General features: G+C 41.3%; 49 protein-coding genes and 1 tRNA gene (2 of these 50 running past the window's edge). 26 read left to right on the forward strand and 24 right to left on the reverse strand.

Going from position 1 to position 57671, the window contains the following annotated elements:
- Positions 1-421, forward strand: partial view of a response regulator transcription factor gene (locus tag H8B21_RS00775; protein WP_190311894.1) — the 3' portion only. The gene continues 221 nt to the left of window position 1, outside the view; 421 of the gene's 642 nt are visible here — the last part of the coding sequence; the start codon falls outside the window, past its left edge; its stop codon occupies positions 419-421.
- Between the two features lie 36 nt (positions 422-457).
- Here H8B21_RS00775 and H8B21_RS00780 read toward each other — a convergent pair whose 3' ends face one another.
- From H8B21_RS00780 to mraZ, 14 genes are all read right to left on the reverse strand, one after another.
- Positions 458-1600, reverse strand: coding sequence for a sugar phosphate isomerase/epimerase family protein (locus tag H8B21_RS00780; protein WP_190311895.1), 1143 nt, complete (start codon positions 1598-1600; stop codon positions 458-460).
- A 91-nt stretch (positions 1601-1691) separates the two neighbouring features.
- Positions 1692-3395, reverse strand: a complete 1704-nt coding sequence (gene ftsZ / locus H8B21_RS00785) for a cell division protein FtsZ (RefSeq protein ID WP_190311896.1) — start codon at positions 3393-3395, stop codon at positions 1692-1694.
- Positions 3396-3534: 139 nt separating this feature from the next.
- Positions 3535-4896 (reverse strand): cell division protein FtsA, encoded by a 1362-nt coding sequence (gene ftsA / locus H8B21_RS00790; RefSeq protein ID WP_190311897.1) that lies wholly within the window; start codon positions 4894-4896, stop codon positions 3535-3537.
- Between the two features lie 39 nt (positions 4897-4935).
- Positions 4936-5763: a cell division protein FtsQ/DivIB gene (locus H8B21_RS00795; RefSeq protein WP_190311898.1), complete on the reverse strand. Its 828-nt coding sequence runs from the start codon at positions 5761-5763 to the stop codon at positions 4936-4938.
- A complete protein-coding gene (gene murC / locus H8B21_RS00800; RefSeq protein ID WP_190312901.1) occupies positions 5756-7111 on the reverse strand; it encodes a UDP-N-acetylmuramate--L-alanine ligase in 1356 nt (451 codons plus the stop codon). The genes H8B21_RS00795 and murC overlap by 8 nt, the downstream gene beginning before the upstream one ends.
- A 3-nt stretch (positions 7112-7114) precedes the next feature.
- Positions 7115-8221, reverse strand: a complete 1107-nt coding sequence (gene murG, locus H8B21_RS00805) for an undecaprenyldiphospho-muramoylpentapeptide beta-N-acetylglucosaminyltransferase (protein ID WP_190311899.1) — start codon at positions 8219-8221, stop codon at positions 7115-7117.
- Positions 8222-8292: 71 nt separating this feature from the next.
- Complete coding sequence (locus H8B21_RS00810) at positions 8293-9486, reverse strand: FtsW/RodA/SpoVE family cell cycle protein (protein ID WP_190311900.1); 1194 nt, start codon at positions 9484-9486, stop codon at positions 8293-8295.
- Between the two features lie 68 nt (positions 9487-9554).
- Positions 9555-10928: a UDP-N-acetylmuramoyl-L-alanine--D-glutamate ligase gene (gene murD / locus H8B21_RS00815; RefSeq protein WP_190311901.1), complete on the reverse strand. Its 1374-nt coding sequence runs from the start codon at positions 10926-10928 to the stop codon at positions 9555-9557.
- A gap of 1 nt (position 10929) precedes the next feature.
- Entirely contained in the window at positions 10930-12174 is a 1245-nt protein-coding gene (gene mraY / locus H8B21_RS00820) for a phospho-N-acetylmuramoyl-pentapeptide-transferase (RefSeq protein ID WP_190311902.1), read from the reverse strand.
- 9 nt (positions 12175-12183) lie between these two features.
- Positions 12184-13638, reverse strand: coding sequence for a UDP-N-acetylmuramoyl-L-alanyl-D-glutamate--2,6-diaminopimelate ligase (locus tag H8B21_RS00825; protein ID WP_190311903.1), 1455 nt, complete (start codon positions 13636-13638; stop codon positions 12184-12186).
- A 5-nt stretch (positions 13639-13643) separates the two neighbouring features.
- Complete coding sequence (locus H8B21_RS00830; protein WP_190311904.1) at positions 13644-15764, reverse strand: penicillin-binding protein; 2121 nt, start codon at positions 15762-15764, stop codon at positions 13644-13646.
- Positions 15765-15784: 20 nt separating this feature from the next.
- On the reverse strand, positions 15785-16198 hold the full coding sequence (locus H8B21_RS00835) for an FtsL-like putative cell division protein (RefSeq protein ID WP_190311905.1): 414 nt from the start codon (positions 16196-16198) through the stop codon (positions 15785-15787).
- Positions 16199-16211: 13 nt separating this feature from the next.
- Positions 16212-17129, reverse strand: a complete 918-nt coding sequence (rsmH, locus tag H8B21_RS00840; RefSeq protein ID WP_190312902.1) for a 16S rRNA (cytosine(1402)-N(4))-methyltransferase RsmH — start codon at positions 17127-17129, stop codon at positions 16212-16214.
- The gene (gene mraZ / locus H8B21_RS00845) at positions 17119-17595 is read right to left on the reverse strand and encodes a division/cell wall cluster transcriptional repressor MraZ (protein WP_190311906.1); all 477 of its coding nucleotides are present in this window, start codon (positions 17593-17595) and stop codon (positions 17119-17121) included. The genes rsmH and mraZ overlap by 11 nt, the downstream gene beginning before the upstream one ends.
- A gap of 401 nt (positions 17596-17996) precedes the next feature.
- Here mraZ and aspS point away from each other — a divergent pair, with 401 nt between their 5' ends.
- On the forward strand, positions 17997-19751 hold the full coding sequence (aspS, locus tag H8B21_RS00850; protein WP_190311907.1) for an aspartate--tRNA ligase: 1755 nt from the start codon (positions 17997-17999) through the stop codon (positions 19749-19751).
- 264 nt (positions 19752-20015) lie between these two features.
- Positions 20016-21293 carry an LUD domain-containing protein gene (locus tag H8B21_RS00855; RefSeq protein ID WP_190311908.1) on the forward strand — a complete coding sequence of 426 codons (1278 nt, stop codon included), beginning with the start codon at positions 20016-20018 and terminating at the stop codon, positions 21291-21293.
- A 23-nt stretch (positions 21294-21316) separates the two neighbouring features.
- Here H8B21_RS00855 and priA read toward each other — a convergent pair whose 3' ends face one another.
- Together priA and H8B21_RS00865 are read right to left on the reverse strand one after the other, a co-directional pair.
- A complete protein-coding gene (gene priA, locus H8B21_RS00860; protein ID WP_190311909.1) occupies positions 21317-23794 on the reverse strand; it encodes a replication restart helicase PriA in 2478 nt (825 codons plus the stop codon).
- 1 nt (position 23795) lies between these two features.
- Positions 23796-24185: a DUF423 domain-containing protein gene (locus H8B21_RS00865; RefSeq protein WP_190311910.1), complete on the reverse strand. Its 390-nt coding sequence runs from the start codon at positions 24183-24185 to the stop codon at positions 23796-23798.
- Between the two features lie 262 nt (positions 24186-24447).
- Here H8B21_RS00865 and H8B21_RS00870 point away from each other — a divergent pair, with 262 nt between their 5' ends.
- The 3 genes from H8B21_RS00870 (at position 24448) to H8B21_RS00880 (ending at position 29158) form a co-directional block, all read left to right on the forward strand.
- Entirely contained in the window at positions 24448-27069 is a 2622-nt protein-coding gene (locus H8B21_RS00870) for a PQQ-like beta-propeller repeat protein (protein ID WP_190311911.1), read from the forward strand.
- A gap of 96 nt (positions 27070-27165) precedes the next feature.
- Entirely contained in the window at positions 27166-28176 is a 1011-nt protein-coding gene (locus tag H8B21_RS00875) for a DHH family phosphoesterase (protein ID WP_190311912.1), read from the forward strand.
- A 19-nt stretch (positions 28177-28195) separates the two neighbouring features.
- Entirely contained in the window at positions 28196-29158 is a 963-nt protein-coding gene (locus tag H8B21_RS00880) for an FKBP-type peptidyl-prolyl cis-trans isomerase (protein ID WP_190311913.1), read from the forward strand.
- A 251-nt stretch (positions 29159-29409) separates the two neighbouring features.
- On the opposite strand, the gene H8B21_RS00885 is transcribed toward H8B21_RS00880, so the two are convergent.
- Positions 29410-29853: a septal ring lytic transglycosylase RlpA family protein gene (locus H8B21_RS00885; protein ID WP_190311914.1), complete on the reverse strand. Its 444-nt coding sequence runs from the start codon at positions 29851-29853 to the stop codon at positions 29410-29412.
- 262 nt (positions 29854-30115) lie between these two features.
- On the opposite strand from H8B21_RS00885, the gene H8B21_RS00890 reads away from it, so the two are divergent.
- The 17 genes from H8B21_RS00890 (at position 30116) to H8B21_RS00970 (ending at position 49309) form a co-directional block, all read left to right on the forward strand.
- The gene (locus H8B21_RS00890) at positions 30116-30904 is read left to right on the forward strand and encodes a TatD family hydrolase (protein ID WP_190311915.1); all 789 of its coding nucleotides are present in this window, start codon (positions 30116-30118) and stop codon (positions 30902-30904) included.
- Positions 30905-30913: 9 nt separating this feature from the next.
- Entirely contained in the window at positions 30914-31936 is a 1023-nt protein-coding gene (locus tag H8B21_RS00895; RefSeq protein WP_190311916.1) for an asparaginase, read from the forward strand.
- Between the two features lie 165 nt (positions 31937-32101).
- Positions 32102-32899: a helix-turn-helix domain-containing protein gene (locus tag H8B21_RS00900; RefSeq protein ID WP_190311917.1), complete on the forward strand. Its 798-nt coding sequence runs from the start codon at positions 32102-32104 to the stop codon at positions 32897-32899.
- A gap of 122 nt (positions 32900-33021) precedes the next feature.
- Positions 33022-33339, forward strand: a complete 318-nt coding sequence (locus tag H8B21_RS00905) for a hypothetical protein (RefSeq protein WP_190311918.1) — start codon at positions 33022-33024, stop codon at positions 33337-33339.
- A gap of 193 nt (positions 33340-33532) precedes the next feature.
- Complete coding sequence (locus H8B21_RS00910; protein ID WP_190311919.1) at positions 33533-34096, forward strand: hypothetical protein; 564 nt, start codon at positions 33533-33535, stop codon at positions 34094-34096.
- 83 nt (positions 34097-34179) lie between these two features.
- Positions 34180-34977: a fimbrial biogenesis chaperone gene (locus H8B21_RS00915; RefSeq protein ID WP_190311920.1), complete on the forward strand. Its 798-nt coding sequence runs from the start codon at positions 34180-34182 to the stop codon at positions 34975-34977.
- On the forward strand, positions 34970-36019 hold the full coding sequence (locus H8B21_RS00920; RefSeq protein WP_190311921.1) for a hypothetical protein: 1050 nt from the start codon (positions 34970-34972) through the stop codon (positions 36017-36019). Before H8B21_RS00915 ends, H8B21_RS00920 begins: the two co-directional genes overlap by 8 nt.
- Positions 36020-38815 carry a hypothetical protein gene (locus tag H8B21_RS00925; protein ID WP_190311922.1) on the forward strand — a complete coding sequence of 932 codons (2796 nt, stop codon included), beginning with the start codon at positions 36020-36022 and terminating at the stop codon, positions 38813-38815.
- 149 nt (positions 38816-38964) lie between these two features.
- Positions 38965-39543 (forward strand): RNA polymerase sigma-70 factor, encoded by a 579-nt coding sequence (locus tag H8B21_RS00930; protein ID WP_190311923.1) that lies wholly within the window; start codon positions 38965-38967, stop codon positions 39541-39543.
- A gap of 34 nt (positions 39544-39577) precedes the next feature.
- Complete coding sequence (locus H8B21_RS00935; RefSeq protein WP_190311924.1) at positions 39578-40672, forward strand: FecR family protein; 1095 nt, start codon at positions 39578-39580, stop codon at positions 40670-40672.
- Between the two features lie 249 nt (positions 40673-40921).
- Entirely contained in the window at positions 40922-44275 is a 3354-nt protein-coding gene (locus H8B21_RS00940; protein WP_190311925.1) for a SusC/RagA family TonB-linked outer membrane protein, read from the forward strand.
- Positions 44276-44287: 12 nt separating this feature from the next.
- Positions 44288-45823, forward strand: a complete 1536-nt coding sequence (locus H8B21_RS00945) for a SusD/RagB family nutrient-binding outer membrane lipoprotein (protein WP_190311926.1) — start codon at positions 44288-44290, stop codon at positions 45821-45823.
- A gap of 8 nt (positions 45824-45831) precedes the next feature.
- Entirely contained in the window at positions 45832-46887 is a 1056-nt protein-coding gene (locus H8B21_RS00950) for a metallophosphoesterase family protein (RefSeq protein ID WP_190311927.1), read from the forward strand.
- 5 nt (positions 46888-46892) lie between these two features.
- Entirely contained in the window at positions 46893-47351 is a 459-nt protein-coding gene (locus tag H8B21_RS00955; protein ID WP_190311928.1) for a collagen-like triple helix repeat-containing protein, read from the forward strand.
- Positions 47352-47359: 8 nt separating this feature from the next.
- Positions 47360-47872 (forward strand): collagen-like triple helix repeat-containing protein, encoded by a 513-nt coding sequence (locus tag H8B21_RS00960; protein WP_190311929.1) that lies wholly within the window; start codon positions 47360-47362, stop codon positions 47870-47872.
- A 10-nt stretch (positions 47873-47882) separates the two neighbouring features.
- Entirely contained in the window at positions 47883-48473 is a 591-nt protein-coding gene (locus tag H8B21_RS00965) for a collagen-like triple helix repeat-containing protein (RefSeq protein WP_190311930.1), read from the forward strand.
- A 59-nt stretch (positions 48474-48532) separates the two neighbouring features.
- Positions 48533-49309, forward strand: coding sequence for a glycerophosphodiester phosphodiesterase (locus tag H8B21_RS00970; RefSeq protein WP_190311931.1), 777 nt, complete (start codon positions 48533-48535; stop codon positions 49307-49309).
- Between the two features lie 46 nt (positions 49310-49355).
- Here H8B21_RS00970 and H8B21_RS00975 read toward each other — a convergent pair whose 3' ends face one another.
- From H8B21_RS00975 to H8B21_RS00990, 4 genes are all read right to left on the reverse strand, one after another.
- The gene (locus H8B21_RS00975) at positions 49356-50075 is read right to left on the reverse strand and encodes a thioredoxin domain-containing protein (protein WP_190311932.1); all 720 of its coding nucleotides are present in this window, start codon (positions 50073-50075) and stop codon (positions 49356-49358) included.
- A gap of 34 nt (positions 50076-50109) precedes the next feature.
- Positions 50110-51324 (reverse strand): bifunctional 3,4-dihydroxy-2-butanone-4-phosphate synthase/GTP cyclohydrolase II, encoded by a 1215-nt coding sequence (locus tag H8B21_RS00980; protein WP_190311933.1) that lies wholly within the window; start codon positions 51322-51324, stop codon positions 50110-50112.
- A 76-nt stretch (positions 51325-51400) separates the two neighbouring features.
- Positions 51401-52855, reverse strand: coding sequence for an LptF/LptG family permease (locus H8B21_RS00985; protein ID WP_190311934.1), 1455 nt, complete (start codon positions 52853-52855; stop codon positions 51401-51403).
- Positions 52856-52921: 66 nt separating this feature from the next.
- Complete coding sequence (locus H8B21_RS00990; RefSeq protein WP_165293861.1) at positions 52922-53299, reverse strand: START-like domain-containing protein; 378 nt, start codon at positions 53297-53299, stop codon at positions 52922-52924.
- Between the two features lie 267 nt (positions 53300-53566).
- Between H8B21_RS00990 and H8B21_RS00995 the strand changes: the two genes are divergently transcribed.
- Positions 53567-53640: transfer RNA gene (locus H8B21_RS00995), tRNA-Met, on the forward strand.
- A 227-nt stretch (positions 53641-53867) separates the two neighbouring features.
- On the opposite strand, the gene H8B21_RS01000 is transcribed toward H8B21_RS00995, so the two are convergent.
- Both H8B21_RS01000 and H8B21_RS01005 read right to left on the reverse strand, forming a co-directional pair.
- A complete protein-coding gene (locus tag H8B21_RS01000) occupies positions 53868-54641 on the reverse strand; it encodes a hypothetical protein (RefSeq protein ID WP_190311935.1) in 774 nt (257 codons plus the stop codon).
- Between the two features lie 11 nt (positions 54642-54652).
- Positions 54653-54994: a four-helix bundle copper-binding protein gene (locus H8B21_RS01005; protein ID WP_190311936.1), complete on the reverse strand. Its 342-nt coding sequence runs from the start codon at positions 54992-54994 to the stop codon at positions 54653-54655.
- A gap of 152 nt (positions 54995-55146) precedes the next feature.
- On the opposite strand from H8B21_RS01005, the gene H8B21_RS01010 reads away from it, so the two are divergent.
- Together H8B21_RS01010 and H8B21_RS01015 are read left to right on the forward strand one after the other, a co-directional pair.
- A complete protein-coding gene (locus H8B21_RS01010; RefSeq protein WP_190311937.1) occupies positions 55147-55641 on the forward strand; it encodes a C40 family peptidase in 495 nt (164 codons plus the stop codon).
- A gap of 73 nt (positions 55642-55714) precedes the next feature.
- Complete coding sequence (locus H8B21_RS01015) at positions 55715-56449, forward strand: DUF72 domain-containing protein (RefSeq protein ID WP_190311938.1); 735 nt, start codon at positions 55715-55717, stop codon at positions 56447-56449.
- 37 nt (positions 56450-56486) lie between these two features.
- On the opposite strand, the gene H8B21_RS01020 is transcribed toward H8B21_RS01015, so the two are convergent.
- On the reverse strand, positions 56487-57671 hold the 3' portion of the coding sequence (locus H8B21_RS01020) for a calcineurin-like phosphoesterase C-terminal domain-containing protein (RefSeq protein ID WP_190311939.1). It continues 312 nt past the right edge of the window; only the last 1185 of its 1497 coding nucleotides appear in the window; its start codon lies beyond the right edge, outside the window; the stop codon is at positions 56487-56489.

Consider the following 57671-nt stretch of genomic DNA (forward strand, 5'->3'; position numbering starts at 1 on the left):
TCAGGTTAAGATATTAGTTTTCTCTTCATACGAAGAGAGTATATATGCTTTGCGATACATCAATGCGGGCGCTTGTGGCTACCTTAATAAGACAACAGCTATGTCTGAGCTTAAAAATGCCATAGAAAGTATCATGACACGCGGCAAATACATGTCGGATGCCGTTAAGGAACTTTATATACAAAAGCTTACAACGAGTAAATCCTCTTTCGACAAGAGCAATCCTTTACATAAATTATCCAATCGCGAGATGGATGTAGCTAAACATCTTACTAAGGGACTTGGAATTTTAGAAGTTGCCAAATTGATGGAATTAAGTTCTTCCACCGTGAGCACATATAAAAGCCGTGTTTTCGAGAAACTAAATGTAGGCAATATACCCGAGCTCATTGAATTATTCAAATTACATAGCGAAGCATAAAAAATGAGAGGTTGTATTTTAACAACCTCTCATTTTTTAACTTAATTCTGCTATTGTTACTTCCGGAATATCCTTCACGGATGGCTCTTCCAAAAAGCTACTACGTTGATAGATATATCCCTTTTCATCATCCAAATCCCACAATAAAGGCGATAAGAAACGGATACAATTTGCAAAGCCTTGATTGGTCGCAGCAATATTACCCGTGTCCTTTGAGTTCTTCGCTTCATTTTCAATTTCGAAAGGCCCATCAAAGCCTCTCCGATGTAATACGGCAACGAAATCATTCCAATCCATGTGGTCTGTTCCACCGAATCCCGGTAGCATTGCTTCGTAGTGATGACGATCCCAATCATGCTGCGGAATGGTAATCCCTGCTTGCTCGGCCAGCGAAACATCCACGTGTTGCATAGGATACATCCCTCCCCACTCTACGCGGGCTTTTGTTTTCAAATTACGCGTGGTCTTTACGTGAATGCGTTTCAACCGCTCAATATCCATTTGTTCCATCACATCGACTGGATTTACATTTTGCCATATATCATGTGATGGGTCATATATCTCTCCGTGTGCTTTGCTTGGGATTAAGGTATACATTAACTTCCGTGCTGCCAGTACCGCAGGCAAGTTGTTATAAGTAGAGGTATAGCGAGCAGAACGCCAGCCTTCCATTGGACAATTTTCGTATACAATCGTAACACCTAGACCTTCCGCATATTTTACAATCGGTTCAAACACGCGCTTATACTCTTCTAAATTTTTCTGAAAACCATCGATTTCATTTCCGAGGTCATGGTTATATCCCACAAATGTCCCTACTTTCACATCATTTCTATCTCCTCCTAACAGATGTGCTATCCGAATAAGGCGTAACAGATGGTTTTGGTTCTTCACGCGCTGTTCAGGGTCACCACCAATCATATTTTCAAAAGCTCCTAAGGACAAGCTCAATTCCGCGGCATTGAATTTCTCAATAAGGCGCTTTCCGTCTTCCGCAGAAAAGCCTTCGTAATCCAAATGCGTAGCAGTATGATCCTCACGTGTTCCGTCTTTTCTAAATACACATAAATCGATTCCCTGTGCCCCTACTTCTTTGGATGTAGCGATTAGTTCGTCCAAAGACAATTTATCATACGCAGAACTCATGACCCATATCGGGTTATTTAGTTTAGCCAACATATACGTTTAGATTTTAATTTTTACTTGGGTAAATATAAATAAAAAAGACAGCATTTCTGCTGTCCCTTCAAGTGTATTTTGATCTCGACGATTAATCAACATTGTCGTGCAGGAACGAATTGTTCGGCCGAATCTCGGTTTCTCCGTCATCGAACGACAAGGTAAACCGTGACACTTGCGATTGTGAAGAATGTGGCACATCTTCCAACGATTTTTGTCTACGTTTATAAGCCGGTTCGTTTTCCAATTCTTGTAAGCCGTTGCTAGACTTCAGTTTCATACTCAACTCTTTTAAACGCAATATACGCTCTTTCGTTTTCATAAGCTGATCTTCAAAATCTATTTCCTTTTCAGGTGTAGATTCTACTTGTGCTACGGGCTCTTCTTTCGCTATATTTTCCACTTTCTCGGTTTCTTCTACACCCGGCGTTTCCTTATTATATGCATCGAATACGGAAGGCAACTTAAATTCAAATATAGAAGGTGATGTTTTCAACTCAAAGCCCGACTCTTCTTGGGTCTCCTCTTGCTCCGGCTCTTCCAAACTCAGTGTATGGCGAATAACCTCCGGTTCCTCTTTTTTCGCTACCGCCGCATGAATTGGTTTCGGCGAGGTGAACAGATCCCCTTGAGGCGGTGCCGGAGTTCCCAAAAAGGATGTTTTCTCCGTTGTATCTTGTGGAGGTTTAATGTAGGGCTGTTGTGTATCAGCAGGCTCTTCTTTCTTTATAAACTGATTTTGAGCCACTGGTCTCACAAATTGTTTTGTTGTGGGTTCTGGAGTTAAGGGTAAGGCAACTTTTTCCTTCTCTTTTTCTTTGACGCGCTCTTCCGCCGTTTGAAAACCTGTCGCAATGATGGTTACCGACAACTCGTCGTCTAAATTCTCATCGATACAATTACCCCAAATAAGATCAGCAGATAAGCCTGCTTTTTCCTGGATATAATCGGTAACAATAGCAACTTCATCCATCGTCACTTCATTTTTACCAGAGGTAATATTCAGTAGAATATAGCGTGCACCTTCAATTTCGTTATCTTTCAATAACGGTGATGCCAATGCGCCTGTTACAGCTTCAATAGCACGATTTTCGCCGGTTGATATTCCATTTCCCATGATGGCAACACCACTATCATTCATAACGGTACGCACATCTTTAAAATCCACGTTCACGTAGCCCGGGATGGTAATAATTTCGGCTATACCTTTCGCTGCTGTTGTCAAAATATCATCCGCCTTCGCGAAAGCCGCCTGCATGGTAAGGTTACCAAATATCTCCCGCAAACGATCATTCGAGATAACCAAGTAAGAGTCTACATATTTACGTAGCTCTTCCATACCCTCTTCCGCTTGCGCGCGACGTCGTTTACCTTCAAATGTAAAAGGAGTGGTTACAATAGCTACCGTTAGGATACCCAACTCTTTTGCAGCTTTCGCCAACACCGGACTTGCTCCGGTACCGGTACCACCGCCCATACCTGCCGTGATAAAAAGCATCTTCGTATTGGTACCCAACATACGTTTGATATCCTCAATACTTTCAATAGCTGAATTTTCACCTACATCAGGATCTGCACCTGCACCCATCCCCTCCGTTAAACTTGCTCCCAATTGTACTTTATTCGGAATAGGACTCAACTCCAACGCCTGCGCATCCGTATTGCAAACGATAAAATCTACGCCACTAATCCCTTGCTTGTACATGTGGTTTACGGCATTGCCTCCGCCACCGCCAACACCAATAACCTTGATTATTGATGATTGTTCCTTTAACATTTCAAATTGTATCGACATAAAAATACCCTATTTAACTCTTGCTAAACCACTTATAAAATCCCGATAGGTTCAACAATTCAAATGTAATAATACCAAAATCCTCACAACAGTTTTCCACATTTGTGAATTTGTGGAAAAAAGACCCGTTGTGGAAAACTTATTTCCTCCCTATAAATGTGTCGTCGTCAATTCCCGCATCATCCTTGATAAAATCGGACAAGAGCTTAGAGAACCAACTTTCCTTTTTATTCTTCTCTTCCGCAATTTCCTTCACCTTTCCGCTTTTTCTTGATACTTCCACCGCTTGCTCGGTTGCTTCCGCTTCTTCTACAGCTTGCACACCTTTAATCAGCAGTCCAATGGAAGTCGCATACATCGGACTTTTCAATTCTTCCAAAGCCTGTCTGTTCAACATTTCTGTTTTTGCTAGATATTCATTTGGATAACCGATTCTACAACCAATGCCGGTAATATATTCTACCAATTGAACTAGATGCTTCAATTGGGCGCCGCCACCTGTAATCACGATTCCTGCAATCAGTTTATCCTCATATCCGGAAGATTTAATCTCATAGTAAACGTGTTCGATGATTTCCTCCATCCGCGCCTGAATAATGTAGGCTAAATTCTTCACCGATATCTCTTTAGCCTCGCGTCCCCGAATACCCGGCACGCAAATCACCTCATTATCTTTGTTTTCATCCGCCAAAGCAGAACCGTAGCGAACTTTCAACTGTTCCGCTTGATTGCGTAATACGGAGCAACCTTGTTTGATATCCTCTGTTACGATATTCCCGCCCAACGGGATAACAGCCGTATGACGGATAATACCTTCATGAAAGATAGCCACATCCGTGGTGCCGCCACCAATATCAACCAACACCACACCAGCAGTCTTCTCCTCGTCATCCAACACAGCTTCAGATGATGCCAGAGGCTCCAAGACTAGGGAAGAGATTTCCAAGTCCGAATTATCTACACAACGTTTGATATTGTTGATATCGGTCACCCGTCCTGAAATAATATGAAAATTAGCTTCTACCCGACGTCCTGCCATACCAATAGGCTCTTTAATACCCGGTTCGTTATCGATGGTAAATTCCTGTGGCAAGACATGAATAATTTCCTCGCCCGGAGGGAGCACCAGCTTATACATATCGGAGATTAATTGCTCCACGTCAATACGGGTCACTTCATCGTAGTCGCGCTTGGTCAAGATCCCGCGGTGTTGAATACTTTTGATATGCTGACCTGCGATCCCAACGTTGACCACCTTGATATCCACATTCGATTGGGATTCCGCTATCGAGACCGCATCCCGGATACTGCTTACCGTCCTTTGGATGTTAGCGACTACGCCGCGATTCACACCGGAAGATTCAGCTTTCCCGACACCCAAGAGTTCAATTTTGTTGGCTCCGCTACGACGACCTACTGTAACACAAATCTTCGTTGTTCCGATATCCAATCCCACGATGATTGGACTATCTTTTTCGTTTTCTGCTAATCTTGGTTTCATAATATGCTGTGTATTTGTTGCTGTATATTTCAATATTATTTATTTCATTTTTAGTTTCATCTGTAAACTGTCTAGCATCCATCCATCCCGTCGCTCACAGATAATCTGTCCATCATATTTCACATTTACTTTTTCATATGCATCTGTACCAACTTTTGGTAGAATGTTTTTATAGAAAATCTCCAACCTACCTAACTTTTCACCTAATTTATCTGCATTACCGATAATCAGCGGTTGCGTTCCTACACGCGGAATAATCTCAATATCTTGTTGGTTATCCACATAAAGCTGAACGATCTGGTTGCTCCACAATGGATCATCTTTTACATACTCCACGATCGCAACTAAGTCCTTTACCAATCGGGTTTGAATAGTATCCAACGGCTTTTCATATCCTTCCTGTATATTTCCGTTCGCTACTAAAACATGCGGAACATATTTTAACGTTACAGGCACTTTTGCTCCTTTTGTGTCGATATAGTATTCTTTACCCGCTTTGTTCACAATACGCAAAATAACTTCCCGTTGTTGTACGACGATCTGCAATATCCCGTCCATATCAGTATAAATCTCCGCACTGGATACGTAGGGAAGCTCCATCAATGCATTTTCAATATTATCGATTGGAATTGTGTTCAAAGGTTTTCCGACTACCGCTCCAAATTTCGTCTTCACTAAATCGGAAATATCATGCTGGTCGATAAAGGTTTCTTTTCCTTCCACCACCACTTTCATGGAAGCACAAACTTGTGCCGTATCCTTCTTCTTGACCAAGCCCATCAACATACCTATCCCTGCTAAGGCGATAAGCCCCAGACAAGCATAACCAAGTTGCCTCCACGGTATGTTACGAACTGCCTTAAGCATTTTCCAATATCTCTTTTAAAGGTTTCACCAATCTATCAATATCACCCGCTCCCACAGTTACGATCAACTCCGGCCGATTCTGTTTTACTATTTCCAAAACACGCTCCGGCGATACGAGCTGTTTACATTCCATATCTATCTTATCCAACAACCATGTGGAGCTTATCCCTTCAATGGGCAATTCTCTTGCCGGATAAATATCCATCAATAGTAATTCATCTGCCAATCCCAACACCTCTGCAAAACCATCCGCAAAGTCGCGCGTGCGGCTATATAAATGGGGTTGAAAAACGACGGTCAATTTCTTTGCTGGATAAAGTTTCTTCATCGATGTCAGAAACGCACGCAGCTCTTCCGGATGATGGGCGTAATCGTCGATATAGACATGTGTAGGTGTTTTAACGATATACTCAAACCGTCTCTTTGCCCCGCCGAAAGAAGCTAATGCGGCTTTAATTTTATCTGCGTTTATCCCAAGTTGTAATGCTACAGTGGTAGCAGCTACAGCGTTTTCTACATTGTGTAAACCTGGAATCCCTAACGGTATGTTTGGAATTTCCGTTTGTTTGGAAACATAGTCAAAATAAAACACATCGTTTTCCACGTGGATATGTTGTGCATACGCATCGCATACCTCCTCTTTCGCATAGGCTATATCGCCACTAAAAGGCAATCCCTTCTTGACTATGGACACACCATTTTGAACCACGCGTTGCAAAAACAGCTCAAAAGATTCAATAAGATGCTGTTCATCACCATAGATATCCAAATGATCGGGATCGGCTGAAGTCACGACTGCGATATTGGGGTGTAACGTGAGAAACGAACGATCATATTCGTCGGCTTCGACCACGACTACATTATTTTCACCATACAACACATTGCTGTTGTAATTCGAGCTTATTCCTCCTAAAAAAGCGGAGCAATCATATCCCGAATCTTTCAAGATATGTGCGATCATCGTTGATGTCGTTGTCTTACCATGTGTCCCACCCACCGCAATCGTAAATCGGCTCGCGCTGATCATGCCCAATACCTCGGAACGTTTGTAAGGTGTAAAACCTTGCTCTAAAAAGTAGGCTTTCAATTTAAGATCTTTTGAGACGGCGGGTGTAAAAATCAATAATGTTTGCGCAGACGGTCGCTTGTAGGTTTCCGGCAATAATGAAACATCATCTTGATAGATTACTGGAATACCTTCTTGTACCAAAGCCCGTGTCAACTCTGTTTCCGTTTTATCATATCCTTGCACGTCGCATCCGAGGTGCATGAAGTAGCGAGCCAATCCGCTCATACCAATTCCCCCGATTCCGAGTAGATAAACACGTTTTATATGGTCAAGGTTCATCATCTATTTAATAAGTTTCAATACTTCTCTTGCTATCGCTTCATCCGCGTCCGGCATGGCCATCTTTTTTATCTCCGTACTCAACGACGCACATTTAGCTTCATCAGCAAGTAACTCCAACGCTACATACATCATCGTGCCACGGGCATCTGCTTCCGAAATCATCACGGCTGCATTTTTTGCTACCAAAGCCTGCGCATTTTTTGTTTGATGATCTTCTGCGACATTGGGCGAGGGGATCAATATCACCGGCTTGCCCACGACACAAAGTTCTGATATCGTTCCAGCGCCCGCTCTCGAAATAATCAAATCTGCCGCCGCATAGGCTAAATCCATGCGTTCTAGAAACGGAAAAACCTTTACATTACCGGGAATCAACTGATCAAGCTTTAACATACGTTCCATATCCTCGTAATAGGTCTTTCCCGTTTGCCAGATAAATTGCACGTCATCCCTTTCACCCAGTTCATGTATCACATCCAACACATAGCCATTCATCTGCTTTGCTCCCAAACTACCGCCTACAATTAATATGGTCTTTTTATGTGGTTGCAGACCAAAAATTTGCAGGGCAAATTCACGCTTTCCTTCAATAGCTACCGAATCACGACGTATCGGATTGCCGGTCAAAATTATTTTCTCCGCCGGAAAGAATTTATCCATACCTTCGTATGCAACACATATCTTTTTCGCTTTCTTTCCTAAACTTTTATTGGTTACACCCGCATACGAATTTTGTTCTTGGATCAAGGTTGGTAAACCCCTATCATTGGCCGCCATTAACAACGGCCCGGAAGCAAACCCACCAACACCAACAGCCACATCAGCCCCAAATTCCCTTATAATTTTCCGAGCTTTGATCAAACTGCCTATTAGCTTGAACGGTAATGCTAAATTTTTCCATAAGGAATTTCTATCAATACCTTGTATATCCAGCCCGATAATCTCGTAACCGGCTTCGGGTACACGTTCCATCTCCATTCGTCCGTTTGCGCCGACAAATAAGATTTCGATTTCCGGTTCTATACGACGTAATGCATTCGCTATCGCAATAGCCGGAAAAACATGTCCTCCCGTCCCTCCTCCGCTTATGATTACTTTATGTCTCATATTTTACTTTTTCGTAATTCGTGTTCCGTGATTCGTAACTAGTTACAAATTACGAGAAACGAGTAACTATTTTATATCGTTCCGACAACCACCTTTTGCGGTTTTGGAATCTCATTCAATTCTTCTTTTCCTTTCAGCTCTTCTACACTCCGGCTAACACTTAAAATAATACCCAATGCCACACTGGTGAACAAAATGGATGTCCCTCCCATACTGACTAAAGGTAATGGCACACCGGTGACTGGCCCCAATCCAACGGCGACCGCCATATTCGCCAATGCCTGTATGGTCAAGCTAAACCCTAAACCTGCTGCTAGAAAAGCACCGAATGCCCGCGGACTTAAGGTCACAATACGTATACATCGATACATCAATGCGACATACAGGAAGAGTAGAATAGCTCCACCAATAGTGCCGTATTCTTCCACAATAACCGCAAAAATAAAATCGGAATATGGGTGTGGTAACAGGTTTCTACCTACACTGTTGCCTGCCCCCTTGCCAAACAGTTCTCCTGAAGCGATGGACATCTTCGCAAGATTTGCCTGATAGTTTTTATCTTCTTGAAAAGGAACGTTATTCTGTACGGTTTGTTCTGTTTTAAAGAAACTTTCAAAACGGCTGATATAGGTAGCACGACGCGGACCGATCAATATCACCAACAACAGCAGGAACGCACCACCGATGCAAACAATGCCGATTTGTTTGAAGCTCACTCGGCCAATTAAAAGCAGCAACACACTCGTACCAAATAACATTAAAGCGGTTGACAAGTTCGCCCACGCGATGAGGACAAAGACCAAACATACTGTTCCCATTATCGGAATAAAGGATTTTTTAAGATCTTTTATCTCATGCGCTTTACGCGACAGCATACGAGCCAGAAATGTAATCAGTGCTAATTTTGCCAAATCCGATGTTTGAAACGTTTGATTGATGACGGGGATTGTCACCCACCGACTAGCCTCATTTACCTTATTACCCCCAATCAGCGTAAAGAGTAACAGCGGTATGGTAATAATCATTAACAACTTAGAAATGCCCGCATAATAACGGTAATCTAATTTGTGTGATAAATACATCAGCACCAAACCCACAGCAATAATAGAGAAGTGCTTGAACAGGTACAGTTCCGTACCTTTACCTTCTTTATAGGCGAGTGTACCTACCGAACTGTATACAGCCAGCAGAGACCAACCAGACAGGATAATCACAATAATCCATATCCACTTATCACCTTTTAATTTACTGAAAATCAGATCCATTTTTATTCCTTTTTAGTTTTCAGTCGTCAGCGGTCAGTATTTACTGTTCACTGATTACTCTTGACTTTTTACAAAGACATCACTGCTTCCTTAAATTTCTCGCCACGCTCCTCATAATTTTTAAACCAATCAAAGCTTGCGCATGCCGGAGACAACAGCACGGTGTCTCCCTTTTTTGCTATATAGGAAGCTATCTCGACCGCGTCCTGCATCGATGAACTATTTACAATCACATCCGTATCTTCTTCAAAAGATTCGTGAATACGAACATTGTCCTTACCGATACATACGATCGCTTTTACTTTTGATTTCACCAGATCACGCAACATTTCATAATCATTGCCCTTATCTACTCCACCCATTATCAGAATAATGTCGGGTGAAAAACTCTCCAAAGCATACCAAACAGAATTGACATTCGTTGCTTTCGAATCGTTGATATAATTTACCCCTCCAATACAAGCAACATGTTCCAAACGATGCTCGATATTCACATACGACTCCATGCTCTCTTTCATCGTTTGGTTGCGCAGTTCCTGAACCTTCGCAATCAAGCCGGAGGCCATGTTGTTGTACGCGTTGTGTTTCCCCTGTAATGATAACTCTTCAATATTCATCGCAAAAATGTCTTTGTTAGGTACTCTTATTATTATATTCTTTTCTTCGTCTATATACGCTCCCTGCTCCACCACTTCTTTTTGTGTAAAAGGCAAATACTGTGCTTCTGTCTTAAATACATCTAATCCTTTTACCGTCTCCTCGTCGTCCAAGCAGTAGATGAAATAATCGTCTTTTGTCTGATTCCGGATCATACGAAATTTGGACGCCCTATAGTTTTCCATCTGATGGTCATACCGATCCAAATGATCGGGCGTGATGTTCAAAATGACGGCTATGTCCGCACGGAAATGATACATATCATCCAACATAAAGCTGGATATCTCCAACACATACACATCATAATTTTCACGCGCTACCTGTAGCGCGAAGCTTTTGCCAATGTTTCCTGCCAAGCCTACATTTACACCGCCGCGCTGCAGTATATAGTAAGTCAACATCGTTGTGGTTGATTTACCATTAGAACCCGTAATGCAATAGAGCTTCGCGTCTGTATATTGCGCAGCAAATTCTATCTCCGAAATCACCGGAATATTTGCAGCCTTCAATGCCTTTATCAAAGGTGCATGTTCAGGAATACCAGGACTCTTGACAACCAGTGCGGCTTGCATGATCTTGTCTTCGCTATGCAATTGTTCCTCAAATGCAATTCCCTCTTGCTGTAATGTTGCCTTATATCTATCACTTATGGCACCCTTGTCTGAAACGAATACATCAAAGCCCTTGTCCTTGCCCAAAATAGCTGCACCAACACCACTCTCCCCAGCGCCTAGTACCGCCAGAAAGCCAGATTGTGGGTAATATGTATGTGCTATATTGGACATCTTACCTAACTTTTAATGTGACAATAGTCAGAATCGCAAGGATAATCGATACGATAAAAAACCGCATCACAATCTTCGATTCGTGATAACCTTTTTTCTGATAATGATGATGCAAAGGAGACATCAGAAATATCCGACGGCCCTCACCAAATTTTTTCTTCGTGTATTTGAAATAGGATACCTGCATAATCACCGACAGGTTTTCTAGCAAAAAAATACCACACAACATCGGAATCAACAGTTCTTTTCGGATAAGGATAGCGAATGCCGCGATAATACCGCCAATAGTTAAGCTTCCTGTGTCTCCCATAAACACCTGTGCAGGATATGCGTTGTACCATAAGAAACCTGTACAGGCACCTACAAACGCTCCCGCAAAAATCACCAGCTCTCCGGAATTGGGGATATACATAATATTCAGATAGTCCGAGAAGATCACATTACCCGACACGTATGCAAGAATCGCTAACGTAATTCCGATAATTGCCGAAGTTCCTGTTGCCAGCCCATCGATCCCGTCGGTAATATTAGCACCGTTAGACACCGCCGTAACGATAAACACAATCACCACTAAAAACACTATAAACGTAACCAGATTGCCGTTTAACCCAAACATACTTAGCACTTCGGCGTAATCGAACTCATTATTTTTATAGAATGGAATATTCGTCTTTGTCGATTTTACATTCTCCGCGTAATAACGTTCCCCTGTTTGGGTATCCATCATAATCTCCACTGCTTTTGTCGAGGTCGGGTTCTGCACCTTTTCCCGCACGACAATATCGGGATGGAAGTACATCGTGATGGCAATTAGTGTACCTAGCCCCACTTGGCCAATAATTTTAAAACGACCCGCAAGCCCTTCTTTATTTTTACGGAATACTTTGATGTAATCGTCCAAGAAACCGATCGTACCCATCCAAATGGTGGTGATGATCATGATGATGACATAAATATTATCCAGTTTAGCAAATAAAAGTGTAGGAACTAGGATTCCACCGATGATAATCAATCCGCCCATTGTCGGCGTGCCTACTTTTTGCTTTTCACCCTCTAATCCCAAGTCACGGATCGTTTCCCCCACTTGCTTATTGCGTAAAGCACGTATCAGCCGGCTTCCGTATACTGTCGTAATAATTAACGATACAATAACGGCCATTGCTGTCCTAAACGAGATGTATTGAAACAATCCCGCTCCTGGAAAATGCATGTGTTCTTGTAGCCAACTGAATAGATAATATAACATCCGTATCTCTTATTGTTCGTTAAACGTTTCTATTAAAATTTCTTTATCGTCAAAATGGTGACGCACTCCATTAACCTCTTGATATTTTTCGTGTCCTTTCCCCGCGACCAATACAATGTCGCCTGGCTGTGCTAAGTGACAAGCCGCACGGATAGCCTCTTTGCGCTCGGCAATGGTAAAAACATGCTTACGATCCTTCGAATCGACACCCGCTTCCATATCCCGGATAATCGCCATCGGATCTTCTGTTCTCGGATTATCCGATGTAATGATGACCTTATCGCTCAAACGCACCGCAACTTCCGCCATTTCTGGACGTTTGGTTTTATCGCGATCGCCACCACAACCCAATACCGTAATAATCTGTTGGCCACTTTTCCGCAGTTCCCGGATAGTCGACAGAACGTTCTCCACCGCATCGGGTGTATGTGCATAGTCGACGATACCGACCAAACCGTTTGCTGAACGTACCACATCAAATCTGCCCTCTGCCCCTGCGATATCACTCATAGCCGTCAATACTTTCATCGTCTCCTGTTCCAAGAGAATTGCCGCTCCATACACCGCTAGCAGATTATAAGCATTAAATCCACCGACCAACTTTACCCATACTTCATGCCCATCAACTTGTAGCAACATACCGTCTAGGTGACTTTCGATAATCTTAGCTTTGAAGTCAGCCATATTTTTCAAACCGTATGTTTTTTTATGGGCAAATGTATTTTGTAACATCACCGATCCATTACGGTCATCTATATTGGTCAACGCAAAAGCAAACCTATCTAAGTCATCAAAAAACTTTTTCTTGGCTTTGATGTAATGGTCAAATGTGCCATGAAAATCCAAATGATCGTGTGTTATATTCGAGAATATGCCGCCCGCAAAACGCAATCCTGCTATCCGTTGCTGTACGACCGCATGTGAGCTCACTTCCATAAAGCAATAATCACATCCTTCGTCTACCATTTCTCGAAGCAACATATTTAGCGCTATCGGATCTGGAGTCGTATGGGTTGCAGGAATAACTCGATCGCCAATTTTATTCTCCACGGTAGATAGCAATCCGACATGATATCCTAAGCTTTTAAACAAGTTGAAAAGAAGCGTAGCAATAGTTGTTTTACCGTTTGTCCCCGTAATGCCTACAAGTTTTAAACCTTTAGACGGATCACCATAAAAATTGGATGCTAACAACCCCAGCACATACGATGTATCCGCTACAACCACGTAAGTCACCTCAGCCTGCAGTTGTTCTGGCAAAGTATCCAACACCAATACCGTTGCCCCGTTTTCAATCGCCTTATCGAGGTATAAATGCCCATCGGTTTGCACCCCGCGCACGGCGACAAAAAGACTATTCGCAGAAACTTTCCGCGAATCGAAGCATACGGACGACACCTCGACTTCGAGGATACCCTCAAGCTGTTGTACCGGAATCGCATGTAGTAATTCTCTTAGCTTCATATCTTTTAATTCAGCGCCAATGCTATAGGCGTACCTACCTTTAATTTTGTTCCCGCAACAAGGGATTGATTAATGACCTTACCCCAACCGGAAACTTTTGTTTTAAACCCAGCGTTCTCCATGGTGAATATGGCATCTGACAACCCCATACCCAATACATTTGGCACAACCCCTTCCTTCACCTTAGTCTCCACAAACGGAGCGGCCTTGGCAGATGAATCTGCCGCCTGCGCTATCGTATTCCAATTAGACGGGTTAAACCCTAACGCTTGGTAAACGGTGTTTGATGCTTCTTTCGAACCTCTTAATGTCAGCGGTAATTTTGCCCCTGCGGTATTTACTTTTCTGTTTGCCAACGTCCCATGCAAGGTTAAATCATTTGCGTAGATCATATCGGCCAGCTCTTTAAAGACCGGGCCGGCGATGGCTCCACCATAATATCCTTTTCTTGGATTGCGAATAACTACAATCATCGAATATTTCGGATTCTCTGCCGGGAAATAACCCGCAAAGGATGATTGGTAACGACGTTGCCCATATCCTCGAGCACCATCGTTCATCTGTGCAGTTCCCGTTTTACCTGCCGACGTATACAAGGGCGAGCTCAAACGTTTACCCGTTCCTTCTGTCATGACTCCTTCCAACATCGCTTGCATTTTGCGAATAGCTTCTTTCGACGCAATTTGCTTGTTAAGCACCTTCGCATCAAAACGTTCCACTGTATTACCCAAATGCCGAATCTCCTTCACAAACAAAGGCGCTAACAATTTTCCATCGTTGGCAACCGCATTGTAAAGTGCTAACGTCTGCAAGGGTGTCAATCGTAATTCATAACCATAAGCCATTTGTACCAACGACAACTTGCTCCACGTTTTGCTATCCGGTGTCTTCACCCATGGAATAGCCTCACCCGGAATCTGCAACCCCAAAGGTTTACCCAATCCAAAATGATGCAACTTCGATGTATATTTCGCCGGTTTGTTCCCGTAATAAGTGTTGATCAGTTTGGCCACACCTACGTTTGAAGACTCTTCAAAAGCTTCTTTCACAGTCAAAACTGATTTTTTGGGGGCGTGCGAATCACGTATCGTATGTGCCGGTACTTTATATGTACCATTTCCTATATCCACCGTGCTCGCCGTATCCACAAACCCATCGTCTAACAGTGCCAGATAGCTTGCCAACTTGAATGTCGATCCCGGATCCGCGCCAAGAGCGATGGCATAATTATATTTCTCCCGGAAAACACCCTCTTTATCCCGCGTAAAATTCGCGATGGCCCTCACCTCTCCCGTTTTCACCTCCATGACCACAACACAACCGTTATCTGCATCGCTCGCTATCAATTGCTTCTCCAGTGCGCGTTGCGCCATATCCTGCATATTCACATCCAATGTCGAAATGATGTCTGAACCATCCACAGGTGCCACTTCCACCTCCCGGTTAACAGGCACCCAGACACCTCCTGCGATACGCTGCATCAGTTGCGAGCCACTCGTTCCATCAATATATTTTCCATAAGCCCCCTCCAAGCCCACCAACACCGTATCCCCTTTGATATTTTTATATCCTATCGTTCTCGCTGCCAAATTGGTAAAGGGCAAAATCCGCTTGTTTTCACGTACGGTAACCAAGCTTGTAGGGTATCTCTTCTTGCCCTCTCTAAATGTATGGAGCAACGGAAAAGTCTTGATGACCTTCAACTCTTGATGCGAAACCCCTCGTTTAATCAGGACATACCGTTGCTTTTTGGCACGCGCATTTTTCAACAAGGTCAAATACTGTCGAGAAGATTTATCGTTGAAATGTGTCGATAATCGTGTAGCCAGCGAATCCACTTTAGAATGAAACACATCATCAGCCTCCGGTGGTATAGACATCGCGTCAAAACGAAGTTCATATTCCGGAACAGAAGTAGCCAACAAGCTACCATCATTGGAGTAGATATTACCCCGAGCAGCTTCAATCCCACGCTCCCGGATAGTCAAACTATCCACCATTGCACGCCACTCCCCACCATCTACATATTGCAGATGTAAAAGCTTACCGAACACCGTTAGCGCAAAAAGCACCATGAGGCCGAATGCCACGTATACGCGAATAAGTATAGTTTTCCTAATATTCATACGACTCCGTGTCTTTCTGTTTACTTCTTTTCTTCTCTTACTACTTCCAACTTAATGGGTGGCTCCATGCGTTCTTTCAATCCCAGGGTATCTGCCCGCTTCGCAATCTCCGTCTGCGTGGTCAACTTCATCAATTCAGCAGACAACGACTTGTAATCCCAACTCAACTCTTTCACTCCCCTCCCTAAATGATCGATATCCCGCACCGTTCTTTCTGCCAAATGCCGATTGGAGATATACAATAAACCAAGCAACGCCACAAATGCCGCAAAAGGCAAATTTCTCGCCACCAGATAGCTGGATAAACGCTTTGTTGAAAAAATAGAACGGAGAAAATGCTGGGTTTCCTCGACTTTTTCTTCAACAGACTCGTTCATTTTTTCTTGAACCTCTTCACTTAACTCTTTGTTTCTGACGGTGTTTTTTCTAGACATATCTCTCCAAAAATTAAGCGTCACGTTCGGCTATACGCAGCTTCGCGCTACGTGCCCTATTGTTTACTGCCAATTCATCAGCATTTGCTGTCACCGCTTTACGACTAATGACTTTGAACGGCTTTATTTCATTTCCAAAGAAATCCTTTTCCACTTCCCCTCTAAATTTCCCTTTTTGCATAAAATTCTTGACCAATCGATCTTCCAGCGAATGATAAGACATGACCACCAAGCGACCTCCCGGTTTCAATACAAAAACAGTCTGCTCCAAAAACTCCTGCAACGCCTCCAGCTCCTTATTCACTTCGATACGCAAAGCCTGAAACACCTGCGCATGATATTTATGCTCTTTCCCTTTCGGCACCAGACGCTTAATTGCGTCTTTCAATCCTCCCACCGTTTCAATAGGCTGGTTCAGACGCGCTGTCACGATCATTTTTGCCAGTGAACGCGCATTTTGTATTTCACCATACATACCAAAAATGCGATGCAATTCTGACTCCGCGTAGGTATTCAATACTTTCTTTGCATCTAAATCCGCCACCTGGTCCATCCGCATATCCAAATCCGCATCGTAACGGATGGAAAAACCACGCTCGGGGGAATCAAACTGGTGAGAAGAAACCCCTAAATCCGCTAACACTCCATCGACTTGCCGAATCCCCAACAACCTCAGGTTGTTTTTCAAAAACCTAAAATTGTGCTGAACCAACGTAAATCGCGGATCATCCACCGCATTCTTTACCGCGTCCGGATCTTGATCAAACGCTATCAACCTTCCATTATCACCTAATCTTTTTAAGACCTCGCGCGAGTGACCACCCCCACCAAACGTTACATCAACATAGACACCATCTGGCTTGATAGCCAACCCCTCCATACACTCCTCCAACATCACCGGAATATGGTAAACAGTAGGATTACTCGCCATCCTGACCTCCTTCCAAATCAAACCCACCCATCACTTGCGCAGCCAAGTCTGAAAAATCATCTTCCGATATCGCATCCAACTGCTCTTCGTATTTCGCTTTCGACCAAACTTCTATTTTCTCTAAATTACAAGCCAAGACTAACTCATTCCCCACTTCCGCATATTCCAATAGCGCCTTTGGCATTAACACCCTACCCGCCGAATCGAGCATCAACTCTGTTGCTCCGCTCATAAATTTCCTTACGAAATCCCGATTCTTAGGTTGAAATTGATTAAGCCGAGACAACTGTCTCAAAATCTTATTCCATTCCGCACGTGTATAAATGACCAAATTTTTCTCGAAGCCACGATTCACAACAAGCCCATCCCGCTCCACATCAGGCAGTTGCCTTTTGAGCGCGGCAGGAACCACCATTCTACCTTTGGCGTCCAGCTTGCATTCGTATTCTCCGATCAAATAGTTCACAGTCTATTCAGCTAATCAAAATTTTCAATGTAAAAGTATACACTTTCTCCCACTTTCCCCCACAATATAACACAAAAAAGTTTTCCACATAGCGAAAAAGCCACAAAAGTCTCTCCTATCACTTTTATACCCGTAACAACTAAAATGACGTAAAGCCCCGGTCCTATTGGGAATAGTAATATTTTAACAAAGAGAACCGCCTTACTCTTCGCTTCTTATCTTTCCGCAAATAAAAGTGGGATAAAGTGGGAGCATGAAAAAAAGAAGAAACAAATCTTTATTGTCCGTAAAATCCAATATTTTTGCGCAAACATCCATTCGCAACTCGTTATACGTTATTCGGGCGTATTTTATAAACACGAATCACACGTTATGAGTTACGGACAAAACAACGAATAGCAATGTATAGAAGTCATAATTGCGGTGAACTGAGATTAACCGATACAGATAAAGAAGTCACACTAGCGGGCTGGGTTCAAAAGTCGCGCGACAAAGGGTTTATGATTTGGGTAGATTTACGTGACCGTTATGGTATCACGCAGTTGATCTTCGACGAAGCACGAACCGATGAAACCATTATGCAACAGGCAAGATCACTGGGACGCGAATTTGTTATACAGATAAAAGGTACCGTTATCGAGCGGGAATCTAAAAACACCAATATCCCTACCGGGGAGATTGAGGTGCTCGTAAACGAGTTGACCATACTGAACGAAGCTCAGCTCCCTCCTTTCACAATAGAGGACGAAACCGACGGCGGCGAGGATCTGCGCATGAAATACCGCTATCTGGATATTCGTCGTAATCCAGTAAAAAACAGTCTACTTTTCCGGCATAAGGTGACACAGGAAGTTCGCAATTATCTATCTAATCTGGACTTTTGCGAAGTAGAGACCCCTTATTTAATCAAATCCACACCGGAAGGTGCACGCGATTTCGTCGTGCCATCTCGTATGAATCCCGGACAGTTCTACGCGTTACCACAATCGCCCCAAACCTTTAAACAGCTATTGATGGTAGGCGGCTTAGATAAATATTTCCAGATCGTGAAATGTTTCCGCGATGAGGACCTGCGCGCAGACCGCCAGCCGGAATTCACGCAGATTGACTGCGAAATGTCCTTCATTGAACAGGAAGATATCTTAAACGTTTTCGAGGGATTGACACGTCATTTGTTGAAAACGACACACGATATTGATATCGCGCAATTCCCCCGTATGACATACGATGAGGCTATGCGAAGATACGGAAATGACAAACCCGATATCCGCTTCGGTATGGAGTTTGGCGAGCTGAACGCCGTTGCCCAACACAAGGAGTTTGCTGTATTTAACAACGCAGAATTAGTTGTTGGTATTGCCGTACCGGATGCCGCTTCCTACACGAGAAAGCAAATCGATGCGTTAATTGATTGGGTAAAACGTCCTCAAGTAGGCGCATTAGGCATGGTGTACTGCAAGTGTGAGCTGGATGGAACATTCAAATCATCTGTCGATAAGTTCTATGATCAAGCCGATCTTGCCAAATGGGCGGAAGCCATCGGTGCAAAAGCAGGAGATCTTATCTTGGTTCTGTCCGGGCCAGCGAACAAGACACGCACGCAACTAAGCGCCCTACGTATGGAACTAGCCAACCGTTTGGGATTACGCAAACCAGACGAGTTTGCACCGCTATGGGTAACGGATTTTCCTTTACTGGAATGGGATGAGGAAACAGGGCGTTATCATGCTATGCACCATCCGTTCACTTCTCCGAAAAAAGAGGACATGCATCTTCTGGACACCGATCCGGGAAAAGTTCGCGCCAACGCATACGACTTGGTGCTGAACGGCAATGAAATTGGTGGCGGTTCGATTCGTATCCATGATAAGGAAACGCAAGCGTTGATGTTTAAACATCTTGGATTTACATCGGAGCAAGCGCAAGAGCAATTTGGATTTTTAATGAACGCATTCCAATACGGAGCACCTCCACACGGAGGGTTAGCATTCGGTCTCGATCGCTTGGTGGCTATTTTAGGTGGGCAGGAGACTATCCGTGATTTTATTGCTTTCCCGAAAAATAATGCAGGGCGTGACGTCATGATTGATGCTCCGGCAGCTATTGAAAACGCACAGCTGAACGAGTTGAGTTTAGCGCTGAATATAAAAGGATAATATAGCATGAAAACTCCCGTTGTATTAAAAACGGGAGTTTTTATTGATGCACTACAAACCTACTGACGATTCGACTCCAAAGGGGGATGAATCCGACATGAGTCCGTGTTGAGTCCGAGTCGAGTCCATATTTAAGATGCTCCCAAGGACCACCGATTTCCAAGACACCTCCCACTCACCTATTAGCATTATCGAATCTTAGTCGAATCTATGGTATAGCTAAGGTAGCTTGCGTATCTTTCGAAAAAAGATTAGTTTTACCTCATGGGAGAGCAGGTTGCAGACAAGTTTTTAAAAGATAGTGCGGTCAAATCCTTTGACCAACGGCATCGTGAAATCATCAACGCAAATATAGATAAGTATAATCTGGCGTTCGAGCGCAGTAAAAGTAAATTTTTCGATTTGGAAAATTCGAAAAAGAAAGCCAACCTCATCAAATGGAAGACTATCGAAAATCTGGAACGTTATCTTCTGGACTTTGAAAGCAATTTCACCAAAAGAGGTGGACAGGTTATTTGGGCGAACGATGCAGAAGAAGCTCGTCAGGAGATTTCCAAAATTATGGAACGTCATCAGGCGCAATCAGTCGTGAAATCGAAGTCGATGGCAACGGAGGAAATCGAGCTTAACCATTTTTTAGCGAAGCAAAACATCGAAATATTCGAGAATGATTTTGACATGCCATTAGATCCATCAGCAGAACAACTGGCTATGAAAACCGGTGAATTGTTACGGGAAAAGTACACGACGGTGGATATCGGCATCTCAGGAGCAAATTTTATTATCGCGGATACGGGCAGTATTGCTATTACGGAGAATGATGGGAATGCAAGACTTACCACCTCCTTTCCAAAGGTGCATATTGCATTAGCAGGAATAGAGAAAATTATCCCGAGTCTCAACGATCTGGATTTATTCTGGCCTTTACTCGCTTCTCATGGAACGGGGCAAAATCTCACCGCATACAATACTATTTTAAGCGGACCCCGACAAGAGCATGACACGGATGGTCCAGAAGAAATGTACGTTATCTTGTTGGACAACGGCCGGACCAATGTATTGGAAAAAAATGATCAACGCCAAGCTCTTTATTGCATTTGCTGTGAAACCAGCTTAAATGTATGTCCCACTTACCAAAATATTGCCGGACAAACGTATGACACAACCTATCAGACCCTCATCAATTCACTTGTACCTCCGAACTTAAACAACGTATCGGAGTTAAAACATCCAGCTTACGCTTCACCGCTTTGTGGAAAAGGCTTTGAAGCATGTGCTGTTGGCATCGACTTCCTCCGGCTGGCGTTACTTAACCGTCGGGATTCGGTACAGCAAGGTTTAATTCCAAAAGCAGAAAAACGTGCGTGGAAAGTATTTACTTATGCCGTCCAACGTCGTGGGTTGATCGACTTTTTCAGCGGAAAGGCGAAAAATTTCATTCTACAAAATTTCTTCAAGAAAACTTGGGGCAAGCATAGCAAATTACCAAAACTCGCCGATAAATCGTTCGCTAAGCAGTGGAAAGAGCAGAATCGTGAGTAGTGGAGTAGATTCTCTAGAGGTTACTAATAAGGATCTACATCAATAGAAATACGCACACCTTTGTATTGTTTTTCCATATTAAATTGCGTTATCGCCTGGTTGATTAATTCTTTCACGCGCGTGATGCTGACGTTGTTACGTTCTATTTTTAAGGTGACCGTTTGAATGAAATGATTTCGTATACGAGAAATCAGTGGTGGTTCGGGCCCTAACACCCTACTACCCAACTGTGCACGTAGCAAAATTGCCAAACGAGTGGCTGCATCACTAGCCGTTTGCATCTCCGTATGGCGAACATCCAGTTTAATGATGCGATAAAAAGGAGGATATTGATAGTTCTTACGTTCTTTTATTTCTGTCATAAACATACCATCATAATCGTGCTGAATAACTTGTTCCAACACGCGATGATTGGGCGTATGTGTTTGAATGATTACTTTTCCTTTGTGTTCCCGACGCCCAGCACGCCCGGCAACCTGCGAAAATAGTGAAAACGCCCGTTCATAAGCACGAAAGTCCGGAAAATTAATCATCGCATCGGCATTGATGATCCCAATTAGACTAACACGTCCGAAATCCAATCCTTTTGCCACCATTTGCGTACCCACAAGAATATCGAACTCGTGTTCATCAAACGCCGTGATAATATTCTCAAATCCATATTTCCCTTTGGTAGAGTCTAAATCCAAACGTCCTATTCGGGCTTTTGGCAGCAGTAATTCCAGTTCTTCCTCTACCCTTTCGGTTCCAAAACCTTTGCTTTCGATATGTGGCATTCCACAAGCCGGACAAACCTGTATCGGTGGTTCAGTATGCCCGCAATAATGGCAATGCAAATGATTGGTCGATTTATGATACGTTAGACTTACATCGCAGTTCACACATTTGGCTACCCAACCGCAAGTATTACACTGTACAAATGGCGTATGCCCGCGCCTGTTCTGAAACAAAATCACCTGTTCCTTTCGCTCCAAAGCATCTGTTATCCCTTGCAACAGGACACCACTGAAATAAGAAAACATTTGGTCTTTACGCCCTTCTTCTGCCACGTTAACAATCTGTATATCGGGCAACTGAGATTCTCCAAAGCGCTCCTTCAACTCTACTAAACCATATTTACCTGCTTTAGCATTATAATAGCTTTCTACCGATGGCGTGGCTGATCCCAACAGTACTTTTGCTTGTTGTAAATGAGCCAAATAAATGGCCGTATCACGAGCGTGATACCGTGGAGCCGGTTCATATTGCTTATACGAATTCTCGTGCTCTTCATCGACGACGACCAACCCTAATTTTTGGAAAGGTAAGAATACAGAAGAGCGGGCACCTACAACCACTTTATACTCGCCTTTCAATACTTTATGCCATACCTCTGCTCGCTCATTATCGTTAAATTTCGAGTGATAAACCCCAAGTTTATCCCCAAAATGCAGTTTCAACCGATCTGTAATCTGCGTGGTCAAAGCTATCTCCGGCAAAAGGTATAAAGCATTTTTACCGTCCTTTATGGCTTGTTCAATTAGTCGTATATAGATCTGCGTTTTACCCGAAGCCGTTACACCATGCAAAAGCACAACGTCTTTTTTTTCAAAAAAACCTTTTACGTGATCAAAAGCTCGTTGTTGTACAGCATTGAAGCTGAAATCTGCCGTTATTTCTACTTCTTCACCTCCTAAACGCGAGACGATCTTCTCCTCCACAACAAACACACCCTTTTCAATCAATGATGCCACGATCCCCGAACTCACACCCGTAACCTCCATAATATCCTGTCGTGTAATATCGGTTTTGGTTTTTCGAAGCTGAATAAGGCCTAAAACTGCATCCTGCTGTTTTGGCGCGCGGTTTAACGAATCGAGCAACCCCCGTATACCTTCGGCATCATCAAACTCTGGAGCAAACTTTAAACATGCTTTACGCTTTGGCACATACCTGTTCTTAATCTCTTCCGATATTAAAATATATCCTTGATCAAAAAGTTTCTTCAAAAGTGGAAAAACAGTACTCTGCCCCAATAGCTTAACGATATCGTTTATAGTCAATTCTCCGGCTACGTCCAACGCCTCCATAATCATATATCCCTTGTCGGATAAAAGCGAACGATCCAAGTCTACATTTTCTGAGGCTACAATTTTTGTTTCGCTCGCCATCTTTAATGCGGCTGGTAAAGCCGCTTGCATAACTTCTCCTAGATAGCACATATAGTAACCGGAAATCCATTCCCAAAGAGCCAGCTGGTTAGCATCAACTACCGGATCTTCATCTATTACGTTGAGTATATACTTTGCCTCATAATTTAAAGGGGCTTCTTTAGAAATCTTATGGATAATTGCTGCATAGATTTTATTACGACCGAATTGTACAATAACACGTTTTCCAATGGCAATATCAGCATTCCATTCTAAAGGAACGCGATAGGTGTATGTTTTGGCAATGTATAATGGTAAAATAACATCGACAAACAGTGTTTCCCGATCGTTATGAAATAAGGTTTCTGACATTTTAAGACCGATTCCGGACAGCAGCTACAAACAACCCTACCCATCCTACCATAAAGCAAAGCCCGCCAAGCGGTGTCACGGGGCCTAACCACGCAAATCCTTCTAATCCGATCAACGAACGGACACTTAACAGATATAGAGAACCCGAAAATAACAGAATACCAATTGTAAAGGCAATAAAAGAAACACGTATCGAGGCATTCTTTGCTCTAGAAAAAGTGGACAAGAACAACAAAGCAAAAGTATGATAGAAGTGATACTGGTTTGCTGTTTTCCAAGTATTCAAATGATAATCGCTGATTTTCCCTTCTAGTCCGTGTGCCCCGAATGCCCCTAATATTACAGCTGTCAATCCGAAAAAAGATGCTATTAATATAATTTGTTTGTTCATAAAAGAGATCGTATTCTAGTGATATTTCTTCCGTGGGTATAAATGTAATAAAATATAACACATATTGTATTTTAATTTTTACAAAACACCATTCTGGTTTGGAAAGCTTGTGGTTGCGCAGGCATTTTTTTAATTTTCCTCTATAAAAAAGATGCATCATGGCAGAGGAGAGCTAAAGTAAATTCATTTTATATTTATGCGCAATTAAATTGCATATAAAATTGAATTTATTTAGGTTTGAATTTGTTAGAGACTGTGTTTGATGAGAAATACGATTATCATTACCATTTTATTGTTCGTCGCCATTGTTGGTGCTTCCCTATATTATTTTGCAAATTTAGAAGGAGAAAAAAAAGAAACGCTCCGTCCGCTTACTTTCCTTCCTAAAGCAACATTTCTGGTCGCCACGTTCCAAAATGATGCAACGACCGATAACATCTTCAAGGATTTTGAAATCTTCGAAGCCATGGTGGGCAGACAGGAATTCGAGCAATGGCAGACACTAAAGACAAAACTTCTTCGACATTCAACTATCCAACCCTATGTAAACGGAGTTGACCAATACGTTTCTTTCCATCCAGAAAAAGAGGCGATTGCTACGTTATTTACTATTCCTACATCGATGCGTATCGATGCGGAGGAAATCGGCTCGTTCCTGGAAAAAGCGACATCTACCTATACCGTAACACAAAAAGACACACTAGAGAATCGCATTTACAGCTTGGATAAAGGGGTTAAAGACTCTATATTCCATATTGTTTACTACGAAGACATATTCTTCGCATCTTTTTCGCAAAGCTTACTTTATCAGGTTATGGATAAGCGTGTGCCTAAACTAGGTAAGGACGAAATTGACTATTTTATAGACAATAACAGTCGAAATTCACCACTCAGTATATATTTTGTTCATGAGCAGATACCCCGTATTGCTGAACACCTTATGCGCAGAAATGCTGGTAATTTTATCAAACTATTCGACCATCTCGGTGGACAATCTGCATGGAATTTAAGCTTCAAGAACGACGCGCTGATATTGAGCGGCGAAAGCGAGACGGCTCATCGAAAAGAAAATTATATAGAACTGTTCGGAAACCAGCATAAAACTTCGCAAACCTTATACAATTACTTTCCCCAGAACACGGCTTCTTACCTTTCTTTTGCTATCAGCGATTCCGATAGCTTCCGAAAAGATTTGCTTGCGTTATTGAAACAGCGTGGGGAACTATCCCAATTGCAAGCACAGTTTGCTGAAATAAAAAAAACCAAAGATGTCTCTTTTGAAGAAGATATACCCCCTATTTTCGGACACGAGTTTGCTTTGGTAGAACAAAGTAATCAAACCGAGTTGGCTTTTATTTCGGTCGCAGACTCTACCAAACTAGATGCATTTATCTCATCCATAGCCACCAGGGTGTCGGATTCTCTTTATCGATTTGACCATTCGAATATTCTTTATGCACTTTATGGCGATCCACTTAAATCGTTCACCCGTCCCTATTTCTTGCGCGTGGGGAATATTTTGGTGTTAGCCAATTACCAAAGCCTGTTGACCGAATACCAACGTGATTGGAGACGTGTGAACTTATTGACCAACACACTAGGTTTCAAAAATTCGGAGAGAATACAGGGAAACGAAGCTAATATCACTTGTTTCGTACGTACAAGCGCATCATCTTCTATTATCAGCAATCTCCTCAAAGCTTCCCATCGTGAAAGCTTCCGTGATAAGAACAACTTCGGTTATCAAGATTTTTATTCTTGGTCTATTCAGATCGCAGGTAATAATGGTAATTTCCAATCCAGCATTTATGGTGTATATAAAAGTAAAAATGCATTGGGTGCAACAGCAGATTGGATATATGAATTCAATAATCGACCGATTACCGCACCACAGGTTTTCGAACACTCGGATACCAGTCAGTTTATCTTGATCCAAGAACAAGATCACAGTGTACATGCGATTAATCCTTCCGGCAGCAAACTTTGGTCTAGTGTATTCCACGGACGTATAGTTGGGGAAGCACAACAATTGAATGATCGCTCTATAGTATTAGTAACCGATCGGAGCAGGCTTTATCGATTTGACCCCGAGGGCAACTCATTGCCCGGTTTTTCACTCGGTATAGATAGCGAACCAACGTACACACCTACCATCAGTAATATTGGTGGAGAACAGTTGATTTTTATTCCTGCGGGTCGCAAGTTACTGGTCTACACAGTGGATGGCGAAAAGGCGGAAAGCTGGAATGACAAGAATCTAGCTGGAAAGATATTATTTGATATTAAAGTCTACAACAATCAAATTTTCGTAGGTACAGAAAATGGTCACTTCTATCAATTCGACGCGCAAGGCAATCTGCTTAAAGAAGAAATTATAGCAGATCGTCAGTTTAAAAATCCGATAGCCATGGTCAGATTGGAACAGAACCGACATGCGATATATGCTGTTGACACCGCTCAGATCTCGTTTACGATGGATTTTGCTGAAGAGCCCAAAACCTATAAGCTGGAGCAAGGAGGAAACCGTTCCTTAATTTCCTACTTTCCAAACACGGATGGTACCGCATATCGTATGGCAATTCTTGATCAAAAGCATTTATTGACAAAGAACATACAAGACAGCAGTGCCTTGTTCGATTTTACATTTACGCAGGAAATAACCGATCGTCCACAGTATTTTGCGGACGGTTCGAATGGCTACTTATTAGGTATTGCTTCCCGTAAAAACTATCTCGTTTATCTTTTTGATGACAAGGGTTCGTTACGAGACGGTTTTCCTATTGAAGCGTTACCAGATTTCTATTACGGAAAAATTGATTATAACAGCGCGACTTATTTACTTTGTGTGAGACGGGATAGAAAGTTGTATGCGTTTAAGCATTAACAGAATTGGAAAACTTAACATTTTTTAAGAAAGAGATCATTGCAAAAATTTCCTCAACCCATAAAATAATAGTAGGTTTGCACACTTATAAGATTTATGCTGATAGGAGAAAATAATTTACACTTACTGACCCAACCTAAGAATATCGTTGTCACAACCCACCACAAACCGGATGGAGATGCACTTGGCTCCTCTTTAGGTTTATATCATTGGTTGAAAGCGAAAGGTCATCAGGTAGAGGTCGTATTGTCGTCTGATTTTCCGGATTTTCTAAATTGGATGCCCGGGCGTGAAGATGTGATTATCTTCCCAAACGATACTACACGAGCAGAACACCTTATACAGCAAGCTGATATTATTTTTTGTCTGGATTACAGTGCACTGAGCCGCACCAATATTTTGGAGCCGATCCTTCGTGCTGCAAACGGCCAAAAATGGATGATAGATCATCATCTGGATCCCGAAGATTTTGCTTCCCTTAGTTATTGGGATGCCACGGCAGCGGCGACTGCTCAACTGGTGTATACATTTATCTCCGATGTTTATGAAGATGCGGCAGGTATAACACCGGAAATTGCTACTTGTCTGTACGCAGGCATCATGACAGATACCGGCTCTTTTCGTTTCCGCTCCACTACCGCAGCCGTACACTTGATTATATCGAAGCTTATCGAAGCTGGAGCCAGGAACTGGGAAATTCACGAACATATTTACAACAGCTCCACTGAAAATCGCTTGAAGTTCTTGGGGTATTGCCTATTAAACTGTCTGGAGGTTATCCCCGAGTATAATACGGCTGTATTTGCAGTGACAAAGGAGGATTTAGAGCAGTTCCAGGTCACCACAGGAGATACCGAAGGGCTCGTAAATTATGCTTTATCTGTTAAAGGTATACGATTAGCTGCGTTATTTATTGACAGAACCGAATTAATTAAATTATCTTTGCGATCGACTGGAGAAATTCCATGTAATGAAATATGTAAAAAATACTTTAACGGAGGAGGACATTTAAACGCTTCTGGGGGTAGTTCTACAGAAACACTCAGTGAAACGGTAAACAAGTTCAAATCTATATTACCAACATATAAAGAAATATTAACAACATAACTTAAGTGACTATATCAGAATGAAGAAATCAATCTTATTCCTCTCGGCTGCTGTGGGCTTATTAGCTACAACAAGTTGCCAGAATTTCAAGAAAGGCGAAGGCGGTCTTGAATATAACATTGTTAAAGACGCGGGAGCAGAAAAAGCCCAGCCAGGCGATTTATTGTCGGTAGACATGATCGTAACATCGGATCGTAAGGATTCCCTATTGCAAAGTACATACGATATCGGTTTGCCTCAAATCGTCAACATTGCTCCAGATTCTATCCCAGGTTTATATGCTGGTGATTATAATTCCATGTTTAAAATGTTAGGGGAAGGTGATAGCGCCATTTTCCGCTTGAACTTGGATACTATGGCAGCAAAAACAGGGCAACCTAAACCAGAGTTTGCGGATCACTATGCTGAATTCAAGGTTAAAGTAAGAAAGCATTTCAAAAAAGGTGATTTAACGGATTCTGCTATGTATGCACAAGTCGATGAATATTTCAAAGCAGAAATCGAAACATTGAAACAAGCTGAAGAAGGTAAACTAGCAAACTACATCGCGAAAAACAAGTTGGAGCCTAAGAAAACAAATTCTGGCTTACAATATATAGTAAAAGAAGAAGGTTCTGGAAACAAGCCAGTTGTTGGTGACACGGTAGTGGTTAATTACACAGGTTCATTGGTAAACGGAACGATTTTCGACACGAATGATGCAGAATTGGCGAAAAAAGAGAATAAATTCAATCCTATGCGCCAATATGAGCCGATTCGTTTCCGTGTAGGTCATGACCCTGTTATTCAAGGCTGGACTGAAGGTTTACAATTATTGAATAAAGGATCTAAAGCAATGTTATTGGTTCCATCAAGTATCGGTTACGGCGAGCGTGGTGGTGGTACTATCCCCCCATATGCGCCATTGGTGTTTGATGTAGAATTGGTTGATATCGTACCTGGTCCAAAAGAGGCTCCTGCCGATTCAACAGCCGTAAATTAATTTTTTAATTTATTTAAAAAAGAGCTTCGAGGTTTTCAGAACTTCGAAGCTTTTTTTATTACCTAATTTCCGCTATTTCTCTACCAGCTTCCTTTCCGTATTTTTTTTGTAACAGTAAACATTAGCAACATGAACTGATGTTGTCCATTTGGGGGAAACATAGAAAACAAGCTTATCAGGATCGTGCGATCAAGTATTTGACGGAGCATTACACGTACATGTATGTTGCGCGTTGATATTTTCTTCATTTTTTAATTTCGTCGTTTTCTCGTCTTGATTTTTTTCCCGGCAGCAGCTCCATTGTTATAGTGTATTTCCACGGGCACAACGCCTGCTTGGATCATCCCTATCTTTTTGGCCGCTCCCTTGGAGAGGTCGATCATTCTTGACTTGGACGACGGCCCCCGGTCATTGATCTTTACTACTACCTGTTTGCCGTTGCTGAGGTTCTTTACCATAACCTTGGTGCCAAAAGGGAGAGTCCTATGCGCTGCCGTCATGGCATTTTGATTGAACCGTTCACCGCTGGCGGTGGCTCTCCCATGAAATTTACCACCATAGTAAGATGCATTGCCCCTCTCCCGTACTTCCCCACCTCTCATGCGCAGCAACTTCGGTGAGCAGCCCACTAAAAGCAAAATAGCCACGAAACCAATGTAAACAATAGGTGGAATATGTATATTTCTTTTATTCATTTCAAATTTCAGAACACTGCATTTTTTAGATTCTGACAACTAATGTACGCTTTCTAGACAGCATAAACAATACCGGGGCGACAACCAAATTATTCGCGAAATGGGGAATTAAAAAATTCACCTGTAGACGATCGTGATAATTTTCATACCGAAAGCAAAAAAAATTAACAAATCATTAACAAAAGCCTCCTATCCTTACAAGCTTTGCTTTTTTTGCCTTCATGCGATTTTTTTGATACGAAAACCCTAAATTTAGCCCGCTATGACAACGTCTATTGACCCCTATATACTTACCGATACGCATACGCATATTTATTATCATGCGGGAACGCCCAAATTGGATGAACAGCTACAACGCTGTTTTGATAAAAACATCCAGCGTTTGTTTTTGCCGAATGTGGATACCGAATCCGTTTCCTTCGTAATGGACGCCGTACGTACCTATCCAGCGAATTGTTTTCCCATGTTGGGTTTACACCCCTGTTCTGTTAAGGAAAACTATAAAGAAGAACTAGAGCAGCTAGAACGTCTGCTGTCTGAATACCGCGTGTACGCCATTGGGGAAATTGGACTCGATTTGTATTGGGACAAAAGTACACTGGATTTTCAGCGCGACGCTTTCCGCATTCAGGTAGCTTGGGCAAAAGCTATGGGATTGCCGATCGATATTCATTGCCGAGATGCTTTTAATGAACTCTTCGAATTGTTGGAAGAGTTAAAAGATGACAAACTATTTGGCATCTTTCATTGCTTTACCGGAACACTCGAACAAGCGAAACATGCTATTGATTTGGGATTTACGTTAGGCATAGGCGGCGTCGTGACCTTTAAAAAAGCTGGGCTAGACGCGGTGGTTAAAGAGATAGACTTGCAACATATCGTGCTGGAAACAGATGCCCCTTACTTGGCTCCCTCTCCATATAGAGGAAAAGAAAACGAAAGTAGTTATCTTTATTATGTCGCCCAAAAAGTGGCTGATTTACATCAAATTGACATACGGGAAGTAGCTCAAATCACAACAAATAATTCAAAGAAGATATTCGGTATCTAAAAATTAACTATGCAAAACATATTTATTATTTATACAGGTGGTACTATCGGGATGGTAAAAGATGTTGAAAGCGGTACATTTGTTCCGTTTGATTTTGAGTTAATTGCCCGAAACTTACCTGACTTGGACAGGTTGGATTATAAACTAACCGTCCATTCGTTTACACCTATTATTGATTCATCCAACATGAACCCCACTATTTGGGTAGAAATGGCGGAGATTATCCGAAATAACCATGACCATTATGACGGTTTCGTTATTTTGCATGGTTCTGATACCATGTCATTCTCCGCCTCGATTCTAAGTTTTATGCTGGAAGGGCTTCAAAAGCCTGTTATTCTATCTGGCTCTCAACTTCCTATTGGAGAAATCAGAACAGACGCACGAGAAAATATGATGACAGCCCTAGAAATTGCTTCTGCAAAGGAAAACGGCAAATCCATTGTACAAGAAGTGTGTATTCTATTCGATAACAAATTATTTCGGGGAAACCGTTCGTTCAAATATAACTCCGCAAAGTTTGAAGCGTTTCGCTCTCCCAACTATCCTGTTTTGGCAGAGGCGGGCATACACATCAACTACAATCGCGAGGCTTTGCTAGATAATACGGATAAAGAGTTTATCATGCATACCGAGTTAGATAACCGTGTAGGTGTGCTCAAATTGTTTCCGGGTATCAGCCCTGTCTTTGTTCAGTCTATCTTGGATTCGAATGTACGGAGTATTGTCATGGAAACCTTTGGTTCGGGGAATACGATGACGGATAAATGGTTTCTTGATATGCTGGAGGATACCGTAAAAAGAGGAAAAAACATAGTCGATATTTCCCAGTGCAAGGTGGGCTCTGTCGAGTTGGGCAGATATGAAACCTCCCAAGGACTCAAGGCTCTTGGTGTTCTCAATGGATACGATATGACTTTTGAAGCTGCTGTCACAAAACTGATGTACCTACAAGGGCAATTAGCCGACCAAGAAGCTGTTGCCTACTGGATAGAAAAGAATATACGAGGTGAGCTGACCGTCAATGATTAAACTCGGCTCGCCTTTTTACGCTGCTATAATGTAACGAACAAGTTTATGTAGTTTAAACACTACATTTATTTCTTTACTTCCATCATTCCCTACAAACCTCTTTCTCCTTTATTATCTTTGTGTTAGTAAATTTATTTTACGTCTACCTTATTATCTATAGGAAAAATGAATACGTGGGAATTATTAACCGGTGAACAGATTCATACTCGGATTGGTCATAACGATTGGGAAAAGCTTCCTTACAATTTGGTTTTTGAATTTTATTTAGACGCTAAAGGAGTCACAAATCGCGATCATATCACCTTATTTCTTAATTACCAGCTGGAGGACTTCCCTTATAACGATTCTTCCTACTATCTTTTTGTCGAAAAGCAATTATTGCGATCAGCAACGGAAATCGACATGTTAATCAGCGAAGAGCAACCCTTATCTATTAAAATCAATGACTTAGATAGAAGTTATATTTTCCATCTGATTAAAATGTTATTAAAAAATGGGCAACTTCGTAATTCAGAATTAAGCCAACAGTTTGTTAGCAATATTGCAGAACAATTGTTACTGCTTATTATGGTTAATAAAAATGCAGATACACCCCAAATTAAACTTACGCCTGTTAATCGCTATAGTTTAATAGCGTTGAATTTTGTAGATTATATCAAACAAGAGATCCGCGATCATAAAACTGTACATTATTATGCAGATAGATTGGGGGTTACCGAAAAGACACTCAGCAAAGCTACACGCATAACATTGAAAATTACGCCAAAGGATCTTATCCAAAAAGTACTCGCAGACGAAGCCATGAACTTACTGCAATACACCGATAAAACAGTAAAAGAAATTGGCTATGAATTAGGGATTGACGAAATTAATAATTTTAGCAGTTTTTTCAAGAAGATGACCGATATGACACCCACTGAATATCGAAAACTGAAAAAGCGCGAATCCCATCTTTCTAATTAACGGGATTTGGTTTCTGTCAACCCTGGAAATGATTTTCATCACACTTTAAATTCTTCCCATGTCTACGCTTGCTACTTCAGGCTATAAACGTTATATTAGTAGTATAAGAAAGGAGCGGTGCTATGAAAGTCAACATTTTATTAAGCGTTTTACTACTTTTTATCATGGGTTTTATAGAAACCAAAGGTCAAGTTACTATCCACCTTATTCTCCATCCTATCGAGCAAACCATTACTCTTGAAGACGAAATAGACAGCTTAGACGTGAATTACAATCCCGTTATGGCTAATGTCAGTAAACAACAACTCGCCGACGGGTTACAAGAACTTAAGGCAGTTTATCCACAGATCAATATAGGCGACAAAGTTGATGATATAGAAATCCCCCCTCAGCCTATCGGAGATCACGCTGTTATTTTATATAGTATAGAAGCTAAGTAAGGATACACTACCGGTTTGTAGCACTACAACTACAAATAAAAATCTTTGTAGGTCCAATATTACAACATATTATTCTGTACAACCTAAACATATATACTATTGGCGTAATTTTATACCTCTTCTTCAGAAATTGCCCCCTACCTTTGTGTTAGAAAATTTATCATAACAACTTAGAAAAATTATACTACACAACATGAAAAAAATCATTACTCTTTTAGCTTTCACAGCCGTTTTAGGAATCACCGGTGCAAATGCTAATTCTGGTCCTGGCGATGGCAACGGAGGTAACGGGTCGGTCACTTTAAACGTGAAGCTTAACCCTATCCAAACGCTAACGGTAAACAGCAATCAAAAGGTCGTTGACTTGGAATATAAAACGAAAGACGACTATTTAAAAGGGGTTGCATCTACGCAAGAAAACCATTTAACTGTTTTTAGTACAGGAGGATTTAACATCAATGTAAAAAGCTCGTCTGCGCAGTTAACTGGAAGCCAAGACAATATTGATGCGTCGACTATCCAAATTACGGCAGCGAACGGAACTAGCACAACGTTACCGAGCAGCGGTTTCGAAACCAAAGCTTTAGGCGGAAGCGGGGAGACAATCGTTACGTCGGATGTAGGTGGCGCTGAATTAAACTTCAACGTAACTTACAAAGGAAAGGGCGACAACGAATACATTAATAAGTATTACAATTCGGAAAGTCCAACAACAGTTTACACGACCACAGTGATGTACGAGATTGTTGCAAAATAGTTTCAGCGAATAAAGCAAACAACAATTTGAGCTTTAGAGAACCAGATACGCTGAAACGCTATCTGGTCTCTTTTTAAATAGATATGGCATTACCAAAATACATCTTTCTTTTCCTGTTGGTAAGTATTCGGGCTTTTTCGGCCCTCGGCCAAACAGGGATATCTGTTACTCCCCCGCGAGTTTATTTTGAAATCAATCCGGGAGAATCGCGCCGTGAGCAGATCACTGTTACAAATGTGAGCAAAAGCCATCGGTTGGATCTGGCTATTTCGTTAAATGACTGGTTGTACTCACGAGAAGGAGATAATATCATTGTACCGGCTGACACGTTGCCTACTTCTTCTGCTGCTTGGGTCAGCTTCGAAGGGGATTCTTACTTCTCCCTCGCCCCCGGTGAAAGGAAAGATATCGGTGTTGTCGTCAATCGTCCGACGAGCGCATCTACGGAGGACGTCTACACGACAATGCTTTTCGTAACACAATTAAACCCTATTGATGATATTGACAGCAAGGGTGCTCAAATTAAGGTTGCCATTCGTTCGGGCATTAAACTATTTGTTCGTTCCAATCGACCACGAAATGTTATGCTTAATATCCATAATGGCTATTACGATACAGAACATAAGCGATTAGGCATTGAATTTATCAATGAAGGAAATGTATGGGCGAATGGTGATATCAAAACAGAATTGCTAAATAACCGTACGGGAGAGATAAGACGATTAGAAAACACGGTATTTTATACGATGCCTAAAGACGATCGCCTTCAATTTATCCCACTTCCTGAAAATCTCCCCATCGGTTTGTATACGGCAACTGTCATATTAGACGCTGGAAATAACACTATTGAAGCTGCAGAGATAGAATTTGAACATGAATAGCCTGATTCGACATATCGTACTTTTTATTACTCTATGTTTTGTGGGAGAAACGCGTGCTCAGCTACAGTTTCAGCTCAATTCTAGCAACAACTGGTGGAGCGTGAATAATTATTCAGGAACTACGTCAAACAATGCCTATGTACTAAAATTCGTATACAACGGAACATATCTTCATGTACCGAACTGGCGTATTGCTGCTCGCCTACGTGGCCCAATTGCTACGAACAGCAGTCAAGTATTCCCGGCCGATAAAATTACTTTTAAGATTACAAATACTTCCGGAAACTCGAATCCTCCAAGTGTCGGCGGCATTCCAGTTCCCCCATTTGTAAATCTTGCTCCATCTCCTGCTGAAGTATTTCTAGTACCGCAATCACAGATACCCTTATCGTTCCAATCAGAATACAATGGATACTATGAATTTCTTTTATATTTTGACTTCGTAATACAACCGGGAAGCTATCTCGCAGAATTGACCAATAAAGACGGTAGTAGCTATCACCAAACCTACTCCATGCCAATCGATTTCATAGCTTATGACGGTTTTGGGAATGAGATTGGAAAAATAGAACACAATTATACGATAGCGGTAGCTCCATTACAAGGTACCCCCCCTTCGCAGAACAATTATAGTCTCAAAATAGTAGGAAATGCACAAAATGCCTTGTTGGAATATAAGACAATCGCGGACTACAGAGAAGGTGCATCGGTCAATTACCCGAGAGCACTGGCTATAAGCAGTAATACAGCATACCAATTGTCCGTGCGTTCTGTAAACCCCACGTTGACTTCCTCCACGGGCGAAACACTTCCCTTGGATATAGTACGTCTCGAAGTAACACCAGACGATGGTCAACCTGTATCGATCCAAGATATTCCATTGCAACAGACTTCACAGGTCGTTATCAGAGGAAACACAACCAACAACAATTACGAGCATTTCAACATGCGCTACCATAGTAAAGGTATGCAACCACATCTACTGGAGGCCAGACCACTTCTCTATTCCACCGTTTTGGAATTTGAAATTACTCCTCAATAGATGTTTCGAACTTATTTTCTTTCGTGCATATGGTCTATTATCTTGACCTGCGGCTGTTCCGTTGTTACGGCTCAAACAGACGATCGTCCCCATGTGCATCTCAGGATCGAGCAAAAAGAAGTGACTAAAGGAGACCGTACTTTTCCATTACTGTTAAAGGTGGAAAATTTTCGCGATCAGATTTTCCAAGGGTTTATACGATGGGAAGCCGATGGGGCATTCCGTAGCTTAAAAGGAGATTCCCTCTTCATAGAGGTGGAAGCAAATCAACAACGTTATCTAGCCCTCCGCCTCCTTCCTACGCCGAAAGCAAACGCAGGAAAAAATGAAATCCGTTTCTCGCTTTGGGATAACGAGACAAAAACATCAATTCAAGAAACGAAAGAAAATATTTCTTTGGAGGAGAAAGTGCAATTGCTCATACGCCCCAGTCAAGAAGAAATCATTGTTTCCAATAATCTGGACTCTATAGATCTTACACTCCTCATAGCCAACAATGGGAACACATCTCAAGATTTGGAACTAGTATATAATTTCCCGGTACCGATAAATGGTAGTAATAGCTTTATACGCCAGGTGCAACTCTTTCCTGGAAGTGATTCCAGTTTGACGTTCCGTTTTCTGATGCCTCCCAGTTTACGGGAAACAAATGAGTTTCGAGTACAGATTACGGCGGTAGGTGGAACATCCAAACAAGTTCTAGGTCATAGCAATATCGTAGTCAAAAATCTGCGAAGTAGTAGAAGTTACAGTCAGCGTGATAACGATCAAGCTTTTCAATTCCATCACCTTAACAATGGAATCAACATTAGCCGTAGAATGCAGGGAGATCTAGCTACCTATCAATTATATGGTGGCGGCGCGGTAAATTTAAACAAAGGGATGCTTGCCCTTAATGGCAATCTTTCTTATAATACGGCTACCGACGATTTTTATGCTTCCGGCACCTCGCTGCGATACGGCCTCGACAATCTCGAAGTAGAAATGGGAAGTATCAACACAAACAGTGAAGCCAATCTTTTTGGAAGAGGTATTAAAGTGAGTTATAAAGACTCCGACGACCAACATAGTTATAGCGTTGGTATTGTGGATAATCAATTTAACGTACTCAGTTCGGAACAGCTATTTAAGCGAGGTTATGCTATTTTCGGAGAAGCAATCTTGGGTACAAATAACTTGCAAAAACAATGGAAAAGCCAGTTTGCATTTAAACAAGATCCTTATGAGGATCTCCAGAGCGAACTTTTCAGTATACACCTTAAACGTACTATTTCATCTTCTTACAGTATGGAATTTCGCGGGCATGGTGCACTCAGCCAATATCACTACTTACAACGTAACCGAGCAGACGGTGCCTTCGAGTTTATACAACGTGGTCGCCTTAGAAGCTGGAATTGGAGTGGAAATTACTTTTTCAGCAGTAATTATTTTCCGGGTATACGTCGCGGAACCTGGTTTGTTAACCATACCATGAACAAACAATTTGACAATACGGCATCATTATGGGGTAGCTTCAACTTCGCGAATTATACACCAAAATCATACGTATTTAGATATGATTACCACAACCAAAATTTAAGAGGCGAGATAGGCATGCGCTTTCCGAAATGGAATCAATTAACACCAGGTGCACGCCTTCAGTTTGAGCAAGAAAAGAGTGACAACTATAGCGTCTTGTTCTCCACACATAACGCTACAAAATTACAGGCTGTTCGTTTGGTCGAAGACTTGAATTGGCAAAGTTCCAATTACCAGCATGCCGTGTATCTGTCATTCGATAACGGGCTCGCACGCTATCCATTTTCAGACCGTTGGAAGTTTCAAGCCCGTGGAACACTTACATACGCTTTTGCAGGTTTACAATTGATGGGAAACTACCAACGTGGGGCATATTATCTCGCTGAATATTTAAATAGTCAGTACGTAAACGCCCAACGATTAGAGCGCTTGACATTGAACGCTTCTTATTTTCAAAATTTTTTTCAAGACAAATTGCAAACAAATGTAGGAATAGGATATTTTGGTGATTTTTTAGGAAGCCAGAACCCAACCTCCTATGCCAACATAAGATATGCTTTAACGGATCGTATACGGGTGTTCTTGAATGGTAGCTGGTATCAATATAGTTATACAAGCAATACAAAAAATCAAGTAACGTCAATAGAGGGTGGGCTGAGTCTATCTTTTGCTAAAAAGCAGGTTTCTAGCAAAAAGAAAGGACGCCTTGAAATCGTTTGTTTCTATGACGAAAACTCAAATGATATATGGGACGAAGGAGAACAGCCAGCAAGTGCTGTAACTATTGCTGTCAACAACGAAGTTTTCAGCAGTGATATGAACGGTAAAGTTCGCTATAGTATGCTCCCTTACGGAATTTACTCAATACACGGTGGCCTTAAGGACAACTGGTATTTTAAAAATCACGAAGTAAGCCTTTCTTCAGGTACGACGAAATTAACCATTCCGCTTAAACAAACGGGCACGTTGATTGGAAATATTCGATATGTTTTTGACGAACATCTTGCCAATGATGTGGAGGCCAAATATGCGGGCATTGCCGTTGTAGTAACCCGCGGCGATTTCTCTAAGCACGTAGTCACCGATAACGACGGGAATTTTACTATCAATTTACCTAAGGGAAAATATTTGCTCCAATTGGATCACACGACACTTCCCGAGCTGGTAACTTGTGAAAATCCAATACAAGAAGTAGAAATAACCAATAACAAAATCAATAAGATACCAGCGTTCATCTTAAACGTTCAAAATAGAAAGATCAGATTGAAGAGATTTTAAACATCTGTCCCAATTTAAAAATATTATTATATTTGTTTGGTGCTAAGGGAATAAGCTAGCTTAGAGATTTCTAAAGTTAAAGCTAAATTAAGCCTAAGTTAATATCAAATTGCTTACTTAGCCAAAAAAGTTACCGTGTTCACCAACGTATGTCAAGGGAAGATTTGAATACCGATCAATATTTATGGCAAGCCGTCATCAATTCTGATGAGCAAGCTTTTACCGAGCTATACCAGAAATATAGTTCTACCTTATATATTGTTGCATTTAAATTGCTAAAAAACAAAGAGGCTTGTGAAGACATTATTCAAGATGTGTTTGTACACCTTTGGTTACGCCGAGGCAAACTCCATATATTGAATATCAAATCATATCTCTATCGAGCGGTAAAAAATAAGGTGATTGACTTAGTCCGCAAAAATAAATACCATATCGAATTGGACGAGGTGCAGGAATTGATCGCCAGCGAATGTGCAGACTCCGCATTGTTGAACAAGGAAATAGAATCTGCGATAGAAAAGAGTGTGAACGAGCTTCCTGCGAAATGTGCCCAAATCATTTCGCTTAAAAAAAACCAATCTCTCAGCAACAAAGAAATTGCGGAGCAACTAAATATCTCCACAAAAACTGTAGAAAACCAAACCACTATTGCCATTAAGAAATTAAAAATATCTCTTGCTAATAAGTTGACAAATTCCTTTTTATTATTTTTTTTCTATTTTCTTTAGGGGATAGTTCCTTTTCTATCGTCTATAAGGATAGATGAAGAAGAAAAAGCTAGAAGAAGAAATTAGTCGATATTTTTCTGAAATGGAGAAAAAGCCTCCTATTTCCGACGAAACCTTTGAGGAAGATCGAGTATTAGCACGCATTCGAGAAAACATAGCCTATAAAGAAAAAAGTAGCTATCGCCGCTCGAGATGGATTCGCATAGCTGCCAGTATGGCTATTTTCTTTGCTTTGGGCTTGGCATGGTATATAGGACGACAATTTGAAACGACCACATTTGAAACCGTATCGTTTGCTGAGCACCCAATATTGCCCGGTAATCAATCAGCTATTTTAACACTGGCGGATGGGAGTAAAATAAACTTAGACAGCTTGGGAGAAGGAAGTTTTACAACGGCGGATGGTATTGAGGTCATCGTGGATAAAGACGGAAACATCTCCTATCAGCACAGGCATAATGTCGAACTGACAACACCCAAACTACATCGCATAGAAACGCCCAAGAGTGCACAATACGCATTACAACTTCCAGATGGTACAAAAGTCTGGTTGAACTCTCTATCACAAATCAAATATCCTATTGAATTTGTAGGTCCGCAACGAAAAGTAGAACTGGTTGGAGAAGCCTATTTTGAAGTCGTACACAATCCCAAACAACCTTTTATTGTGGTTACTGCACAACAAGAAGTGAACGTTTTAGGGACCTCTTTCAATGTTTTCGCCTATCCGTCTGAACCCGAACAAACTACGTTGATAGAGGGATCGGTTAAGGTATCGTGTGGAAACAATGAACTCATGTTAATTCCTGGTCAACAAGCCTACACCAGCATAGATGGCTTTTTATCTATGAAAACAGTTGACACCAGTACATTCACTGCTTGGAAAGATGGCGATTTCAGTTTTCAAGACACGCCTATTAAAGAAATTATGAACCAACTCTCGAGGTGGTACGATGTTGATGTCGTATATCAAGATGCACCAGATAACCTTCGGTTAAGTGGAATGGTATCACGGTCAAAACAACTTGATACCGTCATCGATGTACTGGAAATGACAGGTAAAGTTAAATTCAGTTTAGAAATAAATCAACAGACAAAAGAAAGGAGGATAAAAGTAAAAAGTCTATAGCAGAAACTATCCGGAAAAAAATCAGAAGTGCGGGAACACTTCTGATAACAGATCATCCGGCAATCAACTATTATAATATCACACAATCAATAAACCGTTAAAATCTTAATTCAAATGTATGAAAATTTATTCAAACAATTGACCAACCTACTATGCCCCAAAAATAGGGGCAGAAGTAGGGTCGCCCCTATAAAACATCATACTCGATCTTCATCTAGATTATCGAATATTCCAATTAAATATGTTATTATGCGTATTTCTCTTTTAGGTCTATTTCTAGGTATATTCTTAGTACATGTCCACGCAGACGTTCGTGCACAACGGGTTACCCTATCCAAACAGTCAATGACATTGATTGATTTTTTTAAGGAGATCAGAAAGCAAACGTCTTACGATTTTGTATACGACCAAGCCATTACAGCCGGCAAAACGATTAGTATACAAGCTAACCAACGAACGGTAGAAGAAGTATTAAATACTGCTTTAAAAGGCCAAGGTTTAACATGGGATATCAAAGACAAGATCATTGTTGTCCGAGAGGCCCCAAAAGCGATTGAAGATAAGATTTTCGAAGAAATTCAACAACGTGTGAGCGGGAAAGTCGTAAATGAAAAGGGTGAGCCATTAGCGGGAGCGACATTGGTCCTCCACGGTAAAGATTTTCTGACAGTTGAAAACGGCACATTTGATTTCCCTGCCAATGTAGGAGATCGGATCACGATTAATTTTATCGGGTATCAGCCTCGAACTATCACTGTCGAAAACTTCAATCCGATGACCATTCGTATGTCGCCACATCTCGAAGAGATGGAGGACGTTGTAGTTACAGCACTTGGTCTTAAGAAGGCAGAGGCTGGACTGGGTTACGCGGTAGAAGAGGTAAAAGGCGAAGTATTTGAAAAAGTAAAATCCGATAAGGTCATCGATTTGCTTGCCGGCCGTGTCGCAGGTTTACGTGTTAACAGTCGCTCGGGCGTATTGCAGGATGCTGCCATCACACTCCGTGGACGGGAACCATTATATGTTGTCAACGGGAATCCCGTTGGAGTAGGTTTTCGCGGTATAGCTGCCGATGATATTGAAAGTATATCAGTACTCAAGGGGCCACAAGCTTCCGTATTATATGGGTCGCGCGGTATTGACGGTGCGATTGTGATTACAACGAAAAACTCGGGTACAAGTGAACAAGTTGAAATAGGGGTTAATTCCTCAACGATGGTTGCGGCTGGATTTGTTGCTGCTCCGGTAGCCCAAGAGATATACGGACAAGGCGAGTTTGGCCAATATGCCTATCGTGATGGAAAAGGTGGCGGGCTCTACGATGATATCTGGATATGGGGGCCAAAACTCGATCAACCAGATCCAAGTACCCCTAGTGGATATTGGGAAACACCTCAATATAACAGCCCTGTTGATCCTAATACTGGCGAATTGGTTCCCCTACCCTGGGTATCACACAAAAATAACTTTGGAAATTTTATACAAAACGGTTTAACCACAAACAACAATATTACACTTTCGCAAAAACTAAACGATGGCGGATACAGTATTGGCGTGAACCAAATGTATAGAAAAGGAATGATTCCAAATACGCGGGTAAACCAAGTGGGTATCAATATGGGTGGTAACTATACCATTCGCGAACGCCTGAAAGTAGATGCCAATATAAACTATAGCCATCTATTTACCGACAACTATCCTCCAGTAGGATACGCCAATGACCAAGTTATGTACAATACCGTGATGTATATGGGTGCCAATACGGACATTATGGATCTGCGAGATTATTGGGTAGAGGGACGAGAAGGATACGAACAACGCAACTACAACTCTGTCTGGTTTCAAAACCCCTGGTTTCTAGCGTATGAACACCTACGTCCGTATGCGAAAAAACGGGTAATTTCTTCTTTAAACTTTGATTATGATTTAGGCAAGAATACACATTTTATATTAAAGGCAGGTAACGACTATCAATACACCATTAATGAATTTCAACAACCCTATGCTTGGGTAAATGGGGAAACAGGCAGTTACGAAAAAACAACTTATGATGAGACCTTGCTCGATATCAACGCCATATTGACTACCAAACAGCAATGGCGAGATTGGGAGATCGATTTTATGGTTGGTGCAAACTGGAACGAATTAGATAGAAACACTTTAAATGGATCTACAAACGGTGGGCTTATTGTACCTGGGGTCTATAATTTCACCAACTCGAAAAGGCAAGCAACCGTTTATGATTATCGTACAAATAAACGGATGTATGGCGTCTATGGTTCAGCCACACTTGATTGGCGGTCAGCTGTATATCTTACCTTTACGGGTAGAAATGACTGGTCGACAGCACTCAATCGAGACAACCGTTCTTATTTTTATCCTTCTGTTTCATCCAGTATTGTCGTATCCAACCTACTAAATATGCCAGACCCTATAAGTTTCCTGAGGATACGAGGTTCTTGGGTTAACGTAGGCCGGGATATGGATGCTTATAATCTTTCTACAACCTATTATATGTCACAAGTTTGGGGTTCCGATCCCGCTTTTGCGATAGATGATCGCGTCATCGATCCTGATATAGAACCAAGTATGACTGATTCTTATGAACTCGGCCTAGACATCCGTTTCCTGAACAATAAGCTTCGCCTAGACGCTTCTTATTTCAATACATTAGATAAAAATTGGATACAACAAGTCAACATTCCGACGCCATCCGGCTATAGTACCATGCTTACAAACGGGAATGCCTATCTGCGGGACGGGTATGAGTTTATTTTAAGCGGTACGATTAAAGAAACCGACGATTTCTCTTGGAATACTTCTTTGAATTTTTCGAGTTTCAAAACAGTACTTTATTCCATCTACAACGATTTGTCAAGTTATGGCAACTTTAAGGTGGGAGATCGCTCTGATGCCTTTTATGCGTCTGTTTACCTGCGTGAACCAGGAACGGACAATTTCGTGGTGGGAAACAACGGCTTGCCTATGGTTGACCCGTTTAGCCGAAATTTAGGAAACAAAGATCCAAAATGGGAAGCCGGAATCACCAATAATATACGCTATAAAGACTGGAACTTCAGTTTTAACATCAGCGGAAGACTCGGTGGGTTACTCTACTCCGAGCTTACTGCCCGGATGATAGAGACCGGAGCTGACAAACGTACGGCCGTTCCGGAGCGTGAAGAGGATTGGGATCGCACACCATCTTATATTCCCGACAATGCTGTAGTGATTACAGGAGGTGAACTTAAATATAGCCCCACAGGCGAAATATTGGAAGATACGCGGACTTTTGCCCCTAGCGAGCATCCAGTTATGTTTAAGGATTGGATGCGCCAAATGGGAAGTCTCGGAGGCCGGATGACCAAAGACTGGAATGTATATGATGCCTCTTTTCTCAAAGTCAGAGATGTATCTATCTCCTATACATTGGATAAGCACCTTAAAAATTGGTCGGCGATCAAATCGGCCAATATATCTTTTATTGGCAACAATCTCTTTCTGGCAAAAAAACTGCCATTTGAAGATCCAGATGGCAATGTCAGTACATTGGGCTATCCTACAGAGCGTTACATTGGCCTGAATCTTAACGTTAAATTTTAAAATGCTAAACCTATGTTACATATAAATAGATCAATAGCGATACTTTCATTTCTGGTGGTTATGCTGTGCTTATCGGGATGCAGGAGCACGATGGACGAAATCAGTCAGAACCCCAATAGGTCAGAGGTTATCAACCCCGAGAATCTCCTCACTTATCTCTGTATCAATACGTTTAGCCCTAATGTACATGGATTAGAGCGGAATCGAAACAATTTCTACATGGACTGGCGCTTTGGTGGTGCACATCTCAATTGGTTAAGAAGAAACTTTACTGCTGAATATCGGTTTGTGACTATCAGTAACCAGATGAAAAAAGAAGCAGAACGATTGGGCTATGACGAATATATCCCACTCCAACGTTTTTTTAATGCTTACTGGATGTTTATCACCACCCGACTATACGGCGATGTCCCTTACAGCGAATCTAATCAAGCCGACGAAGGGATTTTTCTCCCCAAATATGATCCGCAGGAGGATATCATCCACGGCATCCTCCAAGAACTGGAAACAGCTAATCAAGAGTTGGCAGTACATGCCGACAAACGTGTTTCTGGTGATTTTATATTTGACGGAAATTTGCACAAATGGCGTCAACTGGTCAACACACTGCGTATACGTGTATTGATAAATCTTACCCAAAAACAAACAATCAAGGGGGAAAGTGTGCAACAGCTTTTTGCTGATATTATCAACGATTCCGAAAACAACCCATTGATGCAAAATTTGGAGGATAGCCCTATTCGGTACGAAACCAACAACCCGAATAACTATTTCATATATTCGCAAAACGATTTCATTTCGGGTTACCGGATTACCAAATTCGTTGCCGACTATATGAAAGACCGTCAAGACTACAGATTGACACGGTTTGCTCAACCAACTATCTATGCAGAAAACAATGGACTCGATCCCAATGATTTGCAAAACTACGCCGGAACAAATCCTTGGCCCAACCAAGAAAATAATGTCAATTATCAATATGAAGACAGTGGAATTATATCGCGGATTAATAACCGTTATCATAGAGAACCGGTAGGGCCACCTACGATGGTCATCGGTTATCCCGAACAAGAATTCATTTTGGCAGAAGCCATCGTAAGGGGGTGGATTACAGGCAATGCTGCTCAACATTATGAGAATGGCATTGAAGCATCTTTCAAATATTTTGAGGTAGAAAACAGAAGCATGGCATATCTGCAACAACCACTTGTTCAGCTAACAGGCAGCAATACGGAAAAAATAGATAAAATTATCACACAGAAATATCTTAATTTCTTTATGGCTGGTTCGTATGAACCTTATTTCGAACTGAGAAGAACGGGCTATCCAGATTTTGCCGCATATGTCGCCCCAGACATATCAACTTTATACAATAATGGTAGATTACCACTGCGCTATCTCTATCCATTGGGTGAAATAAATGATAATAAACAGAATATTACGGAGGCAATTTCACGCTTACCCGGAGGAGATCAAATTTTTTCTAAAATGTGGTTACTCCAAGGTCAAGACGGACTACGCAACCCGTCTCCCTTTCCATTTCAATAATAAATATCATGAAGAGAAAAGAATTTTTACAACAAGTTTCATTAGGTCTCGGATCCATCGTACTGAGCGGAGGACTACTATCTTGCTCTAAAGGAAAAGAAAATGGTCCAGACGAAAACCCTATAGAAGGCAATCCCATTAAAACAGATGGGACGTTACGAATCGGCGTTATTACCGATGTTCACAAAGACTATTTCCCTTATGCCGACGAATATCTGGAAAAGTTCATTACGGCTGCCACAGCTGCTAATGTTGATTTTATTATACAGATTGGAGATTTCACTTATCCCCATTTTCGGAACGATGGTTTCCTCTCTATTTGGAATTCCTTTGATGGTCTCAAATACCATGTTTTAGGAAATCATGATATGGATACGTCCAGTAAAGCAGATTTTCTAAATTACGTTGACCAACGCGATTTAGGTGCTCATTATTCCTTTGATGCCAATGGGTTCCATATCGTTGTATTGGACACCAATTTTATTAAACAAGGCAATTCATATACTCCTTATAATGCTCGGAATTATGCTTCACATCCGAACAACGAAATTGGATTTGTTTCTCCCGAGCAACTGGAGTGGTTGAAAAATGATTTAGCAAAGGCTGATAAGCCGACGGTACTTTTTTCCCATCAACACCTTAACGGTTCGGCGGGAAACAGCCAGGAAATCCAAACGATCATACGGGAGGAAAATAAGAAAGGTAAAAAAGTAATTGCTTCATTTAGCGGTCACAATCACCAAAACTGGTTAGTAGAAGTCGACAAAGTGAGCCACATCCAAATCAACAGTTCTTCCTATTTTTATGTAGGCCCTAATTTTCCCGATGTTACCGGTCGTTTCCCGGAGAATGTGGAAAACAACTATTCCGTTATGAAGAAATCAGCACCGTATGACGACTCGCTTTTTGCCATTGTTGACTTTAAAGGTCCTGAACGCATCATTCAAATAGAAGGAAGAGAATCTAACTTTATCGCTCCTTCTCCTTATGATTTGGGATATTACACCTATCGGGATCAAATGAGCCCGTCTTCTAATATTAATAATCGCACCATTAAATTCTAGAAAAAATGAGAACATTGAAAATATATCTCGCTTTATTGTTATCATGCAGTGTATGCTTAGTGTCTTGTGTCAAAGATGGAGAAATGGGTCCTCCGGGCGAAAAAGGAGTAGAAGGACCACAAGGTCCGCAAGGAGATAAAGGTCCAAAAGGAGAAGATGCTGACACCAAACAAGTTGAAGTATATGCTTCGGATTGGTTTAACAGCGCTTTTTCTGGCTCGGGAACGAATTGGAGATTTACTATTCCTGCTCCACAGATTACGCAGGAGGTATTGAACAAGTATATTGTACATGTCTATTTCTTCAATCTAAGTGGCAATTATCTTTATAAATTACCCTATAAAGGAACATATGCTTCAACCAATAAAATTATAGCAAACACCAAGGTAGGCGAAATTGAGATCCAAAGTACATATAATGTAGGTTCGCGATATCGCTTTGTCATTATTGACCCTACTAAATAAATAAAGACATGAAAACAAGATTATTTTTGACACTTATCATAGCATGGTGCATAGGTTTGTCCGCCTGCACTAAAGAATCTCCTGATGGGCCTCAAGGTCCACAAGGGGAGCAAGGAGATCCGGGAGACAAAGGAAATCCGGGACCTTCAGGAGACGATGGAGAACAAGGTGACGTAGAGGTCATTATTTCCGCATGGGAGAAATATAATTTTACAGGTTCGGCACGTGCTTGGCAGAGCGAAATTATAGAAGAGGCTGTCACACAAGATATTTTGGACAAAGCGGATATTACCGTATATGTGAAGATTGATGGTGCTATTTACGAGTTGAATTACTTTACGAATACGCATAACATTTCACAGGCTATAGTATTGGGCAAAATACAGTTATATAGTTCATTTGACGTCTCAGACCATGAATTCCGCTATATTATTGTGCCAGCAGGAGCAAAACCCGGGATCATGAAAGACCAAAAGCTACATTATAGTGATTATCAAAAACTTTATGGGTTCAGCAATTAACACGTATATTATGAAGACTTCACATTTATTATCTATCAGTTATATTATTGTTACGCTTCTATTTAGCCAGTCGTTTCTATCATGCCGGAAGCCATTGCTTCCCGGGCCAACTGGTGAAAAGGGTGAAAAGGGAGATAAAGGTCAAAAAGGAGAAGATGGTCAAAAAGGCGACCCGGGGGCAGGTGGTGGCATTGGAAATGTTTATTATTCTGATTGGGCTTATTATAGTTTCGAGGGCTTATCCTCAGGATACTGGCGCTACACCGTTACCGAGCCCGCCATTTCTAACGATATCATCACCAAAGGCACCACAGTGGTGTATTTTAAGCGTAACAATCGAGTCTATAAGGTGGATTACCTAACCGATACAGAGTCGTTAACCCAACGCATAGAGTTGGGTCAGATATGGCTTTATAGCAGTTGGAATCCAAGCGATGGTACGATGTTTCGTTATATCATCATCCCTCCTACAGCATCCAGCAACTCCTCATCGAACAAGAGTAGTGCAAAAATGAATACGAAGACTTCGCAACAAGCGTCTCTTGCAATCAATTTGGACGATTATTATGAGGTTTGTGAAATATTAGATATTGAACCTTAATTTTTATTTTTGAGGGGCTGTCTTTCCAAGGCAATCCCTCATTTTTAGAATGTGATATTATGAGAAAAATAATCTTTAATTTTTTCCTGATGTTCTTTGTTGCCAATCTGGCAACAGCACAGACAAAAAACCTTACCATCGCTCATCGGGGAGCATGGGATGCTCCTAAGATTCCAGAAAACTCCATCGCATCGCTTAACAAAGCGATTGTTTTGGGCTGCAAAGGCTCCGAGTTCGACGTCTGGATGACCAAAGACAGCATGCTCGTGGTGCACCACGATCCCGATATAGCCGGCATTTTCATCGAAAACAGCAATTGGTCAGAACTCAAAAAAATTAAACTTTCCGATGGCAAACGCATCCCAACGCTAAAAGAATATTTAAAAGCGGGAAAGAGGCATAAGTCTACTCAATTGATTCTGGAATTTAAAATGTCGAAGATATCGCCGGAACGTACACGCCTAGTAGGAGAAAAATGTGTAGAAATGGTAAAACAGCTTCAAGCAACGTCGTATGTAGACTATATCAGTTTCGATTACGAGGCCTGTAAAAGAGTTATTGAATTAGATCCGGATGCAAAGGTTTCTTACGTCAACTGGAAACATGACCGGGAACCGGAGCAAATGAAAGCCGATGGTTTTTACGCGGTAGATTACCACTTCAAGGTCTTCAAGGAAAACCCTGGCCTCATTCAACGGTTTAAAGATCAAGGTATCAAACTGAACACATGGACGGTGAACGACCCAAAGGATATGAAATGGTTTATCCAGCAAGGATTTGATTATATTACAACAGACAAGGCAGAAGAGCTGATAAAGCTGACGGAAACTTTGTAAATGTAAAAATTGATAATAAAGAGGCGCAATTTCTTGCGTCTCTTTATTATTTCAATTGTGCTCTCAATTCTTGCTCCTCGATAAAGCCCAAGTGCTCCCAGATCAATCTATCCCCTTGGTATAGTTTTAAATAAGGCAATGCTTCCACGCCGAGTTCCTGGCATAGTGCTGGGTTGGCATCGGCATCTATCCGAACAAGCGTAAGGTGGTCTTCCATATCGGTAGCTATACTATTTAGAAAAGGTTCCATTTTCTTACAAGGAGCACACCAGTCTGCATAAAAATCAACCAATACCAGTTTATCTGATTTCACTAACGCTTGATATTGCTGCATATTCATTCCTGTCTCCATTCCACTAGCCGTACTTTCAGGTAGATTATTTGCGCGCCATTCCATCATACCGCCTGGTAGTTCATATATTTGCTCGAACCCCATCTCTTCTAACTTTTCTACAGCCTTGCTACTTCTTCCTCCGCTTAAACAGTATACAAAAACTGGTTTTTCTGTATCTAACATAGCAATCTGTTCGGTAAAATCAGTACCATTCCAGTCAATATTGATAGCATCTTTAATATGCCCTTTTTCAAATTCCTCTGGTGTCCGCACATCAACCAACTGTAAATATTCCACCTCCTCTATTTTATCTGCAAACGCTTGAGCCGTCAACTTATTAGAAGATTTTTGCTCCTTTGTTTGATTGTTTCCGCAACCACTCCACACTGTGATGAGCAATAATATAATGATGCTGTATCTTAATTGTACCATGTTGTCTCGGATTTTTCTGTGCCTTTGCCTCTCTCTATAAATTCTTCATGATAGAATGACCCATCCGGTCCCTTTTTGTTTTGAGATAATTCTCATTATAAGGATTCGGTTCTATTTCTATCGGTACATTTTCGACGACTTCCAATCCATAACCGACAAGCCCCGCACGTTTAGTAGGGTTATTGGACATCAAGCGCATTTTTGAAACGCCCATGTGTCGTAAAATCTGTGCTCCCACACCGTAATCCCGCAAATCGGGCTTAAAGCCCAACTGTAGGTTAGCATCGACCGTATCCACTCCCTCTTCTTGCAAACGATAAGCATGAAGCTTGTTTATCAAACCTATTCCACGGCCTTCTTGATTCATATAGACTACAATACCTTTACCTTCTTCTTGAATCATCTCCATTGCCTTGTGAAGCTGTGGACCACAATCACATCTGCATGATCCAAAAATATCCCCTGTCATACAAGAACTGTGCACTCTCACTAAGATAGGTTCATTTTCTTCCCACTCTCCTTTGAATAAAGCAAGGTGTTGTTCGCCTGTATTCTTTTGTGTGAATGCTTTCAGCTTAAAATCGCCCCACTGCGTCGGCATTTGAACAGTCTGTTCTTCCTGGATAAGGGAATCGTTTTTCAGTCGGTACTCGATCAAATCCTCAATACTAACAATTTTGAGGTCAAATCGCTCCGCTACAGGTATCAAATCCGGAAGACGTGCCATTTCCCCATCCTCTTTCAAGATTTCCACCAATACGCCTGCGGGTTCAAACCCGGCTAAGCGTGCCAGATCGACAGCAGCTTCTGTATGACCTGTACGACGCAATACGCCACCATCTTTTGCGATTAATGGAAAGATATGTCCCGGACGTCCCAACTCCTCGGGTTTAATATCGGGATTGATAAGCGCTTGAATGGTTTTCGATCGATCAGAAGCTGAAATACCGGTTGTACATCCATATCCCTGTAAATCCACAGAAACTGTAAAATTGGTTTCATACACCGCCGTATTCTGCCCAACCATCAAGCCAAGATTTAATTCTTCACAGCGCTCTTGTGTCAACGGAACACATACAAGTCCTCTACCATGTGTTGCCATGAAGTTTATTATTTCAGGTGTGGCGTTTCGGGCAGCTGTAACAAAATCGCCCTCATTCTCGCGATCTTCGTCATCCACCACGATAACGACTTTCCCCGCCTTGATATCTTCTATCGCCTCCTCTATCGTATTTAATTTTATTTCCATCTTGTATGCTCTTATCTATGCAAAGGTAGATTTCTTTATGCTGTTTTGTATAACAAACTTGTCAAAATCCCTAAGGTTATACCTTTGTTCTATTAAATTTAGAAGTGACCCATTTCCAAGCTCGTTCTGCCTTCTGTTTATATTGATCTGCATCAAATAATGCCGAATCTGTGGTTGACTTATATGTTAAAAATACCGCCAACGGTGTAAGGACAATAATTGCCATCCACATCCCTATAAGAGGATCCATGCTACCGTCTTTTGCAGCTTTTTCTGCCATAGTGGAGATAATATGATATATCAGAAAGAAAATAATCGCTACTACGACAGGCAATCCCAAACCTCCTTTACGGATGATCGCGCCCAATGGTGCGCCGATAGCAAAAAGCAATAAACAGGATACCGCCAATGTAAATTTTCGATGAAATTCAATATGATAGCGGATATCTCTTTCAACAAAAGCTCTATATTCTATATCTTTCATTTCCAAGACACTGCTCATTTGCTGCGCTTGACTCAAAGCGTTGCTCAGGACACCTCGACGCTGATCTTCCGGGACATGATCTGTCAGGAAATCATGAAACCCGTCGATAGCCACTTGCTTCACCGTATCAGCTCGATAATAAGGGGAAAAGTAAGAAACATAGCTTCGAGTTTCGGATAATATCTGGCGAGAAATGCTGTCTAGTTGCAAGCGATTAGAATCCGTGTACAGTTTGAGCTGTTTTAAGTTCAGCATCGAATGATGTGATTTAAACAAGCTCTCATCGGTCCTTTTCATCTGAAAGGCTTCCATATCAAACTTCTGTTCTGTTTCCGCAAAACGGAAGCGGGTAAATTGTTGCCGTGGATCATAACGTTTGGCGTTCTTCACACGTGACTCTTCATATCGAACACCATCTCTCAAACGTAAGATCATATAGTTGTTATCGGCAGAATTATGCATAAAACCTTCTTTTGCCAACAGCACGTTATTTGCGGTATTCCCTGTTCGATGGTCATAAATCATCAAATCATATAATATTGTCCCATCTTCGCTCTTATTCTTGGCGCGAATAGAATAGCCGGGAATGGATTTATTGAAGATTCCGGGCTTAATTAGAAAATCAGCTTTCTTATTGCGCACATCCCATAATAATGACCCCATCTTCAGATTGACCACAGGCAATATATAATCAGAAAATAAAAAAGAACCTCCTGCGAATAACGTTACGAGAACAATAAGCGGCGTCATCGCTTTTCGCAAAGAATACCCAGCAGCTTTAATGGCAACCAATTCGTAGCTTTCGCCGAGGTTACCAAAGGTCATAATGGAGGAGAGCAACATGGCAAGCGGCAACGCCATAGACAACTGAACGGCACATTGATAGCCTATAAGCTCCATCAATACATACCACTCAAAACCTTTGCCGATAAGATCATCGATATACTTAAATAAAAAAAGCATCAATAGAACGAACATCACGATACAAAAACATACCATGAACGGTCTAATAAATGCTTGTAAAATTAATAAGTGTATCTTCTTCATATCACCCCTTATCGCTCATCGCAATATGGTACAAAGATACTATTTTTTTCGGTAAGTAATCTTAGCTTATGCGCCTATAACACTCTGCAAATAGCCAACGGAATTATTCCATATTTGCTTCCTATCTTCCAAATTATCAGACTTTACGAAATCGGTTATCGCAAGTGCTACATCATTGGTTAACTCATCCTGGATAATCTCTATTTCAAAATAATAAGGCTCATCCTCCAACCATTTAAAGCGTACACATTTGTTCTCCTTTACAGACACCAACTTGGCACGATTTACTTCATCATCCCATATAAACTCATAAATTCCTTCTTTGTAATTGACGTCATCAGCAAACCATTGGGCTAATGCATTAGGTTCATGAATAAACGGGAATAAAATCCGTGGTGATGAATTTATGATATATTCTAAGTGAATTTCTTCTTTCTTTTCCATATAATTCTTTTGGTTAATTATAAAACCAAGCTATTTCTGTCTGTCCGTAAGTATACAATTTTATTTTGTGATTCAAAAAAGAATAACGGAATTAATTTTCGTAACCTCCAAAACCGTACTTTATGAGACGCGCCCATTACTTATCTACCCTCTTATTTATTGAATTAAAAATGAGAAAGTTGTGAAATGGGACGAAAAAAAAGAGATGAAAATTATTTTTTGCCTTTGGAAATGACGACTTATTGCTATATTTGCAACACGAAAAACGGCGGGGTAGCTCAGATGGTTAGAGCGCAGGATTCATAACCCTGAGGTCGGCAGTTCGATCCTGCTCCCCGCTACTTAAGGAGGCACCATATACGGGTTGTCTCCTTTTTTTATGCCAATAAAAATCTGTGCCCCAAACTGTTAGTGCCGGGTCATTTATAGTTCGATATTTGTGGCCAAGATTTTTAGCCCGTTGTGTAGTATCAATATGTGGAGGAAACGGCTTTGGTAATCATTCCGTTTTTCCAAAAGAATCTGTAATTGATTATTAAACAAGACTAAATAGTTTCCAAGCTGGAAGCTATTTGTCAATTATTTTCACACTGTAATAATCATATTCATTCCCAGTTTCTTTGTATTGAGTAACCAGTCCAAAATAAAGCGTATGATCATCTGTCCAGAATTCCTGTTCTATCACACAAAGCCATTTACCGGTTTTCTTTTCAAAGATTTCATTTAATCCAGTTATTTTTTGAAATTTATCCTGTTGTTTTTTCTGGATAAAATGTTCAAAACATTCTTGTCCTTCAAAGATCTTGTTCAATCTATATTTATCACGAGGAGAGACTGTTGCAAGACTCGGGTTGCCTACATCATAGGTGCCCTGCCCTGTTCCTAAATCAAAACTTACATCGGTAGTATGCCCACCTTCTAATAGAAGAATATCTTCAGCTGGGAAATAAGCCACAAAGGAACATTCACGTAATTGTTCCTCGTTTTCAACCAAAGTGCCGTTCCGGAAATTTATCTTGTTAATGCCCAGATAACCGTCCATTTCGTAAAAATCTACAATGCCGGCCAGTTGCTTTTGTACCGTTCCAAAATCAGTAATCTTTTCTATAGGTCTACTTACTTTCTCCTGCTGCTTAGCAGAATAGAACTGATCTTTAATTATTTTTTCAATTTCTACCTCAACAGTACGAAGGTCAGGGTTATCAATAGTTGTCCCTTCGGTTGCTATAGGCTCTTCTACCGCGTTGAATTGAACACTGCCTTTTGTTGCTACCTGCTGATTACAGGATATAACGATCATTGACAGAAAAGCGATTGCAGATAGCTGGGTGAGCGTATTCATGAATATAAATTCTATGCAGCTGACATTTCTTTGCATGCTTTGGCGCAAGTACGACAAGCTTGAGCACATTCAAGGCAGTGCTCCATTCCCATATTACCATGCTTTTCACATTCATCAGCGCATTTCTCGCATATGTCAGCACATATCCTACAGAGTTCTGCACTTAACTGCCCATCAATACTCATTACTTTTAAAGTAGCATTACAGATTGCAGCACATTCTAAATTTAGTTGTATACATTTTTTAAGGTGTTTCAAGTCTTCTTCATTTAAACAGGCTGTTCCGCACTGGTTACAGGCGACTACACATTCTCCACATGCTTCTATACATTCTTGAAATTTTGTCTGTATCATAACATTAAAGTTTTCTACTTATACGACCAACAGATGAAATTATGATTTGTTTGACTTGTCCATGGATGCCATATAACGTTGTTCTGCAAAATGTAAAATATAGCAGTTATTATATTTTCTATATCTTTGTTAGTATGAATGCAGTATACCACATGGGAAAAAACTGCCTCATGGTATTTTTCCTGATGACGGTCATTTCGTTGAAGGCCGTTTCTTCCACGAAGTCCGATATAAATTATGGGAATAACGACCCGTCTGAGCAAAGTCTTATTACTTTTGCCAAGAAACTATTGGGGGTCAAATATAAATATGGTGCGGCGAGTCCAACTCAAGGCTTCGATTGTTCCGGATTTGTCCATTATGTATTTAAACAATTTGATATAACATTACCCCGAAGCTCTTCAGCTATTGGTCAAGCTGGCCAAAACATTTCGTTAGCAGACGCCAAAGCAGGTGATATCATCCTGTTTACCGGTACCAATCCGGCAAAAAGGATAATAGGCCACGTCGGCATTGTTTTGTCAAATAACAACGGAAAGGAACTACGCTTTATCCATGCAAGCTCCGGTAAGGCGTATGCGGTTACTGAAACTATGTTGGAAGGCAGCTACAAAAAGCGATTCATGAAGGTGATCCGGGTTATATAATATACCTTCCCTTTTAAAAAATAAAAAACGTCATCGCTTTTTCCGTGTTATTATTGTCAAGAGACATACATACATGAAAAAAGACAAATTATATATCGGATGCTCCAGTTTCGCCACACCATCATGGAAAACCTTGTTTTATCCAAATGACCTACCCAAAAAAGAGTGGTTTAATTACTATTCCAAACACTTCAACACGTATGAGTTTAACGGTTCATTTTATAAGTTTCCCACAGTAGAAAATTTGTCGACATGGCATGATAAAGTTCCCGCTGATTTTAAATTTAGCCTCAAGGTTCCTAGAATAATCACGCATGTAAGAAGGCTGGAACAGTGCGACGAGGAAATAAAAGAGTTTTATCAAGTAATCAAGAAGGGGCTTAAAGATAAATTAGCTTGTATCCTCTGGCAGCTACCACCAAGCTTTAGCTATAATGAAGATAGATTGCAAGCTGTATTACGGGTGATGAACGCTGACTTTAAAAATGTAGTGGAATTCAGACATGAAAGTTGGTGGCGGGAAGACGTTATAAAAGCACTTGATAAAAATAACATCACTTTCTGCAATGTAAATTATCCTAAATTACCTACGTCAATCCAACAAACTACATCGATCGGTTATGTACGTATGCATGGCAATCCTAAATTATTCTATTCAGAATATACCCAGAAAGAGGTTAAAACACTTCATGACGAAGTAAACGCCGTTGGATTCAAAGAAGTTTATATTTATTTCAATAATACGGCATCGACAGCTGCTATAGTAAACGCTTTGCAGCTGCAGGAGATTTATAAAAAGAAAAGGTGAATTAAAAAAATTCACCTTTTCTTTGCTTTTAAACATTCTATAACGTTACGCTCTCGACATAAATATTCCCATAAGGATCTTCCGCTTCCACTTTAATAGTAATTCCAGTAGTGGCAGACGGTTTATAATAAAACATGTGATCGTTATACGCCTCTGGCTCGGCCGAAGGGCGATGAGCAGGTTTTTCGTCTCCGAAATAAGCATCGTACGCATCCCTATCCATCTCAAACCTCAGATTCTCGGTTAAAGTAGCCTTATAAACATCGTTCTCATAGACCTTAACCGTCCAATTGGTATGCCAAGCAAAAATATTGACAATAACACCATCTTGTCTAGAAGTTGTTACGGCTTGTCCCGGTTTATAGATCTTTATCTGGTAATCTTTTGATTGATCCGTACCCTTATAATACCAGTTTTTAATTTCATTGCCTTCAATCTCATAAACAGCATACCCACGCGGACTACCGTCATTACATAGATAGTTCCAAAAAGCCCCCATGACGGATCCCAAGTTGTTCTCCTCAATATCTTCACTGATTGTTGTCATGCGATTATTATGCAAGTGCCCCGTCAGGATACGCACTTTATAGCCTTCTAATAGCTTATAGAGATCCTCTTTATTGCTAACGCCTAGATTTGGACGGTCTCTTCTTGATGTATAGATATGCGTACCCAATATAATAAGTTTATCCTTACTTACATGTTTTAAGTCTTCTTCCAACCAATCAAGCTGATTTTGTGTAATATGCGCGCTATAATCACTATGCCCGTTAAAATTAACGTTGTCCAATACGACGAAATGACAATCTCCGATATTATAGGAATAATAGGTTGGTCCGAAATTCGCTTCAAACTGGCGTGCTGCGTTATAATCGTCCATTAAAACTGTCCGGTCATGGTCGTGGTTACCAATAACCTGAAATACCGGCAGTTGTAGACGTTTTATCTCCGTCGCGTATTCTGGGAAATAGGCCATGTTGTCCCAAACTAGATCCCCCAAAGAAATCCCGTACACCGGTGACTCGGTTTTCATACTATTTGCATACTCTGCTATTAGCGGTATTTCTGTATTACGCAACCAGCTCAGTTCCACCGTTTGGCCGATTTGCACATCGGCTAACGCCAGCAACTGAAATTTATTTACAACAGCTTGTTTTTTCAGACTAAAATCCCGTCGCATAACTTCACTCCTGTCCGCAGGTAACGCATAATAGATTTTCGG

Source organism: Sphingobacterium chuzhouense, assembly GCF_014692525.1.
Classification (GTDB): domain Bacteria; phylum Bacteroidota; class Bacteroidia; order Sphingobacteriales; family Sphingobacteriaceae; genus Sphingobacterium; species Sphingobacterium chuzhouense.

What these genes read in the sequence shown, in the direction of transcription:
- H8B21_RS00780 (WP_190311895.1), bottom strand. Translation starts at nt 1,600, where the DNA reads ATGTTGGCTAAACTAAATAACCCGATATGGGTCATGAGTTCTGCGTAT.
- ftsZ (WP_190311896.1), bottom strand. Translation starts at nt 3,395, where the DNA reads ATGTCGATACAATTTGAAATGTTAAAGGAACAATCATCAATAATCAAG.
- ftsA (WP_190311897.1), bottom strand. Translation starts at nt 4,896, where the DNA reads ATGAAACCAAGATTAGCAGAAAACGAAAAAGATAGTCCAATCATCGTG.
- H8B21_RS00795 (WP_190311898.1), bottom strand. Translation starts at nt 5,763, where the DNA reads ATGCTTAAGGCAGTTCGTAACATACCGTGGAGGCAACTTGGTTATGCT.
- murC (WP_190312901.1), bottom strand. Translation starts at nt 7,111, where the DNA reads ATGAACCTTGACCATATAAAACGTGTTTATCTACTCGGAATCGGGGGA.
- murG (WP_190311899.1), bottom strand. Translation starts at nt 8,221, where the DNA reads ATGAGACATAAAGTAATCATAAGCGGAGGAGGGACGGGAGGACATGTT.
- H8B21_RS00810 (WP_190311900.1), bottom strand. Translation starts at nt 9,486, where the DNA reads ATGGATCTGATTTTCAGTAAATTAAAAGGTGATAAGTGGATATGGATT.
- murD (WP_190311901.1), bottom strand. Translation starts at nt 10,928, where the DNA reads ATGTCCAATATAGCACATACATATTACCCACAATCTGGCTTTCTGGCG.
- mraY (WP_190311902.1), bottom strand. Translation starts at nt 12,174, where the DNA reads ATGTTATATTATCTATTCAGTTGGCTACAAGAACACATGCATTTTCCA.
- H8B21_RS00825 (WP_190311903.1), bottom strand. Translation starts at nt 13,638, where the DNA reads ATGAAGCTAAGAGAATTACTACATGCGATTCCGGTACAACAGCTTGAG.
- H8B21_RS00830 (WP_190311904.1), bottom strand. Translation starts at nt 15,764, where the DNA reads ATGAATATTAGGAAAACTATACTTATTCGCGTATACGTGGCATTCGGC.
- H8B21_RS00835 (WP_190311905.1), bottom strand. Translation starts at nt 16,198, where the DNA reads ATGTCTAGAAAAAACACCGTCAGAAACAAAGAGTTAAGTGAAGAGGTT.
- rsmH (WP_190312902.1), bottom strand. Translation starts at nt 17,129, where the DNA reads ATGGCGAGTAATCCTACTGTTTACCATATTCCGGTGATGTTGGAGGAG.
- aspS (WP_190311907.1), top strand. Translation starts at nt 17,997, where the DNA reads ATGTATAGAAGTCATAATTGCGGTGAACTGAGATTAACCGATACAGAT.
- H8B21_RS00855 (WP_190311908.1), top strand. Translation starts at nt 20,016, where the DNA reads ATGGGAGAGCAGGTTGCAGACAAGTTTTTAAAAGATAGTGCGGTCAAA.
- priA (WP_190311909.1), bottom strand. Translation starts at nt 23,794, where the DNA reads ATGTCAGAAACCTTATTTCATAACGATCGGGAAACACTGTTTGTCGAT.
- H8B21_RS00865 (WP_190311910.1), bottom strand. Translation starts at nt 24,185, where the DNA reads ATGAACAAACAAATTATATTAATAGCATCTTTTTTCGGATTGACAGCT.
- H8B21_RS00870 (WP_190311911.1), top strand. Translation starts at nt 24,448, where the DNA reads ATGAGAAATACGATTATCATTACCATTTTATTGTTCGTCGCCATTGTT.
- H8B21_RS00875 (WP_190311912.1), top strand. Translation starts at nt 27,166, where the DNA reads ATGCTGATAGGAGAAAATAATTTACACTTACTGACCCAACCTAAGAAT.
- H8B21_RS00880 (WP_190311913.1), top strand. Translation starts at nt 28,196, where the DNA reads ATGAAGAAATCAATCTTATTCCTCTCGGCTGCTGTGGGCTTATTAGCT.
- H8B21_RS00885 (WP_190311914.1), bottom strand. Translation starts at nt 29,853, where the DNA reads ATGAATAAAAGAAATATACATATTCCACCTATTGTTTACATTGGTTTC.
- H8B21_RS00890 (WP_190311915.1), top strand. Translation starts at nt 30,116, where the DNA reads ATGACAACGTCTATTGACCCCTATATACTTACCGATACGCATACGCAT.
- H8B21_RS00895 (WP_190311916.1), top strand. Translation starts at nt 30,914, where the DNA reads ATGCAAAACATATTTATTATTTATACAGGTGGTACTATCGGGATGGTA.
- H8B21_RS00900 (WP_190311917.1), top strand. Translation starts at nt 32,102, where the DNA reads ATGAATACGTGGGAATTATTAACCGGTGAACAGATTCATACTCGGATT.
- H8B21_RS00905 (WP_190311918.1), top strand. Translation starts at nt 33,022, where the DNA reads ATGAAAGTCAACATTTTATTAAGCGTTTTACTACTTTTTATCATGGGT.
- H8B21_RS00910 (WP_190311919.1), top strand. Translation starts at nt 33,533, where the DNA reads ATGAAAAAAATCATTACTCTTTTAGCTTTCACAGCCGTTTTAGGAATC.
- H8B21_RS00915 (WP_190311920.1), top strand. Translation starts at nt 34,180, where the DNA reads ATGGCATTACCAAAATACATCTTTCTTTTCCTGTTGGTAAGTATTCGG.
- H8B21_RS00920 (WP_190311921.1), top strand. Translation starts at nt 34,970, where the DNA reads ATGAATAGCCTGATTCGACATATCGTACTTTTTATTACTCTATGTTTT.
- H8B21_RS00925 (WP_190311922.1), top strand. Translation starts at nt 36,020, where the DNA reads ATGTTTCGAACTTATTTTCTTTCGTGCATATGGTCTATTATCTTGACC.
- H8B21_RS00930 (WP_190311923.1), top strand. Translation starts at nt 38,965, where the DNA reads ATGTCAAGGGAAGATTTGAATACCGATCAATATTTATGGCAAGCCGTC.
- H8B21_RS00935 (WP_190311924.1), top strand. Translation starts at nt 39,578, where the DNA reads ATGAAGAAGAAAAAGCTAGAAGAAGAAATTAGTCGATATTTTTCTGAA.
- H8B21_RS00940 (WP_190311925.1), top strand. Translation starts at nt 40,922, where the DNA reads ATGCGTATTTCTCTTTTAGGTCTATTTCTAGGTATATTCTTAGTACAT.
- H8B21_RS00945 (WP_190311926.1), top strand. Translation starts at nt 44,288, where the DNA reads ATGTTACATATAAATAGATCAATAGCGATACTTTCATTTCTGGTGGTT.
- H8B21_RS00950 (WP_190311927.1), top strand. Translation starts at nt 45,832, where the DNA reads ATGAAGAGAAAAGAATTTTTACAACAAGTTTCATTAGGTCTCGGATCC.
- H8B21_RS00955 (WP_190311928.1), top strand. Translation starts at nt 46,893, where the DNA reads ATGAGAACATTGAAAATATATCTCGCTTTATTGTTATCATGCAGTGTA.
- H8B21_RS00960 (WP_190311929.1), top strand. Translation starts at nt 47,360, where the DNA reads ATGAAAACAAGATTATTTTTGACACTTATCATAGCATGGTGCATAGGT.
- H8B21_RS00965 (WP_190311930.1), top strand. Translation starts at nt 47,883, where the DNA reads ATGAAGACTTCACATTTATTATCTATCAGTTATATTATTGTTACGCTT.
- H8B21_RS00970 (WP_190311931.1), top strand. Translation starts at nt 48,533, where the DNA reads ATGAGAAAAATAATCTTTAATTTTTTCCTGATGTTCTTTGTTGCCAAT.
- H8B21_RS00975 (WP_190311932.1), bottom strand. Translation starts at nt 50,075, where the DNA reads ATGGTACAATTAAGATACAGCATCATTATATTATTGCTCATCACAGTG.
- H8B21_RS00980 (WP_190311933.1), bottom strand. Translation starts at nt 51,324, where the DNA reads ATGGAAATAAAATTAAATACGATAGAGGAGGCGATAGAAGATATCAAG.
- H8B21_RS00985 (WP_190311934.1), bottom strand. Translation starts at nt 52,855, where the DNA reads ATGAAGAAGATACACTTATTAATTTTACAAGCATTTATTAGACCGTTC.
- H8B21_RS00990 (WP_165293861.1), bottom strand. Translation starts at nt 53,299, where the DNA reads ATGGAAAAGAAAGAAGAAATTCACTTAGAATATATCATAAATTCATCA.
- H8B21_RS01000 (WP_190311935.1), bottom strand. Translation starts at nt 54,641, where the DNA reads ATGAATACGCTCACCCAGCTATCTGCAATCGCTTTTCTGTCAATGATC.
- H8B21_RS01005 (WP_190311936.1), bottom strand. Translation starts at nt 54,994, where the DNA reads ATGATACAGACAAAATTTCAAGAATGTATAGAAGCATGTGGAGAATGT.
- H8B21_RS01010 (WP_190311937.1), top strand. Translation starts at nt 55,147, where the DNA reads ATGGGAAAAAACTGCCTCATGGTATTTTTCCTGATGACGGTCATTTCG.
- H8B21_RS01015 (WP_190311938.1), top strand. Translation starts at nt 55,715, where the DNA reads ATGAAAAAAGACAAATTATATATCGGATGCTCCAGTTTCGCCACACCA.